The organism is Pseudomonas sp. CBS (assembly GCF_024734645.1).
Lineage (GTDB): Bacteria > Pseudomonadota > Gammaproteobacteria > Pseudomonadales > Pseudomonadaceae > Aquipseudomonas.
Window position 1 is genome coordinate 1432052 of the sequence record NZ_CP102929.1, and the last position, 57032, is coordinate 1489083.

54 protein-coding genes and 2 pseudogenes (2 of these 56 running past the window's edge) are annotated in these 57032 nt (G+C 60.6%); 21 read left to right on the forward strand and 35 right to left on the reverse strand.

The features are described 5' to 3' along the window. Positions 1-582, forward strand: the 3' portion of a protein-coding gene (gene dhaL, locus NVB75_RS06440) for a dihydroxyacetone kinase subunit DhaL (RefSeq protein WP_258346514.1). It extends 63 nt beyond the left edge of the window; only the last 582 of its 645 coding nucleotides appear in the window; its start codon lies beyond the left edge, outside the window; the stop codon is at positions 580-582. Between the two features lie 110 nt (positions 583-692). Here dhaL and NVB75_RS06445 read toward each other — a convergent pair whose 3' ends face one another. Beyond that, positions 693-1571 carry a LysR family transcriptional regulator gene (locus NVB75_RS06445; RefSeq protein ID WP_258346515.1) on the reverse strand — a complete coding sequence of 293 codons (879 nt, stop codon included), beginning with the start codon at positions 1569-1571 and terminating at the stop codon, positions 693-695. Between the two features lie 103 nt (positions 1572-1674). Here NVB75_RS06445 and NVB75_RS06450 point away from each other — a divergent pair, with 103 nt between their 5' ends. Both NVB75_RS06450 and NVB75_RS06455 read left to right on the forward strand, forming a co-directional pair. After that, positions 1675-2160: a heme-binding protein gene (locus tag NVB75_RS06450; protein WP_258346516.1), complete on the forward strand. Its 486-nt coding sequence runs from the start codon at positions 1675-1677 to the stop codon at positions 2158-2160. Beyond that, positions 2157-3704: an MFS transporter gene (locus tag NVB75_RS06455; protein ID WP_258346517.1), complete on the forward strand. Its 1548-nt coding sequence runs from the start codon at positions 2157-2159 to the stop codon at positions 3702-3704. Before NVB75_RS06450 ends, NVB75_RS06455 begins: the two co-directional genes overlap by 4 nt. A gap of 72 nt (positions 3705-3776) precedes the next feature. On the opposite strand, the gene sohB is transcribed toward NVB75_RS06455, so the two are convergent. After that, entirely contained in the window at positions 3777-4802 is a 1026-nt protein-coding gene (gene sohB, locus NVB75_RS06460) for a protease SohB (protein WP_017479031.1), read from the reverse strand. A gap of 193 nt (positions 4803-4995) precedes the next feature. Between sohB and NVB75_RS06465 the strand changes: the two genes are divergently transcribed. Further along, positions 4996-5706 carry a histidine phosphatase family protein gene (locus tag NVB75_RS06465; protein ID WP_093198097.1) on the forward strand — a complete coding sequence of 237 codons (711 nt, stop codon included), beginning with the start codon at positions 4996-4998 and terminating at the stop codon, positions 5704-5706. A gap of 56 nt (positions 5707-5762) precedes the next feature. Continuing rightward, positions 5763-6077, forward strand: a complete 315-nt coding sequence (locus NVB75_RS06470) for an SCP2 sterol-binding domain-containing protein (RefSeq protein WP_258346518.1) — start codon at positions 5763-5765, stop codon at positions 6075-6077. A gap of 69 nt (positions 6078-6146) precedes the next feature. Here the strand turns inward: NVB75_RS06470 and NVB75_RS06475 are convergent, their stop codons facing one another. Both NVB75_RS06475 and NVB75_RS06480 read right to left on the reverse strand, forming a co-directional pair. Next, positions 6147-6740, reverse strand: coding sequence for a hypothetical protein (locus NVB75_RS06475; RefSeq protein ID WP_258346519.1), 594 nt, complete (start codon positions 6738-6740; stop codon positions 6147-6149). A 169-nt stretch (positions 6741-6909) separates the two neighbouring features. Further along, positions 6910-9543, reverse strand: coding sequence for a glucosidase (locus NVB75_RS06480; RefSeq protein ID WP_258346520.1), 2634 nt, complete (start codon positions 9541-9543; stop codon positions 6910-6912). 195 nt (positions 9544-9738) lie between these two features. Between NVB75_RS06480 and NVB75_RS06485 the strand changes: the two genes are divergently transcribed. Then, positions 9739-11106 (forward strand): VOC family protein, encoded by a 1368-nt coding sequence (locus NVB75_RS06485; protein ID WP_258346521.1) that lies wholly within the window; start codon positions 9739-9741, stop codon positions 11104-11106. 123 nt (positions 11107-11229) lie between these two features. On the opposite strand, the gene NVB75_RS06490 is transcribed toward NVB75_RS06485, so the two are convergent. The 14 genes and pseudogenes from NVB75_RS06490 to NVB75_RS06550 all read right to left on the reverse strand — a co-directional run bounded on the left by NVB75_RS06490 (position 11230) and on the right by NVB75_RS06550 (position 25188). Further along, positions 11230-12300: a chemotaxis response regulator protein-glutamate methylesterase gene (locus tag NVB75_RS06490; RefSeq protein ID WP_258346522.1), complete on the reverse strand. Its 1071-nt coding sequence runs from the start codon at positions 12298-12300 to the stop codon at positions 11230-11232. Further along, positions 12297-12818, reverse strand: a complete 522-nt coding sequence (locus NVB75_RS06495; protein ID WP_258346523.1) for a chemotaxis protein CheD — start codon at positions 12816-12818, stop codon at positions 12297-12299. Before NVB75_RS06495 ends, NVB75_RS06490 begins: the two co-directional genes overlap by 4 nt. Beyond that, on the reverse strand, positions 12811-13614 hold the full coding sequence (locus NVB75_RS06500) for a protein-glutamate O-methyltransferase CheR (RefSeq protein WP_258346524.1): 804 nt from the start codon (positions 13612-13614) through the stop codon (positions 12811-12813). Before NVB75_RS06500 ends, NVB75_RS06495 begins: the two co-directional genes overlap by 8 nt. Before the next feature lie 21 nt (positions 13615-13635). Beyond that, positions 13636-14148, reverse strand: a complete 513-nt coding sequence (locus NVB75_RS06505) for a chemotaxis protein CheW (protein WP_017479023.1) — start codon at positions 14146-14148, stop codon at positions 13636-13638. A gap of 74 nt (positions 14149-14222) precedes the next feature. After that, positions 14223-14729: a chemotaxis protein CheW gene (locus NVB75_RS06510; protein WP_258346526.1), complete on the reverse strand. Its 507-nt coding sequence runs from the start codon at positions 14727-14729 to the stop codon at positions 14223-14225. Between the two features lie 120 nt (positions 14730-14849). Beyond that, a pseudogene (locus tag NVB75_RS33305) lies at positions 14850-15572 on the reverse strand (methyl-accepting chemotaxis protein); the annotation flags it as partial. 12 nt (positions 15573-15584) lie between these two features. Beyond that, positions 15585-17177: pseudogene (locus NVB75_RS33310) on the reverse strand (methyl-accepting chemotaxis protein); the annotation flags it as partial. Beyond that, positions 17174-19291, reverse strand: coding sequence for a chemotaxis protein CheA (locus tag NVB75_RS06520; protein WP_258346528.1), 2118 nt, complete (start codon positions 19289-19291; stop codon positions 17174-17176). The pseudogene NVB75_RS33310 and the gene NVB75_RS06520, both read right to left, overlap by 4 nt. Positions 19292-19307: 16 nt before the next feature. Next, entirely contained in the window at positions 19308-19625 is a 318-nt protein-coding gene (locus NVB75_RS06525; protein WP_258346529.1) for a lipid asymmetry maintenance protein MlaB, read from the reverse strand. A 34-nt stretch (positions 19626-19659) separates the two neighbouring features. Next, positions 19660-20028, reverse strand: coding sequence for a response regulator (locus NVB75_RS06530; RefSeq protein WP_258346530.1), 369 nt, complete (start codon positions 20026-20028; stop codon positions 19660-19662). A gap of 13 nt (positions 20029-20041) precedes the next feature. Further along, entirely contained in the window at positions 20042-21304 is a 1263-nt protein-coding gene (locus NVB75_RS06535) for a methyl-accepting chemotaxis protein (RefSeq protein WP_375378912.1), read from the reverse strand. Between the two features lie 70 nt (positions 21305-21374). After that, a complete protein-coding gene (locus NVB75_RS06540) occupies positions 21375-22004 on the reverse strand; it encodes a response regulator transcription factor (protein ID WP_017479016.1) in 630 nt (209 codons plus the stop codon). Beyond that, the gene (locus NVB75_RS06545) at positions 22001-24628 is read right to left on the reverse strand and encodes a PAS domain S-box protein (protein ID WP_258346532.1); all 2628 of its coding nucleotides are present in this window, start codon (positions 24626-24628) and stop codon (positions 22001-22003) included. The genes NVB75_RS06540 and NVB75_RS06545 overlap by 4 nt, the downstream gene beginning before the upstream one ends. A 302-nt stretch (positions 24629-24930) precedes the next feature. Then, positions 24931-25188, reverse strand: coding sequence for a DUF465 domain-containing protein (locus NVB75_RS06550; protein WP_258346533.1), 258 nt, complete (start codon positions 25186-25188; stop codon positions 24931-24933). 186 nt (positions 25189-25374) lie between these two features. Here NVB75_RS06550 and tkt point away from each other — a divergent pair, with 186 nt between their 5' ends. After that, positions 25375-27435 carry a transketolase gene (tkt, locus tag NVB75_RS06555; RefSeq protein WP_258346534.1) on the forward strand — a complete coding sequence of 687 codons (2061 nt, stop codon included), beginning with the start codon at positions 25375-25377 and terminating at the stop codon, positions 27433-27435. 61 nt (positions 27436-27496) lie between these two features. Here the strand turns inward: tkt and NVB75_RS06560 are convergent, their stop codons facing one another. From NVB75_RS06560 to NVB75_RS06615, 12 genes are all read right to left on the reverse strand, one after another. After that, complete coding sequence (locus NVB75_RS06560; protein ID WP_258346535.1) at positions 27497-28258, reverse strand: SDR family oxidoreductase; 762 nt, start codon at positions 28256-28258, stop codon at positions 27497-27499. A gap of 43 nt (positions 28259-28301) precedes the next feature. Next, the gene (locus NVB75_RS06565) at positions 28302-29129 is read right to left on the reverse strand and encodes a DMT family transporter (RefSeq protein ID WP_258346536.1); all 828 of its coding nucleotides are present in this window, start codon (positions 29127-29129) and stop codon (positions 28302-28304) included. Between the two features lie 75 nt (positions 29130-29204). After that, positions 29205-30110 carry a transcriptional regulator GcvA gene (gcvA, locus tag NVB75_RS06570; protein ID WP_177026537.1) on the reverse strand — a complete coding sequence of 302 codons (906 nt, stop codon included), beginning with the start codon at positions 30108-30110 and terminating at the stop codon, positions 29205-29207. A gap of 82 nt (positions 30111-30192) precedes the next feature. After that, positions 30193-30561 carry an SMI1/KNR4 family protein gene (locus NVB75_RS06575; RefSeq protein ID WP_258346537.1) on the reverse strand — a complete coding sequence of 123 codons (369 nt, stop codon included), beginning with the start codon at positions 30559-30561 and terminating at the stop codon, positions 30193-30195. Between the two features lie 46 nt (positions 30562-30607). After that, complete coding sequence (locus tag NVB75_RS06580; protein WP_258346538.1) at positions 30608-31441, reverse strand: suppressor of fused domain protein; 834 nt, start codon at positions 31439-31441, stop codon at positions 30608-30610. Between the two features lie 60 nt (positions 31442-31501). Further along, entirely contained in the window at positions 31502-33559 is a 2058-nt protein-coding gene (locus NVB75_RS06585; protein WP_258346539.1) for a methyl-accepting chemotaxis protein, read from the reverse strand. 560 nt (positions 33560-34119) lie between these two features. Next, positions 34120-34797: a DUF1028 domain-containing protein gene (locus NVB75_RS06590; protein ID WP_258346540.1), complete on the reverse strand. Its 678-nt coding sequence runs from the start codon at positions 34795-34797 to the stop codon at positions 34120-34122. 27 nt (positions 34798-34824) lie between these two features. Further along, positions 34825-35556, reverse strand: coding sequence for a class II aldolase and adducin N-terminal domain-containing protein (locus NVB75_RS06595; protein WP_258346541.1), 732 nt, complete (start codon positions 35554-35556; stop codon positions 34825-34827). A gap of 160 nt (positions 35557-35716) precedes the next feature. After that, positions 35717-36550 (reverse strand): ABC transporter substrate-binding protein, encoded by an 834-nt coding sequence (locus NVB75_RS06600; protein WP_258346542.1) that lies wholly within the window; start codon positions 36548-36550, stop codon positions 35717-35719. 28 nt (positions 36551-36578) lie between these two features. After that, a complete protein-coding gene (locus NVB75_RS06605; RefSeq protein ID WP_258346543.1) occupies positions 36579-37451 on the reverse strand; it encodes a phytanoyl-CoA dioxygenase family protein in 873 nt (290 codons plus the stop codon). Between the two features lie 34 nt (positions 37452-37485). Then, positions 37486-39003: an amino acid ABC transporter permease/ATP-binding protein gene (locus NVB75_RS06610; RefSeq protein ID WP_258346544.1), complete on the reverse strand. Its 1518-nt coding sequence runs from the start codon at positions 39001-39003 to the stop codon at positions 37486-37488. Between the two features lie 422 nt (positions 39004-39425). Further along, positions 39426-40400, reverse strand: coding sequence for a LysR family transcriptional regulator (locus tag NVB75_RS06615; protein WP_258346545.1), 975 nt, complete (start codon positions 40398-40400; stop codon positions 39426-39428). A 216-nt stretch (positions 40401-40616) separates the two neighbouring features. On the opposite strand from NVB75_RS06615, the gene NVB75_RS06620 reads away from it, so the two are divergent. The 3 genes from NVB75_RS06620 (at position 40617) to NVB75_RS06630 (ending at position 42872) form a co-directional block, all read left to right on the forward strand. Continuing rightward, positions 40617-41051: a RidA family protein gene (locus NVB75_RS06620; protein ID WP_258346546.1), complete on the forward strand. Its 435-nt coding sequence runs from the start codon at positions 40617-40619 to the stop codon at positions 41049-41051. A 17-nt stretch (positions 41052-41068) separates the two neighbouring features. Continuing rightward, a complete protein-coding gene (locus tag NVB75_RS06625; protein ID WP_258346547.1) occupies positions 41069-41512 on the forward strand; it encodes a type II 3-dehydroquinate dehydratase in 444 nt (147 codons plus the stop codon). Between the two features lie 109 nt (positions 41513-41621). Continuing rightward, positions 41622-42872 carry an NAD(P)/FAD-dependent oxidoreductase gene (locus NVB75_RS06630; RefSeq protein ID WP_258346548.1) on the forward strand — a complete coding sequence of 417 codons (1251 nt, stop codon included), beginning with the start codon at positions 41622-41624 and terminating at the stop codon, positions 42870-42872. Positions 42873-43018: 146 nt separating this feature from the next. Here the strand turns inward: NVB75_RS06630 and NVB75_RS06635 are convergent, their stop codons facing one another. Next, complete coding sequence (locus tag NVB75_RS06635) at positions 43019-43435, reverse strand: VOC family protein (protein ID WP_258346549.1); 417 nt, start codon at positions 43433-43435, stop codon at positions 43019-43021. A gap of 454 nt (positions 43436-43889) precedes the next feature. Here NVB75_RS06635 and NVB75_RS06640 point away from each other — a divergent pair, with 454 nt between their 5' ends. The 5 genes from NVB75_RS06640 to NVB75_RS06660 all read left to right on the forward strand — a co-directional run bounded on the left by NVB75_RS06640 (position 43890) and on the right by NVB75_RS06660 (position 49156). Then, positions 43890-45320: an MFS transporter gene (locus NVB75_RS06640; RefSeq protein WP_258346550.1), complete on the forward strand. Its 1431-nt coding sequence runs from the start codon at positions 43890-43892 to the stop codon at positions 45318-45320. Positions 45321-45560: 240 nt separating this feature from the next. After that, positions 45561-46670 (forward strand): HlyD family secretion protein, encoded by a 1110-nt coding sequence (locus NVB75_RS06645; RefSeq protein WP_258346551.1) that lies wholly within the window; start codon positions 45561-45563, stop codon positions 46668-46670. After that, a complete protein-coding gene (locus NVB75_RS06650) occupies positions 46667-48232 on the forward strand; it encodes a DHA2 family efflux MFS transporter permease subunit (RefSeq protein WP_258346552.1) in 1566 nt (521 codons plus the stop codon). Before NVB75_RS06645 ends, NVB75_RS06650 begins: the two co-directional genes overlap by 4 nt. A gap of 188 nt (positions 48233-48420) precedes the next feature. After that, a complete protein-coding gene (locus tag NVB75_RS06655) occupies positions 48421-48738 on the forward strand; it encodes a type II toxin-antitoxin system RelE/ParE family toxin (RefSeq protein WP_258346553.1) in 318 nt (105 codons plus the stop codon). Between the two features lies 1 nt (position 48739). Further along, the gene (locus NVB75_RS06660; protein ID WP_258346554.1) at positions 48740-49156 is read left to right on the forward strand and encodes an addiction module antidote protein; all 417 of its coding nucleotides are present in this window, start codon (positions 48740-48742) and stop codon (positions 49154-49156) included. Between the two features lie 62 nt (positions 49157-49218). On the opposite strand, the gene NVB75_RS06665 is transcribed toward NVB75_RS06660, so the two are convergent. Beyond that, the gene (locus NVB75_RS06665) at positions 49219-49749 is read right to left on the reverse strand and encodes a hypothetical protein (protein WP_258346555.1); all 531 of its coding nucleotides are present in this window, start codon (positions 49747-49749) and stop codon (positions 49219-49221) included. Positions 49750-49795: 46 nt separating this feature from the next. Further along, positions 49796-49957, reverse strand: a complete 162-nt coding sequence (locus NVB75_RS06670) for a DUF2986 domain-containing protein (RefSeq protein WP_081253170.1) — start codon at positions 49955-49957, stop codon at positions 49796-49798. 145 nt (positions 49958-50102) lie between these two features. Here NVB75_RS06670 and NVB75_RS06675 point away from each other — a divergent pair, with 145 nt between their 5' ends. The 4 genes from NVB75_RS06675 (at position 50103) to NVB75_RS06690 (ending at position 52603) form a co-directional block, all read left to right on the forward strand. Next, entirely contained in the window at positions 50103-50729 is a 627-nt protein-coding gene (locus NVB75_RS06675) for a glutathione S-transferase family protein (protein WP_258346556.1), read from the forward strand. Between the two features lie 5 nt (positions 50730-50734). Beyond that, on the forward strand, positions 50735-51250 hold the full coding sequence (locus NVB75_RS06680) for an SUKH-4 family immunity protein (protein WP_258346557.1): 516 nt from the start codon (positions 50735-50737) through the stop codon (positions 51248-51250). A 131-nt stretch (positions 51251-51381) separates the two neighbouring features. Beyond that, positions 51382-52008, forward strand: a complete 627-nt coding sequence (locus NVB75_RS06685) for a LysE family translocator (protein WP_258346558.1) — start codon at positions 51382-51384, stop codon at positions 52006-52008. A gap of 28 nt (positions 52009-52036) precedes the next feature. Next, entirely contained in the window at positions 52037-52603 is a 567-nt protein-coding gene (locus tag NVB75_RS06690) for an adenylate kinase (RefSeq protein WP_258346559.1), read from the forward strand. A 150-nt stretch (positions 52604-52753) separates the two neighbouring features. On the opposite strand, the gene NVB75_RS06695 is transcribed toward NVB75_RS06690, so the two are convergent. Further along, positions 52754-53488 carry an SDR family oxidoreductase gene (locus tag NVB75_RS06695; protein ID WP_258346560.1) on the reverse strand — a complete coding sequence of 245 codons (735 nt, stop codon included), beginning with the start codon at positions 53486-53488 and terminating at the stop codon, positions 52754-52756. Positions 53489-53837: 349 nt separating this feature from the next. On the opposite strand from NVB75_RS06695, the gene NVB75_RS06700 reads away from it, so the two are divergent. Continuing rightward, complete coding sequence (locus tag NVB75_RS06700) at positions 53838-54755, forward strand: AraC family transcriptional regulator (RefSeq protein ID WP_093198180.1); 918 nt, start codon at positions 53838-53840, stop codon at positions 54753-54755. Between the two features lie 49 nt (positions 54756-54804). On the opposite strand, the gene NVB75_RS06705 is transcribed toward NVB75_RS06700, so the two are convergent. Beyond that, positions 54805-55455 (reverse strand): helix-turn-helix domain-containing protein, encoded by a 651-nt coding sequence (locus tag NVB75_RS06705; RefSeq protein ID WP_258346561.1) that lies wholly within the window; start codon positions 55453-55455, stop codon positions 54805-54807. A gap of 96 nt (positions 55456-55551) precedes the next feature. On the opposite strand from NVB75_RS06705, the gene NVB75_RS06710 reads away from it, so the two are divergent. Beyond that, positions 55552-57032: the 5' portion of a methyl-accepting chemotaxis protein gene (locus tag NVB75_RS06710; protein ID WP_258346562.1), read on the forward strand. 16 nt of this gene lie beyond the right edge of the window; 1481 of the gene's 1497 nt are visible here — the first part of the coding sequence; it begins with the start codon at positions 55552-55554; the stop codon falls past the right edge of the window.

The window sequence follows — 57032 nt, forward strand, 5'->3', positions numbered from 1 at the left end:
GTTGCCAACCGCGAATACCTGAGCGAAGTCGACGGCGCCATTGGCGATGGCGACCACGGCATCAACATGGCCAAGGGGTTCGCCCATTGCGGGCGCACCATTGAAGGCCGTCAGTTGACCCTGGCCGAAGCGCTGGACGAGTTGACGCTGAGCCTGATGGAAGGCATCGGCGGCTCCATGGGGCCGCTGTATGGCAGCCTGTTTATCGGCATGGCGGATGAGGTGCGGGGCCGCGAAGAGATTGACGCGGCGACCTTTGCCCATTTACTGCGGGGCGGGTTGACCTCGTTGCAGGACATCACCGACGCCGGCGTGGGTGACAAGTGTTTGATGGACACCTTGATTCCGGCGGTGGAAGCGTTTGAACAGGCCAATGGGTCGGGAGCGTCGTTCAGTGAGGCGCTGGACGCGATGAAAAGTGCCGCGTCGCGGGGGCGGGATTCCACCAAGGACCTGGTGGCAAAAATCGGCCGCGCCAGCCGCCTGGGCGAGCGCTCGCTGGGAGTGCTGGATGCCGGAGCGGTATCGTGCTGCTTGATACTGACGCGACTGGCGGATTCGGTTCAACCCCGCCTGATCTAACCCCACCATCACCCCCCCCGTAGCAGCTGTCGAGCCCTAGCGAGGCTGCGTAGCGGTACATCAGACACACCGCCACGCAGCCACGCAGCCTCGCCAAGGCTCGACAGCTGCTACGGGCGGTTTGGGGTTTGTTTGACTTGCTCGATGTACCGCGCCACTGCCGGCGCCTTTTCAAAGCGCCGGTGAATCAGCGACAACCACGACGACGCCTCACTGCCTTCAATCGTGCGGTACGCCACGTTCGGCAAGCTCACATGCCCCACCACCGACGCCGGCACCACCGCCACGCCCTGCCCCAGTGACACTAACGCAATCACCGCCACCAACCCGCCCGGCTGCGGCCCCAGCCGAGGCGCATAACCACCCTGCGCGGCCACCTGCAACGTGCCGCTGATCTGCTCGGGCAAGATAAAGGTCTCGTTTTGCAGGTGCTCGCAACTGATGGCCTTTAATCCCAGCAGCCAGGAATCCTGCGGCAACGCCAGCACAAACCCTTCGCTGTTCAAACGCACCGCCTCGACGCCCTCAGGTAATGTCATCGGCGAGCGGATATAGCCAATATCGAAGCGCCCCTCTGCGACCAGCCCCGGCAACGTCGCCATCGGGCTTTCGCGCACGCTCAGGCTCACATCGGGGAAGTCCCCACAGAACGACTGCACCTGACGCTGCAACAGGCCTGAATAGACCGCCGACGCAACGTACCCCAATTCAATGTGACCAATCTCTCCGCGCCCGGCGCGCTGGGCATTGCGCTGGGCGAATTCGAACTGACGCACCGTGGCCTCAGCCTCGATCAACAGCGCCGCTCCCGCTTCGGTGAGGCTGACTTCGCGCTGCTGGCGGATAAACAAGCGCGTACCGAGGGTGTTTTCCATGTCCTGGATCTGCCGGCTCAGGGTCGGCGGGGCGATGCCCAACTGCTCGGCGGCCCGAGTGAAATTGCGTTGCCGGGCAACCGCCAGAAAGTAGCGGAAATGACGTATTTCCATCGCAGGATTAGCTCAAAGGTAATGAAGATCACTGTCACGCCTAATAAAGCCAGGACTCGGCGGGACTAAGCTGGGCGCACGCTCACAGTAGAGAGGCACCCCCATGTTAGTCAAATCCCTGGTACTGGCACTCGCAGCGCTGGCCGCCCTGCCCTCGGCAATGGCCGCCCAACCACCCGCCACCATTGCCCACAAGGCAATACTGACCCTGGCCACCGCCCAGCAAATCGCCACGCAGGCCCGTAAAGCCGCCGCTGAAAAAGGCTGGCCCTGCGCGCTGGCGATTGTCGACGATGGCGGCTGGCCGATCCTCACCACCCGCATGGACGGCGCTCCGGTGGTTGCCGGAATTGAGTTGGCCCAAGGCAAGGCCCGTACCTCGGCGCTGTTCAAACGGCCGTCGGCCGATCTGGAAAACGTCATCAACGGCGGGCGCCAGGCAGCCGTCACCGCCGGCCTGCTGATGATGAAAGGCGCTCAGCCCATCATCCTCGAAGGCCAGGTAGTGGGCGCCATCGGCATCAGCGCAGACACCCCGGCCCACGATGATGAAATCGCCCTGGCGGCGGTGGCTTCGGTGCAACCATGAGTAAGGTCAGCCCACGTGTCACGCTGCTGACTGCCTCCGGGGTGTGTTCACTGATCGTGCTCGACACCAATATCGTCGCCGTCACCCTGCCGAGCATCGCCCGGGACCTGGGGGCGAATTTTGCCGATATCGAATGGGTGGTCAGCGCCTACATGCTGGCCTTCGCCGCCCTGTTATTGCCGGCCGGGAGCATTGCCGACCGCTTCGGGCGCAAGAAGACCCTGATCTGGGGCCTGAGTATTTTCATCCTCGCGTCCATTGGCTGCGGCGCGGCGCCGAATGCGTTGTTCCTGGATATCGCCCGCGCCGTCAAAGGTGTCGGTGCGGCGCTGCTGCTGACCTCGGCCCTGGCTTCCATCGGCCATACGTTTCATGACGAAGTGGAGCGCGCCAAGGCCTGGGCCTTCTGGGGCGCGTGCATGGGCGTGGCGATGACCGCCGCGCCGACCCTCGGCGGCTTGATCACCCAGTACCTGGGCTGGCGCTGGATTTTCTATCTCAATTTGCCGGTAGGCCTGGTGTTGATGGGGTTGGTGCTGCGCGCGATTCCGGAGTCTCGCGACGCCCAGTCCGCCCGGCTCGATCCCTGGGGCAGCCTGGCGTTCAGCGCCAGCCTGCTGTGTTTGATCTGGGGCCTGATCGAAGCCAATCGCATCGGCTGGGACAACCCGCTGACTTACGCGCGGCTGCTGGGCGGTGCGGCGTTGTTGGGTTTGTTTGTACTCGCCGAACGCCTGCAACAGCGGCCCATGGTGGACCTGCAGTTATTCAAACACCCGCGCTTCATCGGCGCACTGCTGGGGATGTTCGCCTACGCCGGCTGCGCCCAGGTGATGATGACGTTGCTGCCGTTCTACCTGCAAAACGGCCTGGGGTTCTCCGCCATCGCCTCGGGGCTGGGCATGTTGCCGTTTGCCTTGACCATGTTGATCTGCCCGCGAATTGGCGCCCGCCTGGCCAGCCGTTTTGCCCCGGCAACGATGATGGCGACGGGGCTGGCGTTGGTGGGTGGCGGCAACCTGCTGAGTGCCTGGGCGGTGAATGTCGGCGGTTATCTGCCGTTCGCCCTGGCCATAGCGGTCACGGGGGCCGGCGCCGGGTTGCTCAATGGTGACACCCAGAAAAACATCATGGCCTGCGTGCCACGGGACCGCGCGGGAATGGCGTCGGGTATGAGCACTACCATGCGCTTCAGCGCGATCATGTTGGCGATTGGGGTGTATGGGGCGTTGTTGAGCAGCCATAGCGAACAGTTGCTGCACACGAGCATCGGCTCCCAGTGGCAGGAACAGGTGGCGGGGATTGCTTCACGGGTAGTGGCAGGCGATATGCCGGCGGCCATGGCGTTGCTGCCTGAAACAGCACGAGAGATGGTGCAGCCACTGGCGCGGCAGGCGTTTGTCGGCGGGTTCAGCGTGGTGTTGTGGGTGGCGGGGTTGTTGGGTTTGCTGGGGGCGTTGGTGGTGGGGATGTTGATGAAGAACCCGATCCCCGCTGCACCGATACCCAACTGTAGGAGCGAGCTTGCTCGCGATGGACGTTAACGATAACGCGGGGAGCCTGGCTCCCCGCGGCGCTCTCAGGTTTTTCGCGAGCAAGCTCGCTCCTACAAGGTACTACCAGAAACGCTGCTGGGTCAGGCGGCTCCACCAGGTCAGCAACACGCGGTCTACCGAACCGCTGGCCGCCAGGCCCACCCGCTCCTGCAGGCTTTTACGCTCGGCATAGTGCAGGTGGAACACCTCGGCGGTCTTGGCCTTGGTCGCCAGGTATTCGTCGCTGGTTTGCAACTGGTCTACCAGTTGCTTGTCCAGCGCCGCGACGCCCAGCCAGACTTCACCGGTGGCCACATCATCAATGGCCAACTGCGGGCGATAGCGCGATACGAAGTTCTTGAACAGTTGATGGGTGATGTCCAGGTCTTCCTGGAACTTCTCGCGGCCCTTCTCGGTGTTTTCGCCAAACACCGTCAGGGTGCGTTTGTATTCGCCGGCGGTCAGCACTTCGAAGTCAATGTCGTGCTTCTTCAGCAGGCGGTTGACGTTAGGCAACTGCGCCACCACGCCAATCGAACCGAGGATGGCAAACGGTGCGCTGATGATCTTCTCGCCGATGCACGCCATCATGTAGCCGCCGCTGGCCGCGACCTTGTCGATGCACACGGTCAACGGCACGCCCGCCTCGCGGATACGCGCCAGTTGCGACGACGCCAGGCCGTAGCTGTGGACCATGCCGCCGCCGCTTTCGAGGCGCAGTACCACTTCGTCCTTGGGCGTGGCCAGGCTCAGCAGTGCGGTGATTTCATGGCGCAGGCTTTCAGTGGCCGAGGCCTTGATGTCGCCGTCGAAATCCAGCACGAATACCCGAGGCTTGGCTTCGGGTTTCTTCTTGCCTTTTTTCTTTTCGGTTTTGCTTTCGGACTTGCGCAGGGCCTTGAGCTGGTCCTTGTCGAGCAAGGTCTGCTCCAGGCGCTCACGCAGGCCTTTGTAGAAATCATTGAGCTTGCTGACCTGCAACTGGCCGGCAGCTTTACGGCGGCCCTTGCTGCGCAGCGCGGCAAAACTGATCAGCACCACCAGGATGGCGACGACCAGGGTGACGGTTTTAGCCAGGAAAGTAGCGTACTCGGCCAGAAAATCCATGTGACTCCTTACAAGTGCAGTGCGCCAGGCGCGGATTGCCCAAGCATACCGACGCCACCGCCATGGGGCCAGTGATCAAACCGCCAGCAGCGGGCCTCTAACGAGCTTTTAAAACAAGCGTATGTTTTTTCATTGACAGCTTCCCGGCATCCTCATAACCTCGCCAGACTTTCAACGTACCGGGAAAACGGACGTGGGCAGCATTTACCTGATTCGACATGGCCAGGCCTCCTTCGGTGCAGACGACTACGACGTGCTGTCGCCCATCGGTGTGCAACAGGCGCAAGTGCTGGGCCGCCACCTGGCGGAACTGGGCCTGAGCTTCGACCGTTGCGTGTCGGGTGACCTGCGCCGCCAGCAGCACACCGCCACCGCCGCCTTCGAACAATACAGCGCCCTCGGCCTGCCGGTACCCACGCTGGAAATCGACAGCGCGTTCAACGAGTTCGACGCCGAGGCGATCATCCGCGCCCTGCTCCCGGACCTGCTGCACAGTGAACCTGAAGCCCTGCACATATTGCGCAACGCCGCGCAAAACCGTGGCGAGTTCCAGCGCATCTTTTCCCTGATTGTCGAACGCTGGCTGGCCGGCACCTACGACCCGCCGGGACTGGAAAGCTGGCTGGGGTTTGTCGAACGTGTCCAGGGTGGCCTGCAACGGCTCCTTGAAGCCGCCGACAACAGTGACAAAATCGCCGTGTTTACCTCCGGCGGCACCATCACTGCCCTGCTCCACCTGATTACCCGAATGCCTGCTGCGCAGGCCTTCGAACTGAACTGGCAAATTGTTAACACCTCGCTCAACCAACTGAAATTCCGTGGTCGCGAGGTGGCACTGGCTTCCTTCAACAGCCATACCCACTTGCAACTGTTGAAGGCGCCGCAGCTCATCACCTTCCGATGAATTGCGGCCAACCGTGACCCCAAGGTCACTGGACTCACCATAAAAGGATCGAAACCATGACTGACGTAGCTAAAGCCGTAGAAGCAATGAAAGCCAAGTTCAACCCAGCCGCTGCCGACGGCCTGGACCTGGTGTTCGGTTTCCGTATCGACGACACCCAGAACTTCTCGCTGGTCGTGAAAAACAAAACCTGTGAACTGCTGGAAGGTGAAAACCCGGACGCCCAAGTCACCCTGGTGATGGACGGCGAAACCATGAAAGGCATCGTCAGCGGCGAAACCGACGGCATGCAGGCATTCATGGGCGGCAAACTGCGCACTGAAGGCGACATGATGCTGGCCATGAAATTGAGCGAGCTGTTCCCGGCCTGATCAAGCCCGCGTTAAAACGAAAAATCCCGCCAATGGCGGGATTTTTCGTTTCAGGGGCAAAGCAAACGCCTAGCGGGTTCCCGCATCGTCCAACTCGTCAAAGGTCTCCAGGTACTGCGGGTCGTTGGTATCCCCCACACGAATCTCTCGCCCCTCGTACTCTGCGGTTATTTCGCCGGTGTTCACGTCCAGACCAATCATGACCAGGAATTTTTTGCGGCCTACCTGCACATACATATCGTAAAGATCCCGCGGCACATCCGGAGCCACAAACACGCTGTACGAGTAGCGCACGCGGCGGGTCAGCACGGGCCACTGCGCCTCAAGCGCGATCACATCCTGCGACTCGCCACCGGCATTACCCACACCTCGTAGCGCAGCCTCCATCAACTGATCGTTATCCTTGGCAGTGAAGACCACCGGTTTTCTGCGGATCATCGTGATCATCGGGTTGGGGATGAGATCCGTTTCAAGGCGATACATCCCATTGCTGAACCACTGGGTCGCGTCAAACGTTTCGCCTTTCTTGCAATCACTGCAATGCATCATCATCGGTGCCGCAGCACCTGCCCGGGGATAAAGGGACGTCATGAAAATACTGGTGGTGATCAGCAACGCACTCAAAAGAGTCGTACTGCGGAATCGCGCAACGACCTTCGCCATTGTCTACATCCTTGTATGAGGGGCGACGAATTTACCCGATTCTGATCGTTACCACTCATGGAAATATTGCACCCTGTAGGAGCGAGCTTGCTCGCGAAAAGCCTGAGGGCGCCGGGTTGAATCAGGATGCCAACGTCATCGTTAACCACCTTCGCGAGCAAGCTCGCTCCTACAGGGGCTGCAATAACAGCGCCACCAACGCACTCCAACCCGTCTGATGCGAAGCCCCCAACCCCCGCCCGGTCTCGCCATGAAAGTACTCATGAAACAACACCAGATCGCGACTGGCCGGATCCGCCTCCAACTGCGCATACCCGACCATTGACGGCCTCGAACCGTTCTCATCCCTCAGAAACAAACGCGTCAACCGCTGACTGAGCCCATCGGCAACCTCCTCCAACGACGCCAGATACCCACTCCCTGCCGGATACTCCACAGAGAAATTATTTGCGTAGTACCGATGGAACTCCCGCAACGACTCAATCAGCATGTAATTGACCGGCATCCACAACGGCCCACGCCAGTTGGAGTTACCCCCGTACAACCGCGAATCCGACTCTGCCGGCTCATAACGGGCACACAGCGTATTGCCATTCATCTTCAGCGCCAGCGGCTCCTCGGCAAACGCTTTCGACAGCGACCGCACACCAAACGTCGAGAGAAACTCAGACTCATCCAGCATGCGCCGCAGCAAATCCTTGGTCCGCTCACCCCGCAACAACGCCAGCAACAGCCGATTCCCCTGCCCCGGCTCGTTCCAGCGCGACACCAACTTGGCCAGGTCCGGCCGATGCTTCATAAACCCCAGCAATCGCTCGCGCAAACCCTCCAGCCCTTCATGCTCACGCTGCTCCAACACCAGCACCGCAAACAGCGGCATCAGGCCGACAATAGAGCGCAGCCGCACCGCCTCACTTTCACCGCCCGGACGATGCAGCACGTCATAGAAAAACTGATCCTGCTCATCCCACAAGCCTTCGGCGCCATCGTCAACGCGGTTGATCGCCCCGGCGATATACAGGAAGTGCTCAAAGAACTTCACCGCGATATCCACATACACGACATTGCGCTTGGCCAACTCCAGACCGATACGCATCAGGTCCAGCGCATACGCCGCTACCCACGCCGTGCCGTCCGCCTGGTCCAACTGATAACCCGGCGGCAAATCAGCCGAGCGATCGAACAGCGCAATGTTGTCCAGCCCGAGAAACCCGCCCTGAAACAGGTTGCGGCCCTCGGCGTCCTTACGGTTAACCCACCAGGAAAAATTCAGCAGCAGCTTGTGGAAGATCCGCTCCAGGAAATCCATGTCGCCCACGCCGTTCAGCGCCTTGTCCTGCTGATACACCCGCCAACTGGCCCAGGCATGCACCGGCGGGTTGGCGTCGTCGAAACGCCACTCGTAGGCCGGCAACTGGCCGTTGGGGTGCATGAAGCGGTCTTTCACCAACAACAGCAGTTGCTGCTTGGCGTAACCCGGATCCATCAGGGCAAACGCCACGGCCTGGAAACCCTGGTCCCACGAGGCGTACCACGGATATTCCCAGGTGTCGGGCATCGAGAGAATGTCGAAATTCGACAAGTGCCGCCAATGGGTATTACGGATATGCAAACGCTCGGGCGGCGGCGCGGGCTGGGCCGGGTCGCCGTCGAGCCATTGATTCACGTCGAAGTAATACAGCTGCTTCGACCACAGCAACCCCGCCAGGGCCTGGCGCTGCACGTTGCGCGCGTCTTCATCGGCGATGCCCTGCTGCAGCGCCGCATAGAAATCATCGGTCTCCTGACGGCGTTCTTCGAACAGCTTGCGCGCATTGATCCACGGTGCCTGCGCCGGGGCGAAGCGCAAGTACAGGGTTTTGCTTTCCTGGCCCGCCAGTTCGAGGATGAAACGCGCGGCCACCTTGGTGCCCGAGTCCCGGCGAATCGCTGCTTCCGAACCCGTGGTCACATAGTCGTTGATCCCGTCCTTGAACGGCCCCGGCCCAGGTTGCCCGTCCAGCTTGGGGAAGTTGGTTTCGTTCTCGCAGAACAACCATTCCACACCGTCCTGGCCCCAGGCACTCAGGTGGCGATCAAACAATTCATGGTGCCGCGCCACCACCTGTTCGCCCTCCAGGCGCAATTCAGGCTTGGGGGCATCGTGGGTCCAACTCCAGTCGTTGCGCGCCCACAGGTGCGGCAACACCTGCAAGCGTGTGGGCTGGTCCGATCGGTTGTGCACGGTGATGCGCATGAACACGTCATCGGGCTGGTGCTTGGCGTATTCCACCGTGACGTCGCAGTAGCGGTTGTCTTCGAAAACCCCGGTATCGAGGATTTCGTATTCGGCATCCCCCAGGCCACGCCGGGCGTTTTCGGCGATCAGATCGTCGTAGGGAAAAGCCGCGTGGGGGTACTTGTAGAGCATGCGCATGTAGGCATGGCTCGGCACGCCATCGACGAAAAAGTACAGTTCCTTGACGTCTTCGCCGTGGTTGCCCTCGGCGTTGTTCAGGCCGAACAGCCGCTCTTTGATGATCGCGTCGTGCTCGTTCCACAGCGCCAGGCCCAGGCACCAGCGCTGGGCCTTGTCGCTGAAGCCCGCCAGGCCATCCTCACCCCAGCGGTAGGCGCGGCTGCGGGCGTGTTCGTGGGGGAAGTAGCGCCAGGCATCGCCGTCGGCACTGTAGTCTTCGCGCACCGTGCCCCATTGCCGCTCGCTCAGGTAAGGGCCCCAGTCACGCCAGCGCTCGGCGTCGTCCTTGGCCAGGCGCTGGCCTTCAATCGTGTTCAGAATGTTCGTCGCAGGCTGTGCCGTCATCGAGTCTTCCGTCGCGTTCAGAGGTGACGGCCAGTGTAGAGCCCATCGGCGCTGAGATGCACGTGAAGCTAATAACATCCAGCTCATTCATTTGCAGAATGAAGTCCAGAGGAATCTTCGTTTGCAAGGCAATGGCGGGCCCAACAAAATCAGGCAACCGTGTAGTTCACCTCGACAGCCGCCAGGAATTTTTCTATGCCCACCGCCCGCCATGTCAGCCCTGACGACATTCGCAAAGGCTTCTCCAAAGCCATGTCCGACATGTACCGCGATGAAGTGCCGTTGTATGGCGCGCTGATGGAACTGGTGGCCGAGACCAACGCCCGCGTGCTCAACACCGACGCCGGGCTGGCGCACCAACTGCAGCGCACCGGGGAAATCCAGCGCCTGGACATGGAGCGCCACGGCGCCATCCGCCTGGGCACCGCTGAAGAGTTAGCTACCATCAGCCGCCTGTTCGCGGTGATGGGCATGCAGCCGGTGGGCTATTACGACCTCACGCCCGCCGGGGTACCGGTGCACTCCACGGCCTTTCGCGCCGTGCATGAAAGCGCCCTGCAAACCAGCCCGTTCCGGGTGTTCACTTCCCTGCTGCGCCTGGAACTGATCGAAAACCCTGAACTGCGCGCATTCGCCGAGTCAGCCCTGGCCAAGCGCTCGATTTTCACTCCCCGCGCCCTTGAGCTGATCCAACAGGCGGAAGTCGACGGCGGCCTCGACGCCACCCACGCCGAAGCGTTTATCCAGCAAGCCCTGGAAACCTTCCGCTGGCACCACACCGCCACCGTCACCGCCGCGCAATACCAGCAACTGAGCGACCAGCACCGGCTGATCGCCGACGTGGTGGCCTTCAAGGGCCCGCACATCAACCACCTGACGCCGCGCACCCTGGACATCGACCAGGTGCAGGCCGCGATGCCCGGCAAAGGCATCACCCCCAAGGCCGTGATCGAAGGCCCGCCCCGCCGCCAGTGCCCGATCCTGCTGCGCCAGACCAGCTTCAAGGCACTCGACGAGGCAATCGCCTTTACCGACGCCAAGGGCAGCCACAGCGCACGATTCGGCGAAATCGAACAACGTGGCGTGGCGCTGACCCCCAAGGGCCGCGCGCTGTATGACCAACTGCTGAATGCTGCGCGGGATGAATTGGGCGCGTTTCCGAATGAGGCCAATGCCGGGCGCTATACCGAATTGATGGAGCAACACTTCCAGGCGTTCCCCGACAATCACCGCGAGATGCGCGAACAGGAGCTGGCGTACTTCCGCTATTTCGTGACCGAGAAAGGCTTGGCCGCCCAGGACAAAGTTAAAACCCTGGACGAACTGATCGCCGCCGGCCACGTGGACGTGGAACCGCTGGTGTACGAGGATTTTCTGCCCGTGAGTGCGGCGGGGATTTTCCAGTCGAACCTGGGGGACGCGGCGCAGAGCCACTACGCCGCCAACTCCAACCAGGCCGAGTTTGAAAAAGCCCTGGGCCGCCAGACCATTGATGAGCTGAAGTTATACGGGGAAACCCAGCAGCGCTCGATTGATGAATGCACCCGCGCGCTGCTGGCTTGAAAGAAAGAGTTCGCCCGGCCACAGCGCATTCCATGCGCCGTCTAAGAGCCCCAGTGCCGGGCGAACGATTGGCATGATAGGCAGCGGCGGTGCTGCTGTCTTTCGGGCAATTCTGAACAAATCTCAGCGCCGTTGATGCGCCGCCTGCAGGATCGCTGCTGAAATCTGCTCCAGGGGAAGCTCACGCTCCACGGCCCCCAGCTTGAACGCCTCCTTGGGCATGCCATACACCACGCAAGACTCTTCGTCCTGGCCAATGGTTCGCGCACCGCTGTCGTGCATTTCCTTCAGGCCACGGGCACCGTCATCCCCCATGCCCGTCATGATGATCCCCAAGGCATTACACCCGGCACTGCGGGCGGTGGAACGAAACAGCACATCGACGGAAGGCCGGTGACGGCTGACCGGCGGCCCGTCGACAATTTCCACCTGGTACTGGGCACCACTGCGCTTGAGCAACATGTGCCTGCCGCCGGGCGCTATCAAGGCGCGGCCCGGCATGACCCTGTCGCCATTTTTCGCCTCTCGCACCTCGATCTCACACAGTCGGTTGAGCCGCTCGGCAAAGGCTGCGGTGAAGTGCTCAGGCATGTGCTGCACGATCACAATCCCCGGGCAAACCCTGGGTAGCGCAGTCAGCACCAGTTCCAGGGCCTGAGTACCCCCCGTTGAGGTACCAATGGCGACGATGTTTTCAGTGGTACGCGCCATGGCCTGGGTGCCCGGAGGCAGAATCACGTCGGCATTCAACCTGACGGGTACCCGTTCAGGCGCAGGCACCATGCGTTTCATATTGGCTTTGGCGGCCGCTTTGACCGCACCGGCCAATTCGTCGGAACTGTCGGTCAGAAACTGGCGCAAGTTGAGTTGCGGCTTGGTGACAATACTCACCGCGCCGGCGGCCAGCGCCTGCATGGTGGTGGCCGCACCTTTCTCGGTCAGCGTCGAACAGATCACCACCGGCGTGGGCCGCTCGGCCATCAGTTTTTTCAGGAAAGTGATGCCATCCATCCGCGGCATTTCCACGTCCAGCACGATCACGTCCGGCCACTGCTTGTTCATCTTGTCCATGGCAAACACCGGGTCTGCGGCCGCGCCGATGACTTCGATCGCCGGGTCCTGGCCAAGCGTCGCGGTCAGTACCTGGCGCACCACGGCGGAATCATCAATGATCAGCACTTTGATACGGCTCATATCGCGCGCGCTCCTCGAGAGCATCCAGAGACCCGATCCAGGGCCAGGTATTTGAGTTCAATGTCTCCAGTGGCCAGGTCGAACACCACCGTTCGATATCCCACGCCCTCCACATGAAAGTTGTGGCAATGCAGATGATGGGCATCGAGCAACTGTCTGGCCTGCTCGACGTTACGCTGCCCGACATAGTGGTTATCGGCACGCGCCAGGCCGGGAAACATATTCCCGCCACCAAACACGCTAATGCGGAATTCCCCGGGCCGGGCCTTGAGGGCCTTTATCCGTAGCAACATGAGTTCAAATGCCTCGTTGCCGTAACGGCCGTCCAGTTCGCGCCGGTCCTTCAGCGGGCGCTGGGGCAGCAGGTAATGACACATGCCCCCCAACAACCGGCGCGGGTGCCAGAACACCAGTGCGACACAGGATCCCAGCACCGTGCGCAATCGGCCGGACCCGGCCCCGAAGAACAATTCGCCGGGATTCAGGAAGCGCTCACGGAATAGCTGCTCTTCAGGCATGGGGCCTCCGGTAGATCGAAGGCTTGATCAGCCGCAACTCATCGGTAATGCCATTGAGACTCTCCGAATGACTGACCATGAAGTAGCCACCAGGCTTGAGGTGACTCAACAGGCGTTTGACCACCTGCACCTTGGTCTCGTTGTCAAAATAGATCATCACGTTGCGCAGGAAGATCACATCAAACAGGCCCAGCTTTGGTAGCGGGTTGTTCAGATTGATCGACTGGAAGTCAATCCGCGAGGCCAATGCCGGCTCGACCATGAAGCAACCATGGTTTGAACCCACGCCCTTGAGGCAGTACTTCTTGAGCAACGCCTCGGGAATCCCGCGAATCCCGTCCAGTGGGTAACGCCCCTGCCGGGCTTTGTCCAGCACCCGGCTGCTGATGTCCGAGGCGACAATTTCCCAGGGCCGGCCCACCAGGCTGTCGGCCAGGACCATGGCCAGGGTGTAAGGTTCTTCGCCGGTGGAACAGGCCCCACTCCAGACACGCAGCGGCCCGCTGCCACGCAGTTCGGGAAGCGCCACATCCCGCAGAAAGTCGAAATGCTTGGGCTCACGAAAAAAGTAGGTTTCGTTGGTGGTCAGCAAATCAACCGCCACCTGCAGCTCGGCGCGGTCTTTCATCAGCACCTTGTAGTAAGCGCCATAGGTGTTGAGCTTGAAGATTTGCAACCGTTTGGACAGGCGCCCACTCACCAACTGCTTCTTGGCATCGGACATGCTGATGCCGGCGATCTCATGAATCAGGCTGCGAAACTGCAGAAACTCAGCGTCGGAAAGAATTACGTTCATAGGGTGCATCCACCGTCGTCTTCAATCCGTTAATAAGCCACTGGGGGCGAGTGAAGCCAGAGCATCGATCTGTTCAAAGGAGAGCACTTGACCAATGTCCAACAGCAACACAAACCCACTGTCCAGCTTGCCAATGCCCAACAGGAAATCGGCTCGCACATCGGTGCCGAAATTCAGCGACGGCTCGATGTCCTGATCGGCAATCTCCAGCACCTCGCTGACGGCATCGACGATGATTCCCACGGGCTTGCGCTGTGCGTTCGCCTGCACTTCCAGAATCACAAAGCACGTCCTCGACGTTTGTACCGTGCGCTCACCGCGAAAGCGCACGCCGAGGTCCAGCACGGGAACCGCCGCACCTCGCAGGTTGATCACCCCGCGAATACTGGCAGGCAACAACGGCACGCTGGTAATTGGCCCGTACTCGATGATTTCCCGCACATTGAGCGTCCCCACAGCAAACATTTCATCCCCCAGTTCAAAGGTGAGGTATTGGCTCGGGTTCGGGACGGTGGTACTGACGGATGGGCCCATGATTCACCTCGGATGGTTGGCTTGTTGGTCACGTGTCGAGGGTCGGCAATCAGCAGGAGTCACTGCGCGGCGGCTCACATCAGGCCTGCCATTTCTTCGACACACAGCACCTGCTCTATTTGCAGCAGCGTGACAAATTCGCCACGCACCTTGGTCATGCCTTTTATGAAATCGGTCCGGATACGATTACCGAAGGCAGGCGCGGGCTTGATATCGGCATCCAGGATCTCGATCACCTCGCTGACCGAGTCCACCACCACTCCCAGTACCTGTGCCTCGCCCTCGCTGGCCGCGTCCAGAATCACAATGCAGGTGCGGCTGCCCAGGACCGTGGAGCCCTTGCCAAAGCGGGCCCTCAAGTCCACCACCGGGACGACCGAGCCACGCAGGTTGATCACCCCCCGCATAAACACGGGCATCATCGGCACCGCCGTCACCTGGTTGTATTCGATGATTTCGCGAACACTCAGGGTGTTGACCGCAAACATTTCGTGAGCGGCGAGGAAGGTCAGGTACTGCAACGGCTCATCAGCCGGTAACGCCGGCTCGAATGCACTTGGCTGAACGGCGGAGGCGGACATGGCTCAACTCCCGAAGCGGACAAAGCCGCCCTCCACCAGATTGGCCTCGTGCTCAGGCATCAACGTCGCACGCGCATGTACCGGCGATGACAATGCCCGCCCCTGGCGCTTGCTCTGCACGGTGAAGAAGCCCATCAGCTCTTGCAGTTGCTCGGCCTGGCCACTCATTTCCTCGGCCGTGGCCGCCAGCTCTTCGGAGGCGGAGGCGTTCTGCTGGGTCAGCTGACTCATCTGCGACATCGCACCATTGATTTGCTCCGACCCGATGGACTGCTCCTCGGACGCCGCGGCAATTTCCTGGACCAGATCGGAGGTCTTGGCAATCGAGGGCACAATCTCATCCAGCAGGTTCCCGGCCCGCTCAGCCAGGGCCACGCTGCTCTTGGCCACTTCACTGATTTCCTGGGCGGCAATCTGGCTGCGCTCGGCCAGTTTGCGGACTTCGGCGGCCACCACCGCAAAGCCTTTGCCATGCTCGCCGGCCCGGGCCGCTTCAATGGCAGCGTTGAGTGCCAACAGGTTGGTCTGATAGGCGATGGAATCGACAATGCCGATTTTTTCCGCGATGGTCTTCATCGCTGCCACGGTGTCCTTGACCGCCCGCCCGCCTTCTGTCGCCTCTTTGTTGGCCTTGCCGGCCATACCATCAGTCACTTTGGCGTTCTCGGTGTTCTGGGCAATGGAAGCCGACATCTGCTCCATAGACGCGGATGTCTGCTCCACCGACGCCGCCTGCTCGGAAGCCGACTGGCTCATGCTTTGTGCAGTAGCGGAGATCTCCTCGGAGGCACTGGACAGTGAATCGGCAGAGCTACGCACCTCGCCAATGATCTCCGAAAGTTTTTCCACGGTGCCGTTGACCGAGTTCTTAAGCTCCAGGAACTTGCCCTGATAGTCACCGGTGATGGTTCGGGTCAGGTCGCCGCCAGCAATCGCCGACAAGATATCCATGGCCTCGGTAATCGGCTCGATGATCGCGTCCAGGGAGCCATTGATCCCCAGGATAATCCGCCGGAAATCGCCCTGGTGACGGGTGCTGTCAGGCCGGGTGTCCAGCTTGCCGATCATGGCGCTTTCGCTGATCTGGCGTGTGTCTTCGACCAGGGCCAGGATATTGGCCCGCAGTTGCTCGATGTTTTCGTTGATAAAGGCTTTTTTGCCCGGGAAACGCTCCAGCGGCGCCGACAAATCGCCTTCCCCGAATGACCGGATGCAGGCCATCGCCTTTTTCTTCACGCTGATATGCCCGCTGACCATGTCATTGATGCCCTGGCCGATATCCCGGTACGAACCGGAGAAGCGGGCAACATCAATCATGACATCAATGTCACCTTGTTCGTGCTCGACGGACATGTGCTTCATTTCATTGATCAGGGCCAGAATATTGGTGCGCAGCAGCTCAATGTTCTCGTTGATAAACGCTTTTTTGCCCGGGAAACGCTCCAGCGGCGCCGCCAAATCCCCCTCACCAAAGGAGCGGATACAGGCCATGGCTTTTTTCTTCACTGCGATATGGCCATTGACCATGTTATTGATGCCCTCGGCCATGGACCGGTAGCTGCCATTGAACTGGCTGGCATCAATCTGTGCGTCAATTTCGCCCTTGTCGTGCTCACTGGACATGCGGTTCGTTTCTACAACCAGCTCATGCAAGGTCGTGCCCAGTTGTTGCATGGAGGCCATCAGGCTGGTGGTATCACCGGCTCTGAGTGTGGCCTTTGCATCCAGTTCGCCGGCGGACAAGCGTGCTGCAAACACACGCACATCGGCCGGTTCACCGCCCAGCTGGCGCATCAGGTTACGTCCCAGGAATGCCCCGATCAGCGCGGTGGCCAACACCGTCAAGCCGCTGACCAGCAGTAACAGGTAGCGGGCGTTGGATTCGGTGCTGGTGGCCAGTACCTGGGCTTTGCGGCCCAGCTCAAGGTTGTACTGGCGCACATCGGCAATGGCCGCCAGGACTGCATTCTGCAACGGTTGGCTGGACTCGGTCGCCTCCCTGGCGGAAGCCAGGTCACCGTTGTCGCTCAACTTGTCGAAACGGGCTTGAAGGGTTGCGAACTCTGCCATCTTGGCGCGCAGTTGAGTCAACAATGCGGCATCGTGCTGATCTGAGATCAGCTCGCTCTGATAGTGATCCAGCGCCTTGCCAATCGTGCTGAAGTTGGCGGCCACCCCATCGGCGTAACTGGGCAGCGTGTTTTTCTCGACGCCGCCCAGGCGCTGCCATTGCAAGGCATGAAGCGCCGTGAAGGCTTCTGCGGCGTGATCGATTTCCAGCAGGCTGGGCACCGTGTTGAGGTTGGCGTAGCTGGCGGTAGTGTTGATCTGACCTGCCAGGTAGAGGCTGGTGGTACACAACACGATAACCCCGACAATCGCCGCGCAAACCAGCAATACAATATTTTTGATTACGGTCATGGCAAGTAACTCCTGATGACGCTTCATTGAGTCAGTAAAGGACTTTGAGTCGAACGGTTGGCCGATTCCCTGGCGACGTGCCCCAGCAAATTGGGAATATCCAGAATCAGCGCAACAGCACCGCTGCCCAGGATCGTGAAGCCTCCCAATCCGTGGGCATCACCAAACACCTTGCCCAATGGCTTGATCACGGTTTGAAACTCACCCAGCAAGCGATCCACCACCAGCCCGGCGCGCAAGCCGGCGTATTGCACGACAACCACGTTTTCGCGGCTGCCCCGCGGCTCATCCACCTCAAACATCTCGCGTAACCGCAGGATGGGCAGCACATCTCCCCGCAAGTCCAGGTAGCCGGTATCGGCACCTGGCTGGGTCACCAGCTCGATGCACTCCTCCACCATGTTCAGCGGAACCACATAGGAGGCTTTGCCGACGCCAATCAGAAAGCCGTCGATGATGGCCAGGGTCAGCGGTAGACGAATCCGTACGGTGGTGCCCAGGCCTTCTTCACTTTCCAGGCTCACGCTGCCCCGCAGCGCCGTGATATTGCGTTTCACCACGTCCATGCCCACACCGCGGCCGGACAGGTTGCTGACCTGGTCGGCGGTGGAAAAGCCCGGTTCGAAAATCAGGTTCAGAATGTCTTTGTCCGCCAGTACCTGGCCGTCCCCTACCAACCCTCGGTCACGGGCCTTGGCGAGAATCTTGTCCTTGCGCAGGCCGCCGCCGTCGTCGGATACCTCGATGACGATGCTGCCGGACTCGTGATAGGCATTCAGGCTCACCGTGCCCTGGGCCGGCTTGCCCCGCTGGAGGCGTAGGGAGGCCGCTTCGATGCCATGGTCCATGGCATTTCGCACCAGGTGGGTCAGCGGGTCGCCAATACGCTCGACCACGGTTTTATCCAACTCGGTCTCGCCACCGCCGATGTGCAGCACGATGTCCTTGCCCAGTTCCTTGGAGACATCGCGCACCACCCGCTGGAAGCGCGTGAACGTCGCGCCGATCTGCACCATGCGCAGGGTCAGGGCAGAATCACGGACTTCCTCCACCAGCCGCGACAACAGGCTGGTGGCCTCGATCATTTCGCCAATGCCGCTGCGCACCGCCACCAGGTTGGCACCGGCACCGGCAATGATCAGCTCGCCCACCAGGTTAATCAGCTGATCCAGCTTGGCGGCATCGACTCGAATCAGGTTACCTTCGTTAGTGGCCTGGCTCTTTACCGCCTTCTGCAAGGGGGCCATCGTTTCCGGCAATACGTCCACCGAAAGCGATGGCTCGCCTTCCTGCGCAACCAGCAAAGCCTGGGATTCGCTCAAGGTGCCACAACGGACAAACAGCTCCAGCAGGTCCGCATTTTCTTCCGGCAGCGCATCAATCTGCGTCCGGCACGCCTGGGGGCTGGCGTCGGGCTCCAGGATCAGCACCTGGGCGTCTTCACGCACAAAATCAAAAGCACCGTCGATGACCTCCCGGGAGGCATCGCTGACCAACGCGAGCTCAAACCCCAGGTAATTGGTTTCCGGGTCCATGGCCGCCAAGGGTGGTAGTTGGTCAAACAGGGTGATGGTGTGGTGCAAATGCCCCAGGGTGCCCAGGTAGCGCAGAAACGCCAACGGGTCCATGCCGCTGCGCAACACATCAGGCCCGAAGCGCAACGACAGGTGCCAATGCCCGGGGGCAAGAAGCTGGCTGTCAGCGGGGGTGTCCTGAGGAATTTGCGGCGCACCGGAGAGCGGCGTATCCAGGTACAGGGCGAGGCGCCCTACCAGCCCGTCGCCCTGAACCTGAAGGGGCTCATCCAATCGATCCAGGTTGCCGTCTTCGGCCAACAGATCGATCAGTTGGCTGATATGGTCACGCGCTTCAAGAAACAAGGCACTCAAGGCTTCGTCGACACGCACTTCCAGGCTGCGCACCCGATCCAGGACGCTCTCGGCGACATGGGTAAATTCAACAATCGGCATCAGGCCAAACAGGCCGGCTGAGCCCTTGATGGTGTGGGCGACGCGAAACAACGCATTGATGGTATCGAGGTCGTGGGGCGACTTCTCTATTTGCAGCAGCGCATCCTCCATCTGCAACAAAAGCTCGCGACTTTCAGCAATAAAAGTCTGTAGCACATCATCCATGTTCATCGGCTGCGCCATGGGGTCATACCCCCGCCGACAAGGTGGCCGGTGCCCGGTCAAAGTAGTCGTCCAGCCCGGTCAGGCGTAATGCCTCGACCACAGTGGGGCTGGGGTTGCTCAACACCAGCTGTGTGCCTTCCTTCAGGGCCTCACGCTTGACCAGAATCAGCAATTGCAGCCCGGCACTGTCCAGTTCATCGACGCTGGACAAATCCAGCTCGACCTCATGAGCCAAGGGAAACAAGGCCAGCAACACGTCTTTTTGTTCGGCGGCGGTATAGATGGTCAGCGGGCCTTCCATGACCTGGATTCGACGTAACATCGGGGGTGTACTTCTCATGGAAAACCTCCTGGCCAGCCAACGCTGGCCAACACTAAGGCAGGATTAACTTGGAGACGGCGTTCAACATCTGCGCCGGCTGAAAAGGCTTGACCATCCATGCCTTGGCGCCGGTGGCCTGGCCTTGCTGCTTCATGGCGTCACTGGCTTCGGTGGTGAGCATGATCACCGGCGTGAACTTGTAGGCCGGCAGCAGCTTGGCCGCCTTGACGAAGGTGAAGCCGTCCATGTTGGGCATGTTCACGTCACTGACAATCAGATGGATTTTGCGTCCATCCAGTTTGCTCAGCGCGTCTTTGCCATCACAGCCTTCAATCACGTCATAGCCCGCGCCTTTGAGCGTGATGCTCACCACCTGCCGTATGGAAGCGGAGTCGTCGACAATCAGAATGGTTTTGCTCATTGGAAAAGCTCCTCTAGAAAAAGGTGATGTCGCTGGTGTCAGCCTTGGAAAGCGGCTTGCCACCATGGATAGCGTGCTGTTCCGGCATGGTGTAGGCGGTTGACAGCTCATGCAGCCAGCGGTCGCCGGTCAGCGGGGTGACCACGCCCCCCTCATGGTGCTCACCCAACTGCTGTTGCAAGCGGCCTTGGTCGTGAGTGATCAGGGTCAACATCTGGCTGACCCGGTCCTGGAACTGCAGGGCAACCAGCACTTGGGCAATCTCGTCAGCCACACTCGCGCTCTGCTGTTGCAGGTCGTGGCTGTTGCGCACGATGGTCTGAGCGTTTGCGCCAAAACTCTCAATGACCTGGGATACCACCCGCTCCGAGTCCGCCAGGGTCAAGGTGTCTTGTTCGGCGTGATGCCGCGACATCTGCACAGTCCGGGCAATCGCGGCATTCACGGTGATGACCGTTTCGCTGATTTTGCGGCCGGTCTCACCGGACATGCTGGAGAGCTTGCGCACCTCATCGGCCACCACTGCGAACCCTCGGCCGGCCTCACCGGCACGAGCGGCTTCAATGGCGGCATTGAGGGCAAGCAGGTTGGTCTGGCTGGCGATGTCACCGACGTACTTGGCCATTTGCTCGAGCTGCTCGGTAAACCCCGAGAGCAGCATGACCTCCTTCAACTCGTTCTCTTTGTTGCAGAGCGCCGCACGCAGGGCCAGGACAATGGAGTTGAGATCACGCTGGCCGACTTCGAGCAGGTCGACCAATTGCTGGGATGCATCCTGGCCACCACTGCTGGAAACGCTGTGGCTGATGTTGGAAGACAGGGTGGCAAAGCGTTCGCTGAGTTTGAGGATGGCCGTTTCGCTGATCTGGCGGGCGGCCTCTATCTGCCTGGACCACACCGGCAGCACGTTGAGACACACCTCGGACAGCCCCGTGTCGGCGGCCACTGCCGGCACTGCGGCCGCCTCCTGGAGCTGATGCTGGACGCTGCGCCAGTGCGCCTGGAGGCGGCTGTTTGCCCACCCTCCCAGGCTGATACACACCAGCAACAGCACGCCGCCCGCCACTATTGCCCAGCCATCAAAACCCTTGCTGTACATGATCGAAAAGCTGCCGAGCAGGCCAGAGAACACCGCAGGAAACAGTGTCAACACAGCTGAAGGGGGTGGGGTCTGTTCGTTCACGGTCTCTCTCCCGGTCAGGGCAGCCCGTCGCCGGTTAACCAGCGGTTCGACTGCTTGAGGGAGATACTGGCGCAATAATGGCACCCCAACCATCGGAGCATCCCTATTCTGGGGTAGGGATACCGGGAGCCCGCGTAGGAAAATCCCTACCCCGGCGCCGAACTCAGGAAATACCCAAGGTCATGGCGAAACGCACAATGTCGGCCGTGGAAACAAAGCCCATCTTTTCCATCAACCGCGTTTTATGGGTGCTCACGGTCTTGTTGCTGATGACCAACTGCTCGGCGATCTGGTTAACGCTCATGCCGTGGGCAAGCAATCGCAGTATCTGGAACTCGCGATCAGACAAGCTCTCGACATAGGTCTGTTGCTTCAACCCACTGCTTTGCAGAGCGATCTGTTCCGCCAGGCCGGCGTCCAGGTAACGTTGGCCGCCGATCACTCGCCGGATGGCGGCCAGCAAGGTCTCGGGATCACTGTCCTTGGTCAGGTAACCCAGTGCGCCAGCGCGCAGTGCCCGTTGCGCGATGTGAATTTCGTTGTGCATGCTCAACACCAGGATGGGCAGCTTCGGGTACTGTGCGTGCAACCTGGCAATCAGGATTTCACCGCTGATGCCCGGCATGTTCATGTCCAGCAACAGCAGGTCAATCTCCACCTGGCGCAGCAACTCGATCACTTGCGCGCCACTCTCGGCCTCGGCCACTACCTGCAGGTCCGCGACCAGCGTGAACAGCTGCTTGAGCCCTTCACGCATGATGGTGTGGTCATCGGCGATCAACATGCGAATCATGAACCTGTCTCCTGCATGGGAATGAACGCCTGGACGGTGGTGCCTTGTCCGGGGTGACTGAAGATAATGACCTTGCCGCCCAGCATCAGGCCGCGCTCACGCATCCCGGCCAGTCCGAGGGTTTGCCGGCCGACCGCGTCGGGCTCGAAGCCGACGCCGTTGTCCTGGACTTCCAGCAACCAATGCCCGTCCTGCGGCGCCAGGGTGACACTGACCTGCGTTGCCTGCGCGTAGCGGGCAATGTTGGTCAGTGATTCCTGCACGATACGGAACGCGGCGGTAATCTGGGCGTCGGGCAGTGTCATGGGGCTCAAGGGCAAGTGCAGCAGGCAGGGTGTGCGGGTCAAGTTGACAAACTCAGTGGTCAGCCATTCAAGGCCCGAGACCAGCCCCAGGTTCAGGGCTGAAGGCCGCAGGCTGGTAGAAACATCACGCACCACTTGGATCGTCTTGTCAGTCAGGGCCATCAACCGCTCCACCTGAGGGGTGAGTTCGGGTGTGGTAGCGCCGAATTGAAACCTCAACAGTGAGATCCCCATACGCAACGCCGTCAGATGCTGGCCCAGTTCGTCATGAATCTCCCTGGCGATCAACTTGCGCTCCTCTTCCCGCGCGGTTTCCCGGCGGGTCGACAGGTCGCGCAATTGCGCGTTGGAATTGGCCAGGCGCCGCTCGGCGGCACGCAACTTGGAAATATCGCGCCCTACCGCCAGCACACTGACCACCCGCCTGCCATCGACCTCGGGCACAAAGTGGATCAGCACCACCTTGGGCGCGCCTTTCAAACCCGCCAACATAAATTCCTGCTCTGCCGCCTTGTTATCGTTGACCACCTGGGCCACCAACTCGCAAAAAAGCTGGGACTGGGCATTGAGGGGGGCCATGGCGCCTATGGATTTTCCCGGCAGGTCCGGCCAGGCGCTGCCCACCCACTTTTTCAGTTGGGCATTGACGTAAAGCACTTTGCCTTGGGCGCTCACACGAACAATGGCATCCGGGCTGTTTTCCACCAGGGCACTGATATCGTGCTGCCGTTCAAGTTCTTTCTGGCGGGCCTTTGAGGAAAGCGTAATGTCGCGGCTGATCACCAGAATGCGCTGGCCCATGCCCTCCGGGTCGGCGACCGGAATCAGGGTGAAGTGCAAATTACGGACTTCGTCCCGCAGCACCACCGTATCCTCGGACTCCATCGCTCGCCCGGCGGCCAGGCATCGCTGGCACAAATCCTGGACTTTACCGGCGCTCAGCCGGTCGAACACACGCTCAAGCGTCTGGCCAATGACATCGCCGTGGGGTTTGCCCAGGGCGCGCAGCAAGGCGGGATTGACCTCGACGCAGCGCAGGCGGTCAACCTCGGTTACCTCGAGCAGGCAGAGCATGTCCAGGGTATGGTCAAAAATATCCCGGTAACGTCGTTCGCGATGCTTGAGCAGTGATTCGGAGCGCCAGCGTTCGATGGCAATCGCGGCAATGTGACAGGTCTGGCGCACGCGCTGGATGTCACTGTCGTCTGGAAGCACGCCTTGTGGGTTGGCCACCACAAAAGCCCCCAGGACTCGGCCTTGCGTATCCATGATCGGCTCGGACCAAGAGGCATATTGCCCCGGGGTCGGGGGCCATTCATCCCGCAGGCCGGGGCCTGTGCAGGGCGTCAGTGTCAGGGTTTGAGGATCCAGCAGCATCACGCTGCAAGCACGATTGGGCAAGGCCAGCTTCAGATACCCAACCAGCAGGCCAAGGGTTTCATCCAGCGGCGCGTCGCTGGCCATTTTTTCGAAGATATGCAGCCGGGCCTCTTCGAGGTCCTGATGCTTACGCAACTGAGTAATGTCGTGGGCCAGGGCCGACACCCCAATCACTTCACCGGCATTATTGCGCTCCGCCGTCAGGCTGACCACGCACGTTACCCACTCGCCATTCTGCTCGACCGCCCAACTGTTCAGGAATTGAGCCGGCTCACCGGTGGCCACCACCTGGCGCAGCTGGCGCAGGTAGTCGGCGGACTCCTCATTGGGGGCAACACCAATGGCGTCGTGAAAAGACAAGCCGGTGAGCAGCAAGAATGTCGGATTGACATAGGTGCGCAGTAGATCGCGGTCATAGCGAACAATGACGTTGGGGGAGCTTTCCGCCAGGGACAGGAATTTCAGCTCGCTCCCCATCAGGGTTTCACGCAGCTGCCAGTTCTCGGTGATGTCTTCCAGCTGGGACACGAAGCAGGAAGGCTGACCCTCTTCGTCGCGCACCAGCCCGACAGTCAGTCGCACCCACACCACCTGCCCGTCGCGGCGAAGGTAGCGCTTATGCATCGTCGCACTGGGCCTCGTACCGCGCTTCAATTCATCGATAAGGCTTATTCCCACCTCCCGGTCATCAGGATGAGTCAGGGCCAGGAAGGTGGTGGCTTGCAGTTGCGCCTCGCTGTAGCCCAGCAAGCGGCAGGTGACGCCATTTGCCCGCAGCCAGCGACCGTCCAGCGCCACCAGCGCCAGACCGGTGCCGGAGGAATCGAAAATAGACTTGAGCTGTATATGGGTGACTTGCTCTGCTGCGGAGACGGTGGCTGCCGGTTCCAGACAGCCCACCATGCCGCCCAGCGCGGTCCATGCTTTGTCGCGCGTCATCGCCACTCTCCCTGCGGCATGTCAACGGCCTGTGCGCTCAAACCGCCACTCAGGTTGAGCAGCAACGTCGCACCCACCCATACCTGTGCGATCGTTCACACCAGGGTGACAGACCACACCCCATAGTAGACCTAACGCATGCATTCACTGCACGCCGACGGCACGTATAGGTGGTTTTTTTGAGAGATTTGCCCCTCATCAGGGTCCCGGCTGTTCACCCGAATACATTGCAGCAAACAACCTTGCCGAATGGATGGATGGGCCTGCACTGAACGGCAAGCCCATGGCACAGCGTGGTCGAATCAGCCCTTGCCTGCCTGAGACGCAAGGCCCGGGAGTCTGCTGGAAATCTCATCCTTGATCGCCAAGCGCTTTTCCTTCAGTTTTTTCAACTCATCATCACTGGCCCCCGAGGTGGACGACTCAGCCTGCACCACCGCCTTGTCGGCACTCTCGTATTGGTTGAGCAGCGAATCCAATCGGTTATCGCTCGCCCTGCGTTCATGAATAGCTTCCTTGCTCAAACCCAGGTCCTGATACAGGTCGTGTTTCACTGGCATGGAGTACCTCCGCACATTGATCGATGATTGACACCCTGAACCTAGCCCATCCAGCAGCCTCTTGTCATGTCTGAGATCAACCTGTCGCGTTTGCGTCCCCGTTCGTCGCTGGGCAGACGATTTCATAAAACCTTTGGCGCAGGCTGCCCTCCACTGTAGATCGTCACCCGATGGAGAACAGGTTCCATGAATCACGCTGCCAACGCTGTCGACACCCAGTGCATCAATACTATTCGTACCCTCGCCATGGACGCCGTGCAGAAGGCCAACTCCGGCCACCCCGGCACGCCCATGGGCCTGGCGCCCGTCGGTTACACCTTGTGGAGCCGCTTCCTGCGTTATCACCCCGAGCACCCCGACTGGCCTAACCGTGACCGTTTTGTATTGTCGGTGGGCCATGCCTCGATGCTGTTGTATTCACTGTTGCACCTGGCGGGGGTGGTGGAGATTGACGCCCACGGCAAGCGCTCCGGCCAGCCGGCCATCAGCCTGGACGACATCAAGCAGTTCCGGCAGATGAGTTCCAAAACTCCCGGCCACCCCGAATACCGCATGACCACTGGCGTGGAAACCACCACCGGGCCTCTCGGCCAGGGGTGCGCCAACAGCGTCGGCATGGCCATGGCTGAGCGTTGGCTGGCCAAGCGTTTCAACCGCGACGGCCAGGTGCTGTTCGACTACAACGTCTACACCCTGTGCGGCGACGGCGACATGATGGAAGGCATCAGCAGCGAGGCCGCGTCCATCGCCGGGCACTTGAAGCTGGATAACCTGTGTTGGATCTACGATAACAACACCATCAGCATTGAAGGTCATACCGAACTGGCCTTCAGCGAAGACGTGATCAAGCGTTTCCAGGCCTATGGCTGGCACACCTTGCACGTCACCGATGCGAACAACCTGCTGGCCCTGAGCGACGCGCTGAGCACGTTCCAGAAAAACACTGGGGCACCGACGCTGATCGTGGTCGACAGCGTGATCGGCTATGGCTCGCCCCACAAGCACAACACCGCGTCGGCCCATGGCGAACCCTTGGGCGAAGAAGAAATCCGCCTGACCAAAGCCACTTACGGCTGGCCTGAAGACTCAAGCTTCCTGGTGCCGGAGGAAGCGCGTACGGTCCTGCGGGATGCGCTGCTCAAGCGCAGCCAGCCGCTGTATGAGCAATGGACCGAAACCCTGGCCCACCTCGAACAGTACGAGCCGGAACTGGCCGATGAGCTGCGCCGCATGCGTGCCGGCGAGATGCCCGAGCATTGGCAGGAGCAACTGCCGAGCTTCGCCGCGGATGCCAAGGGCGTCGCCAGCCGTGCCGCCGGTGGCGAAGTATTGAATGCGTTTGCGAAACAGATCCCGTGGCTGCTGGGCGGCTCGGCAGACTTGTCGCCGTCCACCAAGACCAACCTGACGTTCGACGACGCCGGGCGCTTCAGCGCCGAGAACTACGGCGGGCGCAACCTGCACTTCGGTATTCGTGAACATGCCATGGGCGCGATTGCCAACGGCATGGCGCTGTCGTACCTGCGGCCCTACACCTCGACCTTCCTGGTGTTCAGCGACTACATGAAGCCGCCGATTCGCCTCGCGGCGATCATGGAGCTGCCGGTGGTGTTCGTGTTTACCCATGACTCGATTGGTGTCGGCGAAGACGGCCCCACTCACCAGCCCATCGAACACCTGACCCAATTGCGGGCCACCCCGGGTTTGCTGACCCTGCGCCCAGGCGACGCAAATGAAACCCTAGAAGCCTGGAAGATCGCCCTGGCCCAGACCCACCGGCCGACCTGCGTGGTCCTGTCGCGGCAGAATCTGCCGACCCTGGATCGCACGAAATACGCCGCAGCCTCGGGCACGTCCCGTGGTGCTTATGTGCTGGCCGGCGCCGAGAAGCCCCAGGTGATCCTGATGGCCACCGGCAGTGAAGTCAGCCTGGCGGTGGAGGCCTATGAGCAACTGAAGGCTGAAGGCGTGGCGGCGCAAGTGGTGTCGATGCCGAGCTGGGAACTGTTCGAAGAACAGGACCAGGCCTACCGCGACAGCGTGCTACCGCCAACGGTGAAGGCACGCCTGGTGGTGGAACAGGCCGGCCCGTTGGGTTGGGACCGCTACGTCGGGCAAACCGGGGCCAAGGTGGTGATGAACAGCTTTGGCGCCTCGGCACCGTTGGCCAAGTTGCAGGCCCAGTTCGGCTTTACCCTGGAGAATGTGGTGAAGCTGGCGAAGGAGCAGATCAAGCTCAACAGCTGACCCGGCGCAAGCAGGTCGGGCGTGGCCTACCGAGGGGAGCCTCGGAGCCACGCCCTGCTGCTCATTTACCGCCGGTGACATCCAGGAACGTACCCGTGATGAAGGACGCCTCGGCGCCTGCCAGCCACAGGATCGCCCTGGCCACTTCCTCAGGCTGACCGCCCCGCCCCATGGGGATCGAGTCTTTGACGCGATCAACCCGCCCCGGCTCTCCGCCGCTGGCGTGAATGTCGGTGTAGATATGCCCGGGGCGGATGCAGTTGACGCGTATTCCCTCCCGGGCAACTTCCTTGGCAAACCCGATGGTGAAGGTCTCAAGCGCGCCTTTCGATGCGGCGTAGTCGACGTATTCGTTGGGGCTGCCAAGCCGTGCGGAGGCCGACGAGATATTGATCACAGAACCGCCCCGCCCCTCGTGACGAAACGACATGCGCTTCACCGCTTGCTGGGCACACAGCATCGGCCCGATCGCATTGACCGCGAAAATCCGCTGCATGCGCTCGAACGCCAGGTCCTCGACCCGGGACTGCAACGCGTTGATCCCGGCGTTGTTAACCAGTACATCAATGCGCCCGAACGCCCGATCTATCGCGGCAAATAACTGAACGACCTGCTCCGGGTCTGCACTGTCTGCACGCACGGCCAACGCCCGGCGCCCCGCTGCTTCTACATCCGCCACTACCGCGAGGGCAGCAGACTCGTCGGAAACGAAGCTGATCGCCACGTCATAACCTTGTGCGGCAGCCAGCCGCGCGGTGGCGGCGCCAACGCCACGGCTTCCACCCGTTATCAGAATCAGCGGTGCCTGCGGGACGGTATCCATTGAGCGAACCTTCATGTGATGGTGGGAAATGCGTTATCTGTTCTCAGCCGATGAGCACGGTGCCGATGGCAATCACCACGCACGCCAATACCTTGCGCACCGTCAATGTCTCGCCGAGGAAGAAATAGCCAATCAGCGCCGCGAACAACACGCTGGTTTCGCGCAACGCCGACACCGCGCCCATGGGTGCACCGGCCATGGCGTAGATGATGATTCCGTAGGCCAGGAGCGACACCAGCCCGCCGCCAAATGCCGTGAAAAATCCGGGGCGCACGCTGAACAAACTCTTTGCCCCGCGCAGGCCGATATAGACCGCCGGCATCAACACGCCCCACAGGGCGCACATCCAGACCGTGTAGGCCATCGGGGCACCGGACAGGCGCGCACCTATCCCATCTGTCACGCTGTAAGCGGCAATGAAACACCCGGTGCCCAGGGCGTAGGGCAGGCTGGGAACGGCCAGGCGGCGGCCCCTGAACGCCAGTGAAATAATCCCGCCAGACACCAGGGCAATGCCCAGCAGCGAGCTGGCCGAAACGCTCTCCCCGGCAAACACCGCGGCGCCAACGGTGATCAGCACCGGCGAGGAGCCCCGTGAAATCGGATAGGTTTGCCCCAGGTCGCCCACCTTGTAGCTGCGCACCAGGAAGAGGTTGTAGCCCACATGCAGCACCGCTGACAGCACCACGTAAAACCAGCTGGCAGGCGCGGGCGGCTCCAGGAACAACGCGATTGCGCCACTGGCGATGGCAACTGCCAGGCACATCACCGTCATCGACCAGAGCCGGTCGGCGCCGCCACGCAGCAGCGCATTCCAACTGGCGTGCAGTAAGGCGGCGAACAGGACCAGGAGAATGATGTGATAAGGCATGCGCCCATCCTAAGCAAACCGGCGCGTTAACTGAAACGAAGTCTGCTCATTGAAGAATGAGCAAAGCCTCATGCTTTATTCGTAGGCGAGTCCGGCGTTTACCGCCTCCTGCATCAACCAATCACGAAAGCTGACGATGTGAGGCTGGGATTCGAGCCCTTTGGGGCACACAAAATAATAGGCGACCGGGGATGGGAACGGCACATCGAACAGCTTGACCAGGCTGCCGTCACTCAACTCTGATTCCACATGCCCACTGCGCGCCAATGCGATGCCCTGGCCGAGCAAGGCGGCCTCGATCGTCATGTTGGTGTCCGGAAACCTGACACTCTCATTGAGTGGCGAAATCGCCAGCCCGACGTGCTGGAACCACACTTCCCACTTCGGCACCAGGTCGGCGCCGTCGCGCATCAGCAAGGGATAGCGCAGCAATTCGGCTGGCGTGTTTGGCCGGCCAAAGCGCTTCAACAGATCGGGACTGGCCACCGGAAAAATCTGCTCGCGGAACAGGAACTCCGAGTAAAGCGCCGGGTAATTCCCATTGCCCAAGCGGATCGCAACATCAGCCTCCGCACTGGAGAAGTTGATGATCTTGTCGCTGGAGTCCAGCGTGACCAGTATTTCCGGATGCCGCTGGGCCAGGCTTGGCAAACGTGGCAGCAGCCATTTCAGCGCGAAGGAATAGGTGGTGCTGACCTTGAGCCGCACCCTGCCCTTTTGCTCCCGCAGGTCCGCGAGGGTGGCCTCAAGGTTCATGAAGAACTCGCGCACGATGGGCGCAAGGGCTGCGCCGGCAGGTGTCAGGCTGAGTGACTTGCCCCGCTGGAACAGCTGCAATCCCCAGAGTTCTTCGAGGTGCTTGAGTTGATGGCTGACGGCACTTTGAGTGACGTGCAGCTCTTGCGAAGCAGAGGTGAACGTGGTGTGCCGAGTCGCAACCTCAAAGGCGCGCAATGTCGAGGTGGGTGGCAGGTCTCTCATGGCATTGCTTCCCGGGCAGGCAATCATTTATGAGTTAACACTCATGATAGAGCATTCCATTCACCCGTCGAAAGCTGCCCGCTTACTCACATGCCACACACACCTGCTGAAACCACGCCGAAAAATTCGGCCAGCGCTCATTCGTCGGGCCATTGTGCGACCAATACCGAACCTGCCCTGTCTGCGACACGCAGAAGTAGTCGCCATTTTCTTCAATGAACGGCAGCCACTCCTTTGGCACCCCCATTTGGTTCCAGGCAACCTGGGCTATTTCGAACAAGTCGAGATGGCTCGTGCCCGGCAGGATCACGGCCGGCTCGAACGTCGCATTGGCCACATCGCTGCCGCCCTTGAGGAACTCGATGTAGGCCGCAGGGAACGGGAAGTTCAGGTTGCTCGCGGCCTTCTCGATTTCAGCATCGGTTGGAATACGGAACGGATCGGAGATCATTGAAAAGGTCTCTGGCTCGTCGAATTGGAGAGCGCTTGTTCCGGCCTCATATCACGCTGGCCCGACGAAGGCTGCTGGTGTGCCCGACGCCAGCAGCCTTCAGGCGGCTGACCAGATCTTCCCGTGCTTCGCGCCCACCGGTGCGCACGTATTCCAGCTCGGACGCGGTGATCAATACCACGGGAACCAGCCTGACCGGGGACAGCGGCATGTCGTCCAGGCGGGTCGGGAAGTCCGGATCAGGGCCGCCCAACAGTACGCCCGTGGCATCGTCCTCGGTGACGAACAGAGGCGGCAGTTGATCGCTCATGTGGTGCGACTGGCTGAACCCCGGCAGCTCCAGGGACAACACACCGTGGCGGTCCAGTTGATGGGTAATGCCGCCCGCGTTCGCCACGGTTTTAGCGACGTGCTCGATCAGCTCAAACGCCCAGCTCTGCCTTAAAGGATCAATCTCCCCTGACACACCCCGGGCATGTTCGGGGATATCCGACGTTTCCAGGAACAGCTCCATTTCGAAGCCATTGCCCAAGCCCTCGGCATCATCGAAAGGGTCTGACATGCCGTCCGTGGCGAGCACGATGGCATTGTCCCGGCGTACCACCCGGTACGCCTGGCGGGTCGACGGCCAATCAGGCCCACCGCTGAAACTCGGGCTGATGATGTACGAGAGCACGTCCCGCTCGACAGTACCTACCGATTGCCAATGGCGATCCAGGCATTGCGCACTGGCCATGCACGCGGCGTGATTCGCCGCTTCTGCTTCGGTCAGGTCATCGTAATTGAGCTTTTGTGCGGCGGTTTCGGGTGATGACACGGGCTCGGGCGCCTGGGTTTCAGGCGTGTTGCGTGCCCCGAAGAGTTTCTTGAAGAAATTCATCTGCGTTCCTTGCTGGACTGTAGGGAGCTGAATACCACAATTTGCCCCGCCAACACACCCTCAACCCAGCTGGAACCGCGCCGTGTTATCGCTCAATGCCCGACTGCCCTTGCTCAACACATCCGCCGCCTGATTCACCGCCCGCGCGCCATCGAGCAAGCGCCCTGCGGCCTGATCAACCTGCTGGATATTGCCGCTCACTTCATCCGCTGTCGCCGCCTGTTCCTCAACCGCCGTGGCGATCTGCGCCAGGGTGTCAGTGACGCTCTGCACCGCGCTGGCGATCTCGCCCAACCGATGGCCCAAGCCCGTGACGGACTCGGCGTCGGTCACCGCCTGCTCACAGGCCGCGCCCATCAGCGTGACCGCCTGGCTCACCGTCGCGCGCAAGCTGTCGACCGTGCCGGCGATCTGCGCCGTGGAAGCCTGGGTCCGTTGCGAGAGGCTGCGCACCTCATCGGCCACCACCGCAAAACCCCGGCCCTGCTCACCGGCCCGCGCAGCCTCGATGGCGGCGTTCAGCGCCAGCAGGTTGGTCTGCTCGGCGATGCCGCGAATGGTGTCGACCACCGACTGGATCTGCTGGCCCTGCTGGCTGACGCGTTCCAGCGCGTCGGAGGTGTCGGTCAGGCGCTGATTGAGTTGCTGGATACTGGCAGTGGTGCGCTGGCTGTCGCGGCTGCTGTCCTCGGCAATCTGCCGGGTTTTCTGCGCGCTGCCGGAGGCCTGCTCGCAGCTTTTGGCGACGCCCATGGAGGTCGCGGCCAACTGCGTGGCGGCGGCGGCAATCTGGCTGATTTGCTGTTGCTGGTCTTCCACTTCGGTGAGCGTGCTGCCCGATTGCGAATTGAGGGTCAGCACCGCAGAGCCGAGCTGCTGCGTTTCGTGGTTAACCCCCAACAGGCTGGTGCGCAACTGCACCACGGCGACGTTGAGCGCGGTGCTGATGGCGGCCAGTTCGTCACGCCCTTCCACCGCCACTTCCACGCACAGATTGCCGTCACGCAGGGATTCGGCAAGCGTAGTGATGCCGCTGGCGCTGCGGCGGATCGATGCCTGCAAGCACACGAACAGGTACAGGGCCGCCAGCGCCAGCACGCTGAACGTCACCGCCACCGGGATGAACTGCTTGAGCGAGCTGTTCCGGTAGTAAACCAGGCGCGCGTCCAGCGAGGTCAGCGATTGGCTACGCAACGCGCCCAGGGTACCGAGCATGCCATCGACACTGCGTTCAAAGCCGCTGGTATCGACCTTGATGGTGCCGCCGAACACGCCCTCGTCCAGGGCTTTCAGCTCGCGGTCCAACAGTTGCACGCTGTCGTCGTATTGCGCGATCCAGGGTTGCAGCCCAGGGTATTGCTTGGCCTTCAGGGACGCGGCGGCCTTGACCAACTGGTCCCGGGCATCGCCGATGCGCCCGCGCAAATCACGCATCTGCAAACGGCTTTGCAGGGTGAACTGCCCCGATGCGATGGACGACTGCCCGACGCTCGCCATGCGCCCGATACGCTCGATCAGATCAGGTGTTTGCTGGGTGGAAATCTGCATCAGCAAATAGGTTTCAAGCCACGGGTCGAGGATCAAACCGGTGTCCATGGTGATCTGCTCGCGCAGGGTTTGCATCGCGCTCAATGCAGACGTGAAGCGGTCGTAGCCGTCCGGCCACCACCCCACGGTGCGCAGGGCTTGGGAGTCCATGCCGGTGACCGAAGCTTTTAGTGCTTCGAAGCGTGCGAGGGTATCAGCACTGGCGTTCTGGGCTTTCAGAGCCTCACCCAAGGCCTGCACGCTTTGCAGGATCAGCGGGAAATTGGTGTCCACGGCCGTCATTGCGGCTTTGGCGGCGGGGGTCTGGTCGTGGAGGATGTCGGCGGCTTTCCAGCGTGCGGCCAGGTTGCGCTGGGCGGTCAGCTGGGCGTCCAGGGCATCCAGGGCCAACAGTTCGCGCACGCCGGATTGCTCATTGGAAATCACCGTCTGCTTGGTGCGGTACTCCTGCGCGATCATCCACAAGCTGCCCGCCAGGGGCAGCATGAACAGGAAAAACAGGATCTGGAACTTGCGCGCGAATCCAAAACGTCCGAGCAGGCGGATTCCTGGCGACAAAATACTTTGCATGTCCGACAACTCCTAGAACCACTCGCATCGACCGCGAATCAAGCGTTGAAATGACTGACGGCAAAGTGCCATGTCATTGATTAAGCTGGCTCAAGCAAGAAACGGACCGCTGGTGGCAGGCCCGCAGATATGCGGGGCGTCGTTCAAAAAACGCGGTGCCGTGCGCGAAAATGGGGCGAAAGCACTCAGCGCCGGTGGCAGAACGGTAACCGTCTGACCAATACCGCAAGCGTGAGGGCAGACGACAACCTGTGGCTAGGGAGCTTGCTGTGGCGAGGGAGCTTGCTCCCGCTGGAGTGCGCAGCGCTCCCGCTTTTTCTTGGGGCCGCTTCGCAGCCCAGCGGGAGCAAGCTCCCTCGCCACAGCAAGCTCCCTCGCCACAGGGTGAGTGCTTGCTGAATCAGGATTGCCGACTGGCAATCACCAACACCCTCTCCAGCCTCCGGTCACAGGGCTCAGGCTGCGCAACGCTGATGAACTCGTCAGGCTTGTGCCCTTGGTCCGGCGCCAGGTTCGATTCGCGGCGCTGACCCGTTGCGCCAGCAGGTCACGACTGCGGCTCATCGATCATCTCCCGGCACCGCGTAGCCCGGCGCGCTTTGCGGGTTGATGGCGCGCTCGATGTAGTCCTGCATTTGCCCGCGATAGGCCTGCCAGAGTGGCTCGAGGGCGCCGATCGGGTCCACGTCGGCCCAGTCCACCCGCAGGTTGACGATGGGCCACAGGTGATCACCGACCACCACCATTGCGGCTGAATGCACCGGCCCCGCTTCGCCGCCTCCGGCCATACCTGCCTGCATGGCGGCAAGCAGTCGGTCGGCGAGGTGGCCGGGCGTGTCTTCGAAGGCGCGCACCATGGCTTCGATCACATCGGTATTCGCCAGCATGTTTCCTGCTGCCACACATTGTTCACCGCTGAGCGCATGGTGGATGCCCAGGGTTTGCGTGCCACTGAAGTGCGCGGTTCTGCCGGCGTTATCAATCGCGGTCACCTGGCGATATTCGCTGTGGTTTTGCGGTGTGAGTACCGCGGCCAGTGCGTCACTTGGCGCCATGCCTTGGGCCAGCAGGTCCAGGGTCTGGGGGCCGAGTGCCGGCAAGGTGATGTTCTGCGACGCCACCGCGCCCACACCCGCGCGCAGCCACGGGCAACGTGCGCCCACGGCAATGCTCGACGAGCTGATAGCGATACCCAGCTGGCCGGTTTCGGCACAGCGGGCGACAACCGAAAAGGTCATGGGAAATCCTGCCTGTGAGGGATCAAATCAGTCGAGCAACGAAGGATCGGCATCGATCATCAGTTGCTTCATTTCTTCAAAATGCTGCTGCGAGAAGTCCGTGATGCCCTCCCAACCCCGCGCTGTTTTCTCGGCCACTTCGTCAGACAGTATCCGCAGCGGTTGGCCGGTAGACCAGGCCGTCACCAGGATCTGGCAGGCGCGTTCCAGGGTCCAGATATCGTCGAATGCCTCACCGATGGAAGCGGCCGTGACCATCACTCCATGGTTGCCCATGAGCAGGCGGCGTTTACCGTCCAGCAACCCGGCCAGGCGCTCGCCTTCGGCCTCGGTGTCGGCCATGCCGCCGTACAGTTCGTCCACCGCCACACGATTGAAATAGCGCGCGGTGTTCTGGTCGATCGCCGGGATGTGCGGCTTGGCCAGGCAAGCGACGGCCGTGGTGTAGACCGGGTGCAGGTGCAGCACGGCGCGGGTTTGCGGCAGCAAGCGGTGAATCTGCCCATGGATCGACCAGGCAGTGGCGTCCACGTCCGGATGGTCAGCGCCGGACGCATCGTCGGCATTCAGCAACAACAAGTCACTGGCGCGGATACGCGAGAAGTGCTTCCACTTCGGGTTGAGCAAAAATTGTTTGCCATCCGCCGACACCGCCGCGCTGAAATGGTTGGCCACCGCCTCATGCATGCCCAGGTGCGCAACGATGCGGAAGGTCGCCGCCAGGTCGATGCGCGTTTGCTCTTCATGTGATAACGCCATGTAGCTTTCTCCGCAGGGCCAGTACCCCATAATCTGTGGCGAGCGAGCTTGCTCGCGCTGGGCTGCGAAGCGGCCCAAAAAGCAGGACTGCTACGCAGTCCAACGCGAGCAAGCTCGCTCGCCACAGGTAGGGTGTGTTCCTTAAGTGAACAGTGTTGGGTCAGGACTTCGGCATCAGCTCGGCGATGTCGGCATCGGTAGGCGCCTGGAAGTTGTATTTCTTGAGCAAGGCCGCGTATTCAGGGGTGGCGCTGAACTTCTTGATGCCTTCGATCAAGGCGTTCTTGACCTCATCGTTGCCTTTCTTCACGCCGAAGCCGTTCAGCACCGGGTAGATCAAGGTGTCGGAAGAAATCACCACACGGCCGCCGAGTTTCTCGACCGCGCCACGGGCAACGGCCGCGTCAGTGATCTGCGCTTCAACCGCATGGGCCAACAAGGCTTGGGTGGTTTGCGGGTCGGTGCTGTATTCGCTGATCGCGATCGGCTTCAGGCCTTTCTTCACACAGTACTCATCCGACAGCTTGTGCATCTGCGCCAGCCAGGACGTGGCGCCCATGGAACCGATCTTGTGGCCGCAGAACTCTTCCGGGGTCTTGGGCTGGAAGTCGCTGCCCTTGAGGGTAAGGATCGACTCGCCGCTTTTGAGATAAGGAATCATGTCGATGACTTTCACCCGTTCGGCGGTGATGTACATGGACGAGTTGGTCACATCGAAACGCCCCGCCTGCAAGCCGGTGATCAGGTTGGGAAAGCGCGTGTCGAGGGTCTCGACGGTGCGGCCCATGGTCTTGGCCAGGCCGTCCATGAATTCAATATCAAAGCCGGCGGGCTTGTTGTTATCCATGTACTCATAGGGAAAGAAGGTCACATCGGAACCGGCGACAATCTTCCCGTCTTTCTGGAAGGCCGAAGCCGCCAACGACGTCATTGCAACCGCAGCGCCCAGCAGGCACACGGCAATAGGGCGAGCAATCGAGTGAAACGCTGTCATGGTAGTACCCTGCAAGGTGAGAAGGAGGTTAGGCAGTGACGGAGTCCTGGCCAGCCTGTTGCACAAAGAAAGAGGCGCCACGGGGCTTCTGCGGCAAGCGCATGCGGTTTTCCGTGGAACGCACCAGGCCACTTTCTTCACCGGCTACCATCAAGCCGGCGTGTGCGCTGGGCAGCGGGTTTTCGCCGAATGGCAGCGCGTCTTCAGCGGCGTAGACGCTGATGAACAGGGTGCGCGGCAGTTCGGTCTCGTTAGGGCTTGAAGCATGCAAAAGACGGGTGTGCATGAAGCACACAGAACCGGCGGGGCCATAACAGGCCACCGGGTTCTGGCACAGATCGTCGACTACCGTGTCGTCCACCGCGCCGGTGAAACGCTGGTCGTGCCAGTGGGACCACAGCGGGCCCTTGTGGCTGCCGGGGATCACATTCAGCGGGCCGTTCTGCGGCGTGACTTCGCTGACCATCAGCAAGGCGGTGACGATGTCGTCGTTACTGTGGGGCGTGAACAGGAAGTCCTGGTGCCACTTCACTTGCGTCGCGGTGTGGGGCAATTTCGAGTTGATCTTGCTGTGATGAAAGCGTGCACCACCGCCTCCGATCAATTGCGCAGAGATCGTCGCCATCCGCGATTGCAACGCCACGCGCTGGTAGGCAGGCGAGATCTCAGTGGGCGAACTCACCCGGCGCAACGAGGGATGATCCGCACGGTGGTCGCCCTCCAGGTCGAAACGCGCACGACCGTCCACCGTTTCACCCCAGCCCTGGTCGTGGCTGCGGCTGTCTTCTACCCACTGGTCGAAGTCGTGCTGCAACGCGGCGACTTCTTCAGCCGACAGCACGTCTTGCACCACCAGAAAGCCGTCCCGGTGAAATTGTTCAATTTGCGCTTGCTCGATCATGTTGTGGCTCTCTTGTTGTTCGAACGTTGAGGGGTCACGCCAGCGAGACGTCCTTGAGGAACGCCTCCACGCGTGGGTTTTCGCCGCTGCGCAATGCGTGCGGCGTGTCATCGCACACCACCCGGCCCTTCTCCATGAACACGATGCGGTCGGAGACCTTGAATGCGAAATTCATCTCATGGGTCACGATGACCATGGTGATGCCCTCCTGGGCCAGGGCTTCGATGACTTGCAGTACTTCGTTGACTTTTTCCGGGTCGAGGGCCGAGGTGGGCTCGTCAAACAGCATGATTTGCGGGCGCATCATCAGGGCGCGGGCGATGGCCACGCGTTGCTGCTGGCCACCGGAAAGCTGGTGCGGATACTTCCAGGCGTGGTCGAGCATGCCGACCTTGTGCAGCAGCGCGTAGGCCTGTTGCTTCAGCTCTTCGACGCGCCCGAGGCGGTGGTACTTCGGCGCCATCAGCAGGTTGTCGAGCACGCTCAAATGCGGGAACAGGTTGAAGCTTTGGAACACCATGCCGATGTTCAGGCGGTGCTCGGCGTGCTCCACGTACTGCGGCTTTTGCGCACCGACTTTGTTCAGGTGGATGAAGGGCTGGCCGTTGATCTGGATCTCGCCGTTATCCAGTTGCTCAAGGCCATTGAGCAGGCGGATCAGCGTGGTTTTGCCGGAGCCCGAAGGCCCGATCACCGACACCACTTCACCGGGCTGGATCTGCAGGTTGACCGAGCCCAGCACCTCGACATCGTTGTAGGCTTTATGCAGCCGCGAAGCCCGTAGCGCCGGGCCTTCGGTGCTGACCGGGCGCTGCAGGGCCACACGCTGTTGGGTCGCCAACGCCAGCACTTCGGCGTCGGGAACCCGGGAAACGTTGCGTTGGTTGACGTCGAGAAAACGCTCGAGGCGTTTGAGCAGGAAGTCGAACACCGTAACGATGAACACGTAGAAAAACGCCACCGCCGCCATCGTCTCGATCACCAGGAAGTTCTGCGAGTAAAGCCGCTGGCCGACCATCAGGATTTCGGTCAGCGAGATCACTGACACCAATGAAGTGAGCTTGACGATGGAGATGTATTCGTTGGCCAGGGACGGCAGCGCCACCCGCAATGCCTGCGGGATCACTACCCGCCACTGGATCCCGAAGAACTTCAGCCCCAGTGCCCGGGCGGCCTCGCCCTGCCCTTTGGGAATCGACAGCAGGCCGCCCCGGTGAATCTCCGCGACATAGGCGGTTTCGCAGATCACCAGGGCCAGCAGGCCGGCCCAGAATGGGTCCGCCAGCATCACTGAAGTGGCGGGAATCGCTTGCGGCAGGTTGTAGATGAAGATCAGCAGCACCAGCAACGGCAGGCTGCGGAACAACCAAATGTAGCCACGCGCCGGCAGGCTGATCAGCGCATGTTTGGATTGCTTGGCCAGGGCCAGCAGGAAACCCAGTGCGATACTCAGGACCCAGGTCAACGAACTGAGCTGGATGACCGTCCATGTCGCCCGCCAGAACTCGGCATCGGCCAGCAAACCAAACATGTAATTCCAGTTGAAAGTCATCGTCACTGTGCTCGACAAAAAAATGAAAATGCCCACCGAATGCTCAACGTGAAGGTCGAACCCTGATCTGCACCGATGGACTGAGATTCGTGGCGAGAGGCCCTTGGGGTCAATTCGTAAAAGCCGGCCTATTGGGTAGGGAGAACCTACGCAGCGTCACCGTTCCCTGGGTTACGACTGGACAGTCAAAACAGCCTGTCTCGTATTGGTGCGATGCCGCGACCGCACGGCAGCCAGCGCAACCTTTTGGTGCAATGCAAACACGTTCCCAGGCTGATTGTTCCCGCGCTCTGCGTGGGAATGCATCCCGTGACGCTCCGCGTCACCACCGCGCAAGACCTGAACCTTGCATCGCCAGCTGGACGCAGAGCGCCCGAGGCGGCATTCCCACGCTGAGCGTGGGAACGATCAAAACAGGCGGCTCAGCCCACACCGTCAAGCGTGCGCACCGCATGGGCATCAAAAAAGCTCGGGGCCGCCATGCCCGGGATGTACTGGTCCGAAACGAACATGCGGCAACGCTCGGCAAACGCCGACACCACACGGGACAATTGGGTATTGCTCGCCGTGGCATAGCCCAGCTGCATGGGCCGGTGCGGGCCGGACAAGCGCAAGCGGATCAGGCGCTTGCCGTCCTGGGAGAGATTGGCTTTGGGCCGGGCATTTGCGAAGGAATAGCCGATGCCATTGGCAACCATCGAGCGCACGGTTTCAAGGTTGCTGGAGCGCATGATGATGTTCGGCGTGGTACCCGCCTGCATAAAGAAGCTGAGGAAATACTCCCGGCTCCAGGGCGTGTCCAGCAGCACCACCGGGTAATCCTCAAGGTCGAGCATGCTCACCGCCGACAGACTCGCCAGCGGGTGGTACTCACCCACCATCACATACGGCGGCAATTGCGCCAGTGGTTGGAAGTCGATGTCGTCACTGGTCACCAGGTCGTAGGTCAGGGCGATATCGATCTCGGCGCTGCGCAGTTTTTCCAGCATTTCCTCGTGGTTGCCCTCCACTTGCGTGAGGCGTACACCCGGAAACGCACGGCCAAACCCAAACACCAGCTCGGGGGTGATCATCGGCGCCAGCCACTCCAGGCAACCCACCCGCAGCGGACCACGCACAGTGTTCAACGACTCGGAAGCAATGGTGTAGAGGTTGCTCATCTGCTCCAGGATCAGCTTGGCCTCTTGCATCACCTGGCGCCCCACCGGCGTGAGGGAAATGCCTTGGGCGTGATGCCGCACAAACAACTGGATGCCCAGCTCGGCCTCCATATGGGTGATCGCCGCCGAGATCGACGGCGACGACACATGAATGCGTTCAGACGCGGCACTGATGCTGCCTGCCTCACCGGAAGCCACGAAATATTCCAGTTGGCGCTGGGTAATACGACTGAGCATCACGCCTCCACATCATCAATACGCTGACGCCAAGCTGGCGTCGACTGCCTCAACCACACCGTTGCATGGTTCATGCCGGGTGCTGTTTCGACCTAACGCTCAGGCCTGGGTACAGCGCTTCGGTTTTGCCTAAGCACTACCTCGCGCAAATGCTGGTTTCGCGCGGGCGGGGCCAATGTGAAGCTGGATTTATTCCGCCCCCGTGAGTTACCCGCAATGCCCACCCATACCCGTATTCGCATGTTCAACACCAAGCAGACCTACCCAAACCAGGCGCTGGACAACGACCTGTGCCAGGCCGTGCGCGCTGGCAACACCATTTATGTACGCGGCCAGATCGGCACCGATTTCGAGGGCAACCTGATCGGCCTCGGCGACCCGCGCGCGCAGGCCGAGCAAGCGATGAAAAACGTCAAGCTGCTGCTTGAAGAAGCCGGTTCCGACCTGTCGCACATCGTGAAGACCACCACCTACCTGATCGACCCGCGCTACCGCGAGCCGGTGTACCAGGAGGTCGGCAAATGGCTCAAGGGCGTCTTCCCGATCTCCACCGGCCTGGTGATTTCAGGGCTGGGCCAGCCGGAGTGGTTGATGGAAATCGATGTCATCGCGGTGGTGCCGGATGACTGGAACCCAAGCCAGCAACCATGAGCCACCTGGAGTTGCCCATGCCCCGCACTGTGTATTTCCTCAACGGCCCCAACGCCAACCTGTACGGGCTGGACAAGAACGGCACCTACGGCAGCGAAAGCTTCGCCAGCATCGAAGCGCGCTGCCAACGCCACGCTACCGCGTTGGGCCTGAGCCTGGAATTTCGCCAGAGCAACCACGAAGGCGTGCTGGTGGACTGGATTCAGGAAGCCCGGCTGAGTGCCGACGCGATCATCATCAACGCCGCCGGCCTGACCTACAGCTCGGTGCCGATCCTCGATGCACTGCTGGCGTTCGACGGCCCGATCATCGAAGCCCACATGAGCAACATCTGGAAGCGCGAGGCTTTCCGGCATCACTCCTATGTGTCCAAGGCCGCCACCGGCGTGATCGCAGGCCTCGGCGCGCTGGGTTACCGCCTGGCCCTGACGGCGGTGGCCGAGCTGCTGCAGGCCGATTGAAGGGCTTTGGTTTTGCCTAACCTCTACGTTCAAAAAGCATAATTTCCGGTTGGCTGGCGCTTGATCACACTGGCACCTGTCGATGGTCGCTTATCTTTAGGAAGCTCACATGTCAGTTGAAAAAATCAACACCCTGGTGGTGGGCGCAGGCCAGGCGGGGGTCGCCATGAGCGAGCATCTGTCACTCATGGGCGTGCCGCACATCGTGCTGGAGCGCAACCGCATCGCCGAGCGCTGGCGGTCGGAGCGCTGGGACTCGCTGGTCGCCAACGGCCCGGCCTGGCACGACCGTTTTCCCGGCATGAAATTCGAAGGCATTTCCCCCGAGAGCTTCCCGCCGAAAGAGCGCATGGCGGCGTACTTTGAAGAGTACGTGAACATGCTGAAGGCACCGGTGCGCACCGGGGTTGAAGTGCAGCAAGTGGAACGCCACGTGGGTCGCCCCGGGTTCAAGGTGACCACCTCGGCGGGTGTGATCGAGGCCGCGAACGTGGTGGCGGCGACGGGTCCGTTTCAACGTCCGTCCATCCCGAATTTGGTGCCCGCACACGCCACGGTTCAACAGCTGCATTCTTCGGCCTACAAGAATCCCGGCCAGTTGGCCGAGGGGGCTGTGTTGGTGGTGGGCGCCGGCGCATCGGGTTCACAAATTGCCGAGGAACTGCAAAAAGCCGGCAAGACCGTCTACCTCTCGGTGGGCGAACACTATCGCCCTCCTCGCTCGTATCGTGGTCGGGATTACTGCTGGTGGCTGGGCGCGCTGGGCTTGTGGGATGAAGTCAAAATCCAGCCGAAGAAGAAGCATGTGGCGTTTGCCGTCAGTGGCTATGAAGGCGGCAAGACCGTCGACTTCCGCCGCCTGGCGCACATGGGCATCACGCTGGTGGGCGTGACCCGGTCGTGGAATGAAGGCGTGATGGAGTTTGAGCCCGGCCTGGCAGCTAACGTGGCGGAAGGTGATCGCGCTTATTTTGACGTGCTGCGGGACGCCGACGCTTATATCGAGCAGAACGGGCTGCCGTTTGCGCCGGAGCCTGAAGCGTGGGAGTTGCTGGCTGATCCGGAGTGCCTGGTGAATCCGGTCCTGAGCCTGGATTTGGCTGAGGCCGGTGTGACCACGATTCTGTGGGCCACCGGTTTCAGCTTCGATTTCAGTTGGCTGAAGGTGAATGCGTTTGACGAGAAAGGTGAGCCTTTCCATAAACGCGGGATTTCGGCGGAGAGCGGGATTTACTTCCTGGGTTTGCCCAACCTGGTGAACCGCGCGTCTTCGTTCATCTATGGGGTTTGGCACGATGCGAAGTACGTGGCGGATCATATCGTCTTGCAGAATGAGTACATGGCCTATAGCAAGCCGTGAGGCGCCTTGCTCCATCCGCCGGCTTGTACTTCCAGATATAGGTTTCCGAGTTTGCTCACAGGTGGAGGTCGATCTACCTCTGCCTTCAGGCGAAAGGCGAAGACTTTTACCTGAAGATGAACAAGGCAACGTCGGCAACGCGCTTCTCAAAGTGAGAGGCGAGGATAACCTGGCACCGGATCATGGCAGCACACGCAAAGCTTGTTGCCATCCAGGTCCCGAAAATACGCCCCGTAATAGTCGGGGTGATAGTGAGGCCTTAATCCAGGCTCTCCCTCACACATCCCGCCGAGCGCCAACGCTGTCGCATGGCTTCTATCGACCGCTTCCCGACTGGGCGCAAGTAACGCCACCATCTGCCCATTCCCGGGTGCATTGGGGTTGCCATCAAACGGCGCGCCGATGACGAAGATTGGCCGAGGTGCAGTTTTGGAAACCCAGCCAGCCCACGGTTTGTCCGCATCACAGAATTTCAACGTGAGGCCCAATTCAGCCATCAGCTTCGAATAGAAAGCAAAGGCTCGATCAAAATCACCTGTACCTAAAAACACATGGGAAATCATGCTGGCTACCCTGGGGCGATGAATGCCCATGAGTCTGGCGCGAAATGATTGCAGGCGAAAGCCTGATGACCTCACCCAGCAGATGTACGGCCCACTCCCCTCATACGCCCTTAAAAACCGCAAATCCCAACAATCCGCAGGGTGCCGCCCGGCATTTCGCCAAGCCATAATGAACCTACAACAATAAAGGGGCTCACCCCGGGGCGCGTAAGCCATGTACAAAGACCCTATCGTGATGGAAACCAAGTTCAGCCGGAAATTGACGGTGTGACGTGCTGTCAGCCTTGGGACACGCTTCGGCTCCAATAGCAGCTCACCCCTGAGAAGGCGCTTCTTGCAAAACAATCCGCCTCACTCCAATATAACAAGCAATAACTTGGTTAATTAACGCCAACCATGACGCCCATACCATTCGCCGGCGCCTACACCGCGAACGCATTACAAGGAATCGTTGATGCAAACCCAAGACAGCAGTTGGGGCGAGTTGCTCCGGGGCAAAAACGCCACCCGCTCCATCGCGCTTTCAGGCGGCATTGCGCTGTATGCCACCAACACCTACATCGCCACCACCATCCTGCCGTCGGTGGTCGCAGAAATCGGCGGCCTTGAGCTCTATGCCTGGAGTACCACCTTGTATGTGGTGGCCTCGATCCTCGGCTCGGCCCTCACCTCCAAGCTGTTGCAACGTACCGGACCACGGCAGGCGTATGCCGTGGCCACGCTGGTGTTCATGGTGGGTGTGCTGATCTGTGCATTGGCGCCGAGCATGCCGGTGATGCTGGCGGGGCGCTTTATCCAGGGCCTGGGTGGTGGGGTTTTGTTGGCGCTGTGTTACTCGATGATCCAGCTGGTGTTCGAAGAACGGCTGTGGCCTCGGGCAATGGCCTTGGTATCGGGCATGTGGGGCGTGGCCACGCTCGTCGGGCCAGCGGTGGGTGGCGTGTTTGCGGAAATGGACGCCTGGCGTTTCGCCTTCGGCTCGATGGTACCGGTGAGCCTGGCGTACATGGTGCTCACCAGCCGTGCGCTGCCGCCACGCGATACCGCAGCGACGGCCACGGCTCGCTTGCCGGTGCCGCAGTTGGTGCTGTTGGCTGGCGCGGTGTTGGCGGTGTGTGCGGGCAGCGTCTCGTCGCTGCCGAGCTGGAACCTGCTGGGCATCGCGACCTGTGCGGTGCTGGTGTGGCTGCTGATCCGCAAGGAATCCAACGCCACGGTCCGCCTTCTGCCCCGGGATGCACTGAAATTCAGCACCCCGCTCTGCGCACTGTATGCGACCACGTGCTTGTTGGTGATCGGCATGAGCAGCGAGATTTTCATGCCGTATTTTCTACAGCACCTGCATGGCCAGTCACCCTTGGTCGCCGGTTATATGGCGGCGTTGATGGCGGCCGGTTGGACCGTCTCGGAAATCCTCAGCTCTGGCTGGACCGGCCGTGGTCCACACCGCGCCATTATCGCGGGGCCGCTGTTTATCGTGGCCGGGCTGGTGATGCTGGCAATCATCACGCCAATCGCCGGTCACGGGGACTGGGCACTGTTGGCGCCTATTTGCCTCGGGCTGTTCCTGGTGGGTTTCGGCATCGGCCTGGGCTGGCCGCATCTGCTGACGCGCATCCTGCAAGTGGCGTCGGAGCAGGATAAGGATACGGCTGCATCGTCGATCACCACCTTGCAACTGTTCGCCATGGCCATGGGCGCAGCATTGGCGGGGGTGATCTCGAACATGGCGGGCATCAATGACGTGCCGGGGGATATCGGCGTCGCCAATGCGGCACGCTGGATATTCGCGCTGTTTACCCTGGCACCGATGTTGGCGCTGGTCATGGCACTGCGGGCGACACGCACGAAGGCCCGCGTCGGGGAAGAAATAACGGTGTCTTGAGACTGGCGATCCGTTGCTACGGCACCCATAAACACGCTCCTTTGAAAAAGCCCTGAATCTCAGGGCTTTTTGCATTTCCTCGATCAATACGCCGCTCCTGCCCTTGCCTTGATGCAGAAATAACTTCCATCGAGTGACTTTCATTATGAAACTCACCATGACATATTACGCATGTAATATTCAGTAACAAGCCAACGGGGCTTTCATTTCCCCATTCAAACCTAACGAGGTCATTTCGCCATGGACGCTCAAGTCAGCGCTGTGCCCGAACCCACAACAACTTCCCGGCGCAAACAGGCCCTGCGCCTGGGGCTGCTGACCCTGGCCGTGGTGGGCGGCGTCTGGTACGCCAGCCACTGGTGGCTGGTCAGCCGGTTTATCGAAGACACCGATGACGCCTACGTGGGTGCAGACGTAACGGTGATCAGCGCCAAAGTGCAGGGCTATATCAGCGAAGTGGCCGTGCAGGACAACCAGTTCGTACGCGCCGGCGACGTGCTGGCCCGCATCGATGTCCGCGACTACCGCACCGCCCTGGCCAAAGCCGACGGCGCCGTGGCCGCGCAACAGGCCGCCCTCGCCAACCTCGACGCCACCGAACAACTGCAACTGGCCGTGATCAACCAGGCCAAGGCGCAGATCGACGCCACCGACGCCGAAGCGCAGCGGGCCAGCGACGATCAGACCCGCTACCAGAACCTGGTGCGCAGCCAGGCCGTGTCGGTGGAAAGCGCGCAACGGGTCAGCGCCGTGTGGAAGACCGCCCGCGCCGACCACTCCCGAGCGCAAGCCGGGCTGATGGCGGCGCGCCGGCAAATCGATGTGATTGAAACCCAGCGCGACCAGGCCCGCGCCGCGTTGCAACAGGCCCAAGCCGAACGTGACCAGGCACAGTTGAACATCAGCTACACCGAGCTGCGGGCCCCGGTGGACGGCTATGTGGGCAACCGCCGCGCCAGGGTCGGCGCCTACGCCGCGGCCGGCAGCCAACTGATCTCGGTGGTGCCTGCGAAGGGATTGTGGGTGGACGCCAACTTCAAGGAAGACCAACTCGGCCGCCTGCAGATTGGGCAACGCGTGAGCATCCGCGCCGACATCCTCCCGGGCCGCGAATTCCACGGCCATATCGAGAGCCTGGCCCCTGCCACCGGTGCGCAATTCAGTGTATTGCCGCCGGAAAACGCCACCGGCAACTTCACCAAGATCGTGCAGCGTGTGCCGGTGCGCGTGCGGCTCGACAGCACCGACGCCGACTTCGGCGCCCTGCGCCCGGGCTTGTCGGTGATGGCGAAGGTCAATACCGATGAAGCGTTCGAGGACCAGGCCAGCGACCTCAAGGCCCAGCTATGAACAGCCCGTTGCCCGCCCTCAGCACCGCGCAAAAGGTCGCGGCCTTCGCCACCATGTGCGTGGGCATGTTTATCGCCTTGATCGATATTCAGATCGTCTCCGCCTCCCTCAAGGACATCGGCGGCGGGCTGTCTGCCGGTGCGGACGATACGGCGTGGGTGCAGACCGCCTACCTGATCGCGGAAATCATCGTGATCCCCATGTCGGGCTGGCTCTCCCGGGTGATGAGCACACGCTGGCTGTTCGCGGCCTCAGCGGCTGGGTTTACCTTGACCAGCCTGTTGTGCGCGATGGCCTGGAACATCCAGAGCATGATCGCGTTTCGCGCCTTGCAGGGGTTTCTGGGGGGCTCGATGATCCCGCTGGTGTTCACCACCGCGTTCATGTACTTCAACGGCAAGCAACGGGTGATCGCCGCGTCCACCATCGGCGCGATTGCGTCCCTGGCGCCCACACTGGGCCCGGCCGTGGGCGGCTGGATCACCGACATTTCCTCCTGGCACTGGCTGTTCTACATCAACCTGGTGCCCGGCCTGTTCGTGACCTTTGCCGTGCCGATGCTGGTCAAGGTCGACCGCCCCAACCCGTCGCTGCTCAAGGGTGCGGACTATATCGGCATGGCGTTGATGGCGGTGTTTCTTGGCTGCCTGGAATACACCCTGGAAGAAGGCCCGCGCTGGAACTGGTTCAGCGACAGCACCATTTCCACCACCGCCTGGATCGCCGCCATCAGCGGCGGGCTGTTTATCTGGCGCTGCCTGGAGATCAAGGAGCCGATTGTCGACCTGCGCGCGCTTCGGGATAGAAACTTCGCCCTGGGCTGTCTGTTTTCATTTATCACCGGCATCGGCATCTTCGCCACCATTTACCTCACGCCGCTGTTTCTCGGGCGGGTGCGCGGGTATGGCTCACTGGATATCGGCCTGGCGGTGTTTTCCACGGGGGTGTTCCAGTTGCTGGCGATCCCGGTGTACGCGATGCTGGCCAACCGCTTCGACCTGCGCTGGATTTTAATGTTCGGGTTGTCGTTGTTCGCCCTGTCGATGTGGGACTTCTCCCCCATCACCCACGACTGGGGCGCCAAGGAACTGCTGCTGCCCCAAGCCATACGCGGGTTTGCCCAACAAATGGCGGTGCCGCCCGTGGTCACCCTGACCCTCGGCGCACTGGCCCCCGACCGACTGAAACTCGCCTCGGGGCTTTTCAACCTGATGCGCAACCTCGGCGGCGCCATCGGCATCGCCGCCTGCGCCACGGTGCTCAACGACCGAACCAACCTGCACTTCCTGCGCCTGGCCGAGCACCTGAACATCCGGAACGAGTCGATGAATGTCTGGCTTGACCAGCTTTCAGGGAATGCCCAGTTGCTTGGACAAAACAGCCTGGACGCGAGCCAGTTTGCGCTGCATCAGCTGTGGGCACTGACCTGGCGCGAGGCGCAGACGCTGACCTATGCGGATGCGTTCCTGATGATCATGGTGTGCTTTGTTGTCGCCGTATTGCTGGTGCCGTTGATGCGCAAGGTGCAACCGCCGAAGCAGCCGACGGCGGATGCGCATTAGAGAGGACTTGTCACAACGTTTGAGGCTGTGAGTACAGCACCCGGCTCCATTGCCTACAGTCGCGTCGGAATTTGCCAGCTTGTGCATCTGGGAGGCACCTCTCTAAGGTTGCCCAGGCGCTGAATACCCCTTTACCTGTACTCAACCTCGCGTCGACAAGATGTAGCCATCTAGCTACAAATGGAACTATGATCAACAAGAAAAAAATATACGAGATCCACCAAACACCCGAGTTCGAGAGCTGGCTTAAACGTGTGAAGGACACTCAGGGAAAAGCGGCAATTCTGACCCGACTGGATCGTGCCGGAGCGGGCAACTTTGGTGATTGCGAATCGGTTGGCGATGGGATGAGCGAAATGCGTGTTTTTGTTGGCCCGGGCTACAGAATTTACTATGTGCGCTCGGGAATCGCAGAGTACTTGATGCTCAGCGGGAGCGATAAAACGGATCAAAAACGGGGCATACAAAAAGCTAAAGCAATACTCGCTGGCCTGAGAGGTAAATGATATGAGCGATAAATTCAATCCCGAAGAGATGCCAATCCTCAGCCTCGACACGACGGGTACGACTCATTACGAAGCCTCGCGCTTTCTCGATAGCCCGGAAGCAATGGCGGCCTATTTGGCTGAAAGTCTGAAAACCGGTGATACCGAGGGCCTTATTCATGCGTTGGCCGAGGTCGCAAAAGCCAAAGGCGTAAATAAGGTCGCCAAGGATGCGGGGGTCAATCGTGAAAGCCTTTATAAGGTGCTGAAAGCCGGCTCGAAAACGCGATTTGAGACCATAAGGAAGCTGATGACCGCAATCGGTGTCGAACTCACCGTACAACCGATAACAGCGCTGGCTGTCACTTCAAAACCCGTTGATCCAAGGGCTGGCAAGCCCGTTTCAGCCGCCAAGCCTGCAGCGAAGACGCGCTCGTGATCATCACTGTGTGTTTTGTTGTGGCCGTGTTGCTGGTGCCGTTGATGCGCATTGAGTCGCCGTCAGACAGTGAGGTACTGGATCACCTCGCCCATCGCGTCAATATCGGGAGCATCGCTCACTGCTGCTTCCGAGTTGCACCATGGGTAACTCAGACCTGACACCCACTTCATGACGCTCCCCAAATCCGCAGCGGGCAGCGTCTTCATATGCTCGATAGTGATGGTGAGCTTTTCAACAAGCCCCGATTCTGCGCTGAACTGCCATTCATACACCCCGCACCCCACCCGGGCTTCGCCGGAGTTTTTGTCGGACATGCCCACCAGCCACTTGCACTCATAGGTTTTGGCCCCATCCTCAGGCGGCTGCCCCAGGCAAAACGTATAGACGTTTTCAAAGGTCTGCCCGAATCGCCGTACCAGCACATCGCCGATGCCGGCAACCCCTTCAACGTGGGGCGGGAACGAGATGGAACCGGTGCGCACCACCATGTCCAGGGTCGCCTCCGGAACAAACGCCCGGCTGAGCAAATGCGGACGGTTGCCGTCCTTGGCGAGTATGTAGTGCTGAATCGCAAGTTGAGCAGTGTTCATGGTTTTTCCGTCGATTCCCTATCGGATGATGCTTAGGCCTTCTGGATCAACTCTCAGAAGAAACAGCTGGCTCATCAGCGGATTCAGCAGCCAGTTTCAATCGGTCTGCTTTACTGATGTACTTGTCCTTGCGGGCGGGTGCCAATTTGGCGCTGGCCTTTTTGGCCTTGGCCTTGAACAGCTGCTGTAGTTTCTTTTGACGATTCATGTGGTTTATCCGGTTTGTAATCAGTGCTTGCCGCGGTGATTATCCATCTTTCATGCCTTTATCGAAGCACATTTAATTCACGGCACTCCACAGCGCCACAGCGGTCTGTCCCTATACGTCCCTATTCTCGCCCAGCGGAGCCACCATGATCATTGTTCACCACCTCAACAACTCCCGTTCGCAACGCATCCTGTGGCTGCTCGAAGAACTCGGCCTGCCTTACGAGCTCAAGCGCTACCAGCGCGACCCGAAAACCAATCTTGCGCCACCTGAACTCAAGGCCATCAATGCCCTGGGCAAATCACCGGTGATTCAAGACGGCCCCCACGTAGTGATCGAGTCCGGCGCGATCATCGACTACCTGATTCGCCGCCACGGCCACGGCCGCCTGCAACCGGATCCTGCCACGGCCACCTATGACGAATACGTGCAGTGGCTGCACTTCGCCGAAGGGTCGGCCATGCTGCCGCTGATGCTCAACCTCTACGTTGGCCGCTTGGGTGATGCGGGTGCGCCCTTGCATCCACGTATCGAATCCGAGGTCGCGAACTACCTGGGTTATCTGGACAACGCACTGGGGCTGACGCCGTACCTGGTGGGTGACGAATTGACTGGCGCAGATATCCAGATGAGCTTCATCGGCGAAATCGCCAGGGCCCAGGGCAAGTTGCAGGCGTACCCGAATGTGGCGGCGTGGGTGCAACGCTTTCAGGAGCGGCCTGCGTATCGCAAGGCGCTGGAACAGGGTGGTGAATATGCGTTCGCGAAGTGAAGAACATGACCGGGTTTGACTTCAAGGCACGATTTATATCGTCGCAGCCGCGCGTCCCGTTGGAACCGGACCTGGGTCTGGACGAATTTGTTGTCTACGAGGCTGGCCAGGTCTGTTCCCTTGCACCACAAGACGCGGAGCTCCTCGTCAAACAGGGGCTGCCGCGCGATGCGGCGCCCTTCCTGAGTTTTGAAGCCTACAGCTCATCGCAAATTGCCCACCGGCTGATGGTTTACGGGATTAGCGAAGACTATTTCCCGCTTGGCCAAAATGGCTCGGGAGACGTTTTGGCCATCGATCGTCGCAGCCGCGAGGTCGTTTACTTCAACCATGATTTCGATAACGCGCGCGTTTTCATCAATTCCACCTTGGTACTGTTTGCGCAGTGCCTGTGCATCTTCCAGGAGCATCTGCGTGACAGTACGATGGAGCGCTGCCTGGTTGAGATCGCGCGGGTTGACTCGGCAGCGGCAGTGCCGGGTGCGATGTGGGCCGACGCGGTCAGCGAAGAGCTTTGTTGACCGGTCGCAGTCATACCCGTAGTCCTTGCCTGCGGCCACCTGAAGGTTGAAAACAGGCAGATCACCTGGATTGCTTTAATGCCCTGGATGAGGATAACTGTAGGACGCTTCCAATTCCGAGATGACGCACGATGTTCGAACTGGCCCCCATCCTGACGTACATAGCCGTTGTAATCGGTCTGTTTCTAATCCCCGGCCCAGCCGTGTTGCTGGTGATCACGCGCACCCTGCAAGGTGGCCGCAAGGTCGGCATTGCCACCGGGCTGGGGGTGGCCTCGGGTGACCTTATCCATACGTTGTGTGCCGCGTTGGGCCTGTCCGCCATCCTGATGACCTCGGCCGTGGCGTTTAACGTGGTCAAAATCGTCGGCGCCTGTTACCTGATCTACCTGGGCATACGCGCGTTTATGGCCAAGCCTGGCGCAACCACGCGTAAAGACCTGCCCACGGTGACCTCGACCCAGGCGTATTTCCAGGCGGTGGTTGCCGAAGTGCTGAACCCGAAAACCGCGATTTTCTTCCTGGCGTTCCTGCCGCAATTCATTCACCCGGAATCGGGCTCTTCCCTGGCTCAATTCGCAGTGCTGGGGTTGATCTTTTCGGGGCTCAGTGCGGTGTACACCACGCTCATCTCGGTCTCTATTCGTCCGTTGAGCAAATGGATGGTGGGCCTTTCAAGGCTGCGCCGCTGGGAGGGAAAAATCATCGGTACGTTGTTTATGGGGCTGGGGCTGAAAATAGCGCTTCAGCAGCGCTAGGACCGACGGACACTCATGGAGGAAACCCTTGCGGATCTACATCACAGGCGCCTCATGTGCAGGCGTGACCACCTTGGGCCGTACCCTCGCCTCTTTGCTCAGCCTTCGCCATCTTGATGTCGATGACTTCTATTGGTTGCCCACCAACCCTCCTTTTACAACCAAGCGCCCGCCCGATGAGCGCGTGGCCCTGATTCAGCAACGCTTCGGTGATGGCGGTTGGATACTCACCGGCTCTTGTATGGGCTGGGGAGAGGCACTGATCAACGACGCCGACCTGATTGTGTTTGTGGCAACGCCTACCCCGGTTCGTCTTGAACGCCTGGCTGCACGTGAAAAGGCGCTCTTCGGAGATCGAATCGCGCCAGGTGGCGACATGTATGAAATACATGAGGCCTTTCGGAAATGGGCATCCCAGTACGACGACCCGACCTTTGCCGGACGCAACAGGGCGTGGCACGAGCGCTGGATGTCGCAGCAAACAGTACCGATTGTCAGAGTGGACGGGTTGAACAGTACTGAGGAAATGGCGGCGAATGTCATGCAGGCATTGTCGCAAGGCATCGCAATAGCTCGAAACCAGGAAGGTGACTGAGCTGCGAGGCAACTAGCCCAACGCGGGGCTGGGCTGTTTCAAATGCCACTTTCGCCATTAGCTGCCATTCGTGACGTGCCGCAATCGGACGAGAGCAGCCGTTCATGAACGACTGCCTGCGAACTCAAGCATGCCATCCATCCGAACGGCTCAGTGTGGGCTGGCGGTCGGACGAACCACAATCTCACTCACATCCACATCGTCGGGCTGTTCGATGGCATAGGCGAGCGCTCGCGCAATGGCGTCTGCGTTGATAGCCACACGCCGAAAGGCTTTCATTACCTCGCGGGCCCCCTCATCGGAAATCGTATCGGCCAGTTCGGACTCGACGACGCCCGGGCACACCACGGTGACCCGGATCTTGTCCGTTTCCTGTCGCAGGCCATCCGAGATTGCCCTGACTGCGAATTTGGTCGCGCAGTACACCGCAGCTGTCGGAGAGACCGCAAGACCGCCGATCGATGAAATATTGATGACCTGGCCGAACCCTTGCGCTTCCATGCCCGGCAAGACGGCGGCAATACCGTGCAGCACCCCGCGAACGTTGACATCGAGCATCTGGTTCCACTCGTTGACCTTCAACGAGGCCAAGGGAGACAAAGGCATCACGCCCGCGTTGTTGATGATCACGTCGACCTTTCCATGTTGCGCCTTGGCGAACGCCACGAACGCCTGCATGGACTCCAGGTCCGTAACGTCCAGTGCGCTGGCACTTGCCGAGCCGCCTTCGGCCTGGATCTCGCGCACCAGTTTGTCCAGCCGCTCGGTACGGCGGGCACCGAGTACCACCCGTGCGCCTTTGGCGGCGATCAACCTGGCGGCCGCTTCGCCAATACCGCTGCTTGCACCGGTAATCAGGACGACTTTATTTTGAATGTTCGACATATCCGTAGCTCCTGCTGTATGCATTGAAGTTCAGCATCGACCGCCGATAGCGCGGGCGTTGCTGCGGGGTACGTCGAAAAGATTAAGGGTACGGGCCTGATCGACGCGTGCCAAAACCTGCGCAACTTTTGCCTATTCGTGTCTGTGCACCTCTCCAGCATCCGGTGCATGCGCGAACCCGGCGCACGCCAATTTTCGGCAAGATCGTTACACAGGCATATGAGGCACCGCGGATGGATTCATCCGTCACACGCTTCTGGCGACTGGGCGTTACGACGGGCTCGTGGTAAAAACAAGAGTGCCTGGCCCCCCCAGGCAGACGCTCATGAATACGTGTGAGAGCCTTGAAATGGAACAGCACGATGCTTTCATCCTTCAAAACACAGCCATCTACCGTGATGAGCTGATTCGCCTGCTGACGCAACGGTTTACGGCGCCCGGGATCTATGAAACCGCGATAGCGCCCCTGCAGGTCATTCGCCTGGACGCGCCCTCGGAAATTATCCATACCGTCCATAAGCCGGCACTTTGCCTGATCGTGCAGGGGCAGAAAGAAGTCGGCCTGAGTGACGACCGTTATCTGTACGACCCGCTCAATTACCTGGTGGTATCGGTGACACTTCCGGTTTCCGGTCGCGTGCTGATGGCCAGTCCGGAGGCGCCCTACCTGTGTATCCGTTTTGATTTCGAGGCCACGGAAATCGCTCAGGTCATCGCCGATGCGCCCCCAACGGGCGTGCCGGACGAGCCGGAGCTTGGCCTTTTCCTTGAAAAAGTCGACGTGCCGCTGCTGGAAACAATACTTCGCCTGGTACGGCTGCTGGAGACGCCGAAGGACATCGGCATGCTGGCTCCGCTCGCCCTGCGAGAGCTGTATTACCGCCTCCTGCGGGGCGTGCACGGACGCCGCCTGTATGAGCTTGCCCTCGGTGATTCGCAAACGCGTCGGGTAACCCGGGCAATCGATTGGTTGAATAACCATTACACCCAACCCTTACGCATCGAAGAACTCGCCCGGGTAGCCAATTTGGGCAGCTCTACATTGCATCATCGCTTTAAGGCGGTGACAGCCATGAGTCCGTTGCAGTATCAGAAACAACTCCGTCTGCAAGAAGCCCGCCGTCTGATGCTCGTCGAAGGACTGGATGTGGCAAGTGCCTGTTATCGAGTGGGCTACGAAAGCCCATCGCAATTCAGCCGAGAGTACAGTCGCCAGTTTGGGTGTCCGCCCTCCCGAGACACCAACCGAGTTTGCCGCCCTGCGTGAAAGTCTGACGGGCTGCCTGCGGCTGCAACGATACCCGCTCGCAGCCGGCTCATTCGTTACCCGCTGGAAAGATGCATCCGCCCTCACGCAATAGCGCTTTCACCTCTTCGATCACCTGTGCGGGGTTTTGGCTCAACTGCTCAAAGAGCGTTGAGTCCGGGCGCACGTACGATTGCGAATCGTGCTTCGCGCTCCACAAAACGATGTTCAGCAGGATCGGAATGAGGTCTATGCCTTTCTCCGTCAACCCATAAAAATCCTTGCGCCGGTCATCGGGGTTGGGCGCCTTCGAGAGAATGCCCTGTTCCTCAAGATTCCGGCGGGCGACATCGTCATGCTCGCCCCGGCCAGCGCGCAGGTCGTCAAGGCGTTCAACACCCTCTTCGGCCACGTACTGGCCAAGGATAAACGCCTCGATGCGTTCATCGCGGCGGACGATGCAGACGCCAAGGCGCGCGTCTCGACCTTCCTTGAGAGTCTCGGTCTGCGTCCGTTGGATGTCGGCGGCCTGCAGATGGCCCAGACGCTCGAGTGGCTCGGCCTGATGATGATCGGCCTGGCTAAAAACGGTGCCGGCACCTGGGATATATCCATGAATGTCGATATCGGCTGAATCTGTTGCCCGATAAGTACCGCTTTTGACCGTTATCCCCTCTAAAGGCCCTCCCACCGATGCCGATAACCTCCTGGCATCAATCAATTCGAGCTCCCTTTCAGCTGATTCGCTCCCCCGCATGCGCGTGTGGCACGTCGCATGCTTGCCTGATCCTGGCCAGACCACATGGAGTACGAGTGAATGCCCGCGCAAGCCCGTTTCATCGAGCACTACCGCAAAGCCGACCGCATCATGCTCGCCCTGCTCTGGCTGATGGCCCTGTTTTCCCTGGGCCTGGCGTTCTGGCACGACACGCTGCTGCAAGCGCTCATCATCGGGGGCGGCACCAGCGTGGTGCTTACCCTGGCCTATCGCGTCATCGGCGGCACTCGCCTGATGCGCTGCGCGCTGGGCGTTGGCCTGATGGTGATGGCCGCGTTGCACATCAACCAGGCCGAGGGTGTCATCGAATCGCACTTCGGCATCTTCGCGCTGCTGGCGGTGCTGACCTTCTACCGCGACTGGCTGCCCATCCTGGTGGCCGCCGTGACCATCGCGGTGCACCACGTGGTATTCCATGCCTTGCAGCATCAGGGTTTCCCGGTATTTGTGATGGAACATCACGGGGGCTGGAGCATGATTTTCGTCCACGCGTTCTACGTGGTGATGGAGACGGTCGCCCTGCTCTACCTCGCGGTTCACAGCCAGAAAGAGGCGGTAGAAAGTCAGGAGATGCTCGAAAAGATGCTCGCCGTCACCACCCAGTTCAGCGGTGAGGCCGTCAAGGGCAGCCCGGAAAAAGTCCACGTGTCACTCGCTACGCGCTTCGACCACTTTCTGACCCAGATCACCGGCCTGATCGACGGCGTCGCCCGTGACTCCCACGGCCTCGGCCAACTCGGCCAGGAACTGGCCCATGCCAGCGGCACCCTGGAAAAAGGCGCGCGCCATCAACTGGCGGAAATCGCGCAAATGACCGATTCCATGCAGCGCATGGAAGACGCCATGGGCCACATCGCCGTGCACGTCGAACAGGCCGTCGACCACGCGGGCCAAGCCAGCCAGCAAATCATCCGTGGCCAGGAAAGCGTCGGTCGCGCCCAGCAGGAAATCACCCAGCTCGCCACCCGCCTCCACGACACTAACCAGACGGTCGAGGGGCTGGCCGTGCAAGCCGAACAGATCGGCTCGGTGCTGGAAGTCATCAGCAGCATCGCCAACCAGACCAACCTGCTGGCCCTCAACGCCGCCATCGAAGCCGCCCGCGCCGGTGAGCAAGGACGCGGGTTTGCCGTGGTCGCCGATGAGGTACGCAGCCTGGCGCAGCGCACGGCGGTGTCGACCCAGGAGATCAAGACGATTATTGAAGGCTTGCAACACGGCAGCCGGCAAGCGGTTGAAGCCATGCACGACAGCCGCCAAGGGGTGGAACGCTGCGTGGAAGACAGCCAGCTGGCGGTGGAGATGCTGCGAGCGGTGGGCAATGATATTTCGCAGATTGATCAGCTCAATGGCCGAATTGTGTCGACCACCCGTGAGCAATCCACGGCGAATGTGGAGATTGTGGGACGGCTGCAATCAGTGCAGAGCATTGCGCAGAACACCGCGCAGGATGTGGAGACCCTGGCCAGGAGCAGCGAGCGCTTGCCGCCGATTGCGGTGCGGCTGGATGCGCTGGGGCG

Coding starts and splice junctions, on each gene's coding strand:
- NVB75_RS06625 (WP_258346547.1), top strand. CDS start 41,069: ATGCCCCGCACTGTGTATTTCCTCAACGGCCCCAACGCCAACCTGTAC.
- NVB75_RS06595 (WP_258346541.1), bottom strand. CDS start 35,556: ATGGCGTTATCACATGAAGAGCAAACGCGCATCGACCTGGCGGCGACC.
- NVB75_RS06600 (WP_258346542.1), bottom strand. CDS start 36,550: ATGACAGCGTTTCACTCGATTGCTCGCCCTATTGCCGTGTGCCTGCTG.
- NVB75_RS06675 (WP_258346556.1), top strand. CDS start 50,103: ATGATCATTGTTCACCACCTCAACAACTCCCGTTCGCAACGCATCCTG.
- NVB75_RS06445 (WP_258346515.1), bottom strand. CDS start 1,571: ATGGAAATACGTCATTTCCGCTACTTTCTGGCGGTTGCCCGGCAACGC.
- NVB75_RS06615 (WP_258346545.1), bottom strand. CDS start 40,400: ATGCTCAGTCGTATTACCCAGCGCCAACTGGAATATTTCGTGGCTTCC.
- tkt (WP_258346534.1), top strand. CDS start 25,375: ATGAATCACGCTGCCAACGCTGTCGACACCCAGTGCATCAATACTATT.
- NVB75_RS06545 (WP_258346532.1), bottom strand. CDS start 24,628: ATGACGCGCGACAAAGCATGGACCGCGCTGGGCGGCATGGTGGGCTGT.
- NVB75_RS06695 (WP_258346560.1), bottom strand. CDS start 53,488: ATGTCGAACATTCAAAATAAAGTCGTCCTGATTACCGGTGCAAGCAGC.
- NVB75_RS06540 (WP_017479016.1), bottom strand. CDS start 22,004: ATGATTCGCATGTTGATCGCCGATGACCACACCATCATGCGTGAAGGG.
- NVB75_RS06490 (WP_258346522.1), bottom strand. CDS start 12,300: ATGAGCCGTATCAAAGTGCTGATCATTGATGATTCCGCCGTGGTGCGC.
- NVB75_RS06480 (WP_258346520.1), bottom strand. CDS start 9,543: ATGACGGCACAGCCTGCGACGAACATTCTGAACACGATTGAAGGCCAG.
- NVB75_RS06510 (WP_258346526.1), bottom strand. CDS start 14,729: ATGTCCGCCTCCGCCGTTCAGCCAAGTGCATTCGAGCCGGCGTTACCG.
- NVB75_RS06575 (WP_258346537.1), bottom strand. CDS start 30,561: ATGATCTCCGATCCGTTCCGTATTCCAACCGATGCTGAAATCGAGAAG.
- NVB75_RS06560 (WP_258346535.1), bottom strand. CDS start 28,258: ATGGATACCGTCCCGCAGGCACCGCTGATTCTGATAACGGGTGGAAGC.
- sohB (WP_017479031.1), bottom strand. CDS start 4,802: ATGGATTTTCTGGCCGAGTACGCTACTTTCCTGGCTAAAACCGTCACC.
- NVB75_RS06535 (WP_375378912.1), bottom strand. CDS start 21,304: ATGGTTGGGGTGCCATTATTGCGCCAGTATCTCCCTCAAGCAGTCGAA.
- NVB75_RS06620 (WP_258346546.1), top strand. CDS start 40,617: ATGCCCACCCATACCCGTATTCGCATGTTCAACACCAAGCAGACCTAC.
- NVB75_RS06665 (WP_258346555.1), bottom strand. CDS start 49,749: ATGAACACTGCTCAACTTGCGATTCAGCACTACATACTCGCCAAGGAC.
- NVB75_RS06635 (WP_258346549.1), bottom strand. CDS start 43,435: ATGATTTCCCATGTGTTTTTAGGTACAGGTGATTTTGATCGAGCCTTT.
- NVB75_RS06670 (WP_081253170.1), bottom strand. CDS start 49,957: ATGAATCGTCAAAAGAAACTACAGCAGCTGTTCAAGGCCAAGGCCAAA.
- NVB75_RS06585 (WP_258346539.1), bottom strand. CDS start 33,559: ATGCAAAGTATTTTGTCGCCAGGAATCCGCCTGCTCGGACGTTTTGGA.
- NVB75_RS06700 (WP_093198180.1), top strand. CDS start 53,838: ATGGAACAGCACGATGCTTTCATCCTTCAAAACACAGCCATCTACCGT.
- NVB75_RS06525 (WP_258346529.1), bottom strand. CDS start 19,625: ATGAGAAGTACACCCCCGATGTTACGTCGAATCCAGGTCATGGAAGGC.
- NVB75_RS06590 (WP_258346540.1), bottom strand. CDS start 34,797: ATGACCTTTTCGGTTGTCGCCCGCTGTGCCGAAACCGGCCAGCTGGGT.
- NVB75_RS06485 (WP_258346521.1), top strand. CDS start 9,739: ATGCCCACCGCCCGCCATGTCAGCCCTGACGACATTCGCAAAGGCTTC.
- NVB75_RS06640 (WP_258346550.1), top strand. CDS start 43,890: ATGCAAACCCAAGACAGCAGTTGGGGCGAGTTGCTCCGGGGCAAAAAC.
- NVB75_RS06500 (WP_258346524.1), bottom strand. CDS start 13,614: ATGAACGTAATTCTTTCCGACGCTGAGTTTCTGCAGTTTCGCAGCCTG.
- NVB75_RS06520 (WP_258346528.1), bottom strand. CDS start 19,291: ATGAACATGGATGATGTGCTACAGACTTTTATTGCTGAAAGTCGCGAG.
- NVB75_RS06475 (WP_258346519.1), bottom strand. CDS start 6,740: ATGGCGAAGGTCGTTGCGCGATTCCGCAGTACGACTCTTTTGAGTGCG.
- NVB75_RS06610 (WP_258346544.1), bottom strand. CDS start 39,003: ATGACTTTCAACTGGAATTACATGTTTGGTTTGCTGGCCGATGCCGAG.
- NVB75_RS06530 (WP_258346530.1), bottom strand. CDS start 20,028: ATGAGCAAAACCATTCTGATTGTCGACGACTCCGCTTCCATACGGCAG.
- NVB75_RS06660 (WP_258346554.1), top strand. CDS start 48,740: ATGAGCGATAAATTCAATCCCGAAGAGATGCCAATCCTCAGCCTCGAC.
- NVB75_RS06550 (WP_258346533.1), bottom strand. CDS start 25,188: ATGCCAGTGAAACACGACCTGTATCAGGACCTGGGTTTGAGCAAGGAA.
- NVB75_RS06505 (WP_017479023.1), bottom strand. CDS start 14,148: ATGGGCCCATCCGTCAGTACCACCGTCCCGAACCCGAGCCAATACCTC.
- NVB75_RS06605 (WP_258346543.1), bottom strand. CDS start 37,451: ATGATCGAGCAAGCGCAAATTGAACAATTTCACCGGGACGGCTTTCTG.
- NVB75_RS06650 (WP_258346552.1), top strand. CDS start 46,667: ATGAACAGCCCGTTGCCCGCCCTCAGCACCGCGCAAAAGGTCGCGGCC.
- NVB75_RS06645 (WP_258346551.1), top strand. CDS start 45,561: ATGGACGCTCAAGTCAGCGCTGTGCCCGAACCCACAACAACTTCCCGG.
- NVB75_RS06565 (WP_258346536.1), bottom strand. CDS start 29,129: ATGCCTTATCACATCATTCTCCTGGTCCTGTTCGCCGCCTTACTGCAC.
- NVB75_RS06655 (WP_258346553.1), top strand. CDS start 48,421: ATGATCAACAAGAAAAAAATATACGAGATCCACCAAACACCCGAGTTC.
- NVB75_RS06495 (WP_258346523.1), bottom strand. CDS start 12,818: ATGCCTGAAGAGCAGCTATTCCGTGAGCGCTTCCTGAATCCCGGCGAA.
- NVB75_RS06455 (WP_258346517.1), top strand. CDS start 2,157: ATGAGTAAGGTCAGCCCACGTGTCACGCTGCTGACTGCCTCCGGGGTG.
- NVB75_RS06685 (WP_258346558.1), top strand. CDS start 51,382: ATGTTCGAACTGGCCCCCATCCTGACGTACATAGCCGTTGTAATCGGT.
- NVB75_RS06680 (WP_258346557.1), top strand. CDS start 50,735: ATGACCGGGTTTGACTTCAAGGCACGATTTATATCGTCGCAGCCGCGC.
- gcvA (WP_177026537.1), bottom strand. CDS start 30,110: ATGAGAGACCTGCCACCCACCTCGACATTGCGCGCCTTTGAGGTTGCG.
- NVB75_RS06470 (WP_258346518.1), top strand. CDS start 5,763: ATGACTGACGTAGCTAAAGCCGTAGAAGCAATGAAAGCCAAGTTCAAC.
- NVB75_RS06630 (WP_258346548.1), top strand. CDS start 41,622: ATGTCAGTTGAAAAAATCAACACCCTGGTGGTGGGCGCAGGCCAGGCG.
- NVB75_RS06580 (WP_258346538.1), bottom strand. CDS start 31,441: ATGAATTTCTTCAAGAAACTCTTCGGGGCACGCAACACGCCTGAAACC.
- NVB75_RS06450 (WP_258346516.1), top strand. CDS start 1,675: ATGTTAGTCAAATCCCTGGTACTGGCACTCGCAGCGCTGGCCGCCCTG.